The 57,671-nt window shown below is 62.1% G+C and carries 48 protein-coding genes, 1 tRNA gene and 1 pseudogene (1 of these 50 running past the window's edge); 30 read left to right on the top strand and 20 right to left on the bottom strand.

The window, feature by feature from the left end; genetic code table 11:
* The 3 genes in view from AC0L3I_RS26620 to AC0L3I_RS26610 are tightly spaced (at most 52 nt apart) and all read left to right on the top strand, a layout consistent with a single transcriptional unit that may run on beyond the window.
* A protein-coding gene (locus tag AC0L3I_RS26620) for a glycine C-acetyltransferase (RefSeq protein ID WP_473528845.1) crosses the window boundary here: on the top strand, positions 1-757 show its 3' portion. 431 nt of this gene lie to the left of the window's left edge; 757 of the gene's 1,188 nt are visible here — the last part of the coding sequence; the start codon falls outside the window, past its left edge; its stop codon occupies positions 755-757.
* Positions 758-809: 52 nt separating this feature from the next.
* Positions 810-1,844 carry an L-threonine 3-dehydrogenase gene (gene tdh / locus AC0L3I_RS26615; protein ID WP_473528808.1) on the top strand — a complete coding sequence of 345 codons (1,035 nt, stop codon included), beginning with the start codon at positions 810-812 and terminating at the stop codon, positions 1,842-1,844.
* A gap of 35 nt (positions 1,845-1,879) precedes the next feature.
* Positions 1,880-2,503, top strand: a complete 624-nt coding sequence (locus tag AC0L3I_RS26610; protein ID WP_473528807.1) for a DUF4304 domain-containing protein — start codon at positions 1,880-1,882, stop codon at positions 2,501-2,503.
* On the opposite strand, the gene AC0L3I_RS26605 is transcribed toward AC0L3I_RS26610, so the two are convergent.
* Positions 2,500-2,943, bottom strand: a complete 444-nt coding sequence (locus AC0L3I_RS26605; protein ID WP_473528806.1) for a MarR family winged helix-turn-helix transcriptional regulator — start codon at positions 2,941-2,943, stop codon at positions 2,500-2,502. The genes AC0L3I_RS26610 and AC0L3I_RS26605 overlap by 4 nt on opposite strands.
* Before the next feature lie 137 nt (positions 2,944-3,080).
* Here AC0L3I_RS26605 and hmgA point away from each other — a divergent pair, with 137 nt between their 5' ends.
* The 6 genes from hmgA (at position 3,081) to AC0L3I_RS26575 (ending at position 7,882) form a co-directional block, all read left to right on the top strand.
* Positions 3,081-4,394: a homogentisate 1,2-dioxygenase gene (gene hmgA / locus AC0L3I_RS26600; protein WP_473528805.1), complete on the top strand. Its 1,314-nt coding sequence runs from the start codon at positions 3,081-3,083 to the stop codon at positions 4,392-4,394.
* Complete coding sequence (locus AC0L3I_RS26595; protein ID WP_473528804.1) at positions 4,391-5,281, top strand: MBL fold metallo-hydrolase; 891 nt, start codon at positions 4,391-4,393, stop codon at positions 5,279-5,281. The genes hmgA and AC0L3I_RS26595 overlap by 4 nt, the downstream gene beginning before the upstream one ends.
* 87 nt (positions 5,282-5,368) lie before the next feature.
* Positions 5,369-6,382, top strand: a complete 1,014-nt coding sequence (locus tag AC0L3I_RS26590; RefSeq protein WP_473528803.1) for a fumarylacetoacetate hydrolase family protein — start codon at positions 5,369-5,371, stop codon at positions 6,380-6,382.
* Between the two features lie 344 nt (positions 6,383-6,726).
* Entirely contained in the window at positions 6,727-7,275 is a 549-nt protein-coding gene (locus AC0L3I_RS26585) for a DinB family protein (protein ID WP_473487779.1), read from the top strand.
* Positions 7,276-7,326: 51 nt separating this feature from the next.
* Complete coding sequence (locus tag AC0L3I_RS26580; RefSeq protein WP_473528802.1) at positions 7,327-7,620, top strand: BrnT family toxin; 294 nt, start codon at positions 7,327-7,329, stop codon at positions 7,618-7,620.
* A complete protein-coding gene (locus AC0L3I_RS26575; protein WP_473528801.1) occupies positions 7,571-7,882 on the top strand; it encodes a BrnA antitoxin family protein in 312 nt (103 codons plus the stop codon). The genes AC0L3I_RS26580 and AC0L3I_RS26575 overlap by 50 nt, the downstream gene beginning before the upstream one ends.
* 66 nt (positions 7,883-7,948) lie before the next feature.
* Here the strand turns inward: AC0L3I_RS26575 and AC0L3I_RS26570 are convergent, their stop codons facing one another.
* Together AC0L3I_RS26570 and hppD are read right to left on the bottom strand one after the other, a co-directional pair.
* A complete protein-coding gene (locus tag AC0L3I_RS26570; protein WP_473528800.1) occupies positions 7,949-8,098 on the bottom strand; it encodes a type II toxin-antitoxin system Phd/YefM family antitoxin in 150 nt (49 codons plus the stop codon).
* 126 nt (positions 8,099-8,224) lie between these two features.
* Positions 8,225-9,337: a 4-hydroxyphenylpyruvate dioxygenase gene (hppD, locus tag AC0L3I_RS26565; RefSeq protein ID WP_473528799.1), complete on the bottom strand. Its 1,113-nt coding sequence runs from the start codon at positions 9,335-9,337 to the stop codon at positions 8,225-8,227.
* Between the two features lie 141 nt (positions 9,338-9,478).
* Between hppD and AC0L3I_RS26560 the strand changes: the two genes are divergently transcribed.
* Complete coding sequence (locus AC0L3I_RS26560; protein WP_473528798.1) at positions 9,479-9,946, top strand: Lrp/AsnC family transcriptional regulator; 468 nt, start codon at positions 9,479-9,481, stop codon at positions 9,944-9,946.
* A gap of 1 nt (position 9,947) precedes the next feature.
* Here AC0L3I_RS26560 and AC0L3I_RS26555 read toward each other — a convergent pair whose 3' ends face one another.
* The 4 genes from AC0L3I_RS26555 to aztA form a co-directional block, all read right to left on the bottom strand.
* Complete coding sequence (locus tag AC0L3I_RS26555; RefSeq protein ID WP_473528797.1) at positions 9,948-10,286, bottom strand: protein tyrosine phosphatase family protein; 339 nt, start codon at positions 10,284-10,286, stop codon at positions 9,948-9,950.
* Positions 10,287-10,511: 225 nt separating this feature from the next.
* Positions 10,512-11,432, bottom strand: a complete 921-nt coding sequence (gene aztC / locus AC0L3I_RS26550; RefSeq protein ID WP_473528796.1) for a zinc ABC transporter substrate-binding protein AztC — start codon at positions 11,430-11,432, stop codon at positions 10,512-10,514.
* A gap of 22 nt (positions 11,433-11,454) precedes the next feature.
* Positions 11,455-12,330, bottom strand: a complete 876-nt coding sequence (aztB, locus tag AC0L3I_RS26545) for a zinc ABC transporter permease AztB (protein WP_473487790.1) — start codon at positions 12,328-12,330, stop codon at positions 11,455-11,457.
* The gene (gene aztA, locus AC0L3I_RS26540; protein WP_473487772.1) at positions 12,330-13,136 is read right to left on the bottom strand and encodes a zinc ABC transporter ATP-binding protein AztA; all 807 of its coding nucleotides are present in this window, start codon (positions 13,134-13,136) and stop codon (positions 12,330-12,332) included. Before aztA ends, aztB begins: the two co-directional genes overlap by 1 nt.
* A gap of 222 nt (positions 13,137-13,358) precedes the next feature.
* On the opposite strand from aztA, the gene AC0L3I_RS26535 reads away from it, so the two are divergent.
* Complete coding sequence (locus AC0L3I_RS26535; RefSeq protein WP_095496140.1) at positions 13,359-13,703, top strand: RidA family protein; 345 nt, start codon at positions 13,359-13,361, stop codon at positions 13,701-13,703.
* 180 nt (positions 13,704-13,883) lie between these two features.
* Here the strand turns inward: AC0L3I_RS26535 and hutC are convergent, their stop codons facing one another.
* Positions 13,884-14,630, bottom strand: a complete 747-nt coding sequence (gene hutC / locus AC0L3I_RS26530; protein ID WP_473528795.1) for a histidine utilization repressor — start codon at positions 14,628-14,630, stop codon at positions 13,884-13,886.
* Positions 14,627-15,979: a formimidoylglutamate deiminase gene (locus AC0L3I_RS26525; RefSeq protein ID WP_473487769.1), complete on the bottom strand. Its 1,353-nt coding sequence runs from the start codon at positions 15,977-15,979 to the stop codon at positions 14,627-14,629. Before AC0L3I_RS26525 ends, hutC begins: the two co-directional genes overlap by 4 nt.
* 100 nt (positions 15,980-16,079) lie before the next feature.
* On the opposite strand from AC0L3I_RS26525, the gene hutI reads away from it, so the two are divergent.
* The 8 genes from hutI to AC0L3I_RS26485 all read left to right on the top strand — a co-directional run bounded on the left by hutI (position 16,080) and on the right by AC0L3I_RS26485 (position 34,026).
* Positions 16,080-17,315: an imidazolonepropionase gene (hutI, locus tag AC0L3I_RS26520; protein WP_473487768.1), complete on the top strand. Its 1,236-nt coding sequence runs from the start codon at positions 16,080-16,082 to the stop codon at positions 17,313-17,315.
* Positions 17,312-18,847 (top strand): histidine ammonia-lyase, encoded by a 1,536-nt coding sequence (gene hutH / locus AC0L3I_RS26515; RefSeq protein WP_473528794.1) that lies wholly within the window; start codon positions 17,312-17,314, stop codon positions 18,845-18,847. Before hutI ends, hutH begins: the two co-directional genes overlap by 4 nt.
* A 64-nt stretch (positions 18,848-18,911) precedes the next feature.
* The gene (hutG, locus tag AC0L3I_RS26510) at positions 18,912-19,730 is read left to right on the top strand and encodes an N-formylglutamate deformylase (protein ID WP_473487766.1); all 819 of its coding nucleotides are present in this window, start codon (positions 18,912-18,914) and stop codon (positions 19,728-19,730) included.
* A 40-nt stretch (positions 19,731-19,770) separates the two neighbouring features.
* Positions 19,771-21,441 carry a urocanate hydratase gene (gene hutU / locus AC0L3I_RS26505; protein ID WP_473487765.1) on the top strand — a complete coding sequence of 557 codons (1,671 nt, stop codon included), beginning with the start codon at positions 19,771-19,773 and terminating at the stop codon, positions 21,439-21,441.
* A gap of 8 nt (positions 21,442-21,449) precedes the next feature.
* A complete protein-coding gene (locus AC0L3I_RS26500; protein ID WP_473528793.1) occupies positions 21,450-22,037 on the top strand; it encodes a HutD/Ves family protein in 588 nt (195 codons plus the stop codon).
* A gap of 246 nt (positions 22,038-22,283) precedes the next feature.
* Positions 22,284-30,845 carry a glycoside hydrolase family 94 protein gene (locus AC0L3I_RS26495; RefSeq protein ID WP_473528792.1) on the top strand — a complete coding sequence of 2,854 codons (8,562 nt, stop codon included), beginning with the start codon at positions 22,284-22,286 and terminating at the stop codon, positions 30,843-30,845.
* 360 nt (positions 30,846-31,205) lie between these two features.
* Complete coding sequence (locus tag AC0L3I_RS26490; protein WP_123147604.1) at positions 31,206-32,978, top strand: glucan ABC transporter ATP-binding protein/ permease; 1,773 nt, start codon at positions 31,206-31,208, stop codon at positions 32,976-32,978.
* A gap of 283 nt (positions 32,979-33,261) precedes the next feature.
* Positions 33,262-34,026, top strand: coding sequence for a heme ABC transporter permease (locus AC0L3I_RS26485; RefSeq protein WP_473528791.1), 765 nt, complete (start codon positions 33,262-33,264; stop codon positions 34,024-34,026).
* A 94-nt stretch (positions 34,027-34,120) separates the two neighbouring features.
* Here AC0L3I_RS26485 and AC0L3I_RS26480 read toward each other — a convergent pair whose 3' ends face one another.
* Positions 34,121-35,179 carry a D-TA family PLP-dependent enzyme gene (locus AC0L3I_RS26480; protein WP_473528790.1) on the bottom strand — a complete coding sequence of 353 codons (1,059 nt, stop codon included), beginning with the start codon at positions 35,177-35,179 and terminating at the stop codon, positions 34,121-34,123.
* Positions 35,180-35,329: 150 nt separating this feature from the next.
* On the opposite strand from AC0L3I_RS26480, the gene AC0L3I_RS26475 reads away from it, so the two are divergent.
* Positions 35,330-36,016: a D-lyxose/D-mannose family sugar isomerase gene (locus AC0L3I_RS26475; protein WP_473487761.1), complete on the top strand. Its 687-nt coding sequence runs from the start codon at positions 35,330-35,332 to the stop codon at positions 36,014-36,016.
* A gap of 291 nt (positions 36,017-36,307) precedes the next feature.
* Here the strand turns inward: AC0L3I_RS26475 and AC0L3I_RS26470 are convergent, their stop codons facing one another.
* From AC0L3I_RS26470 to AC0L3I_RS26445, 6 genes are read right to left on the bottom strand one after another with little or no spacing between them, the layout of a single operon-like run.
* On the bottom strand, positions 36,308-37,204 hold the full coding sequence (locus tag AC0L3I_RS26470) for an RDD family protein (RefSeq protein ID WP_473487760.1): 897 nt from the start codon (positions 37,202-37,204) through the stop codon (positions 36,308-36,310).
* The gene (locus tag AC0L3I_RS26465; RefSeq protein WP_473487759.1) at positions 37,191-38,222 is read right to left on the bottom strand and encodes a stage II sporulation protein M; all 1,032 of its coding nucleotides are present in this window, start codon (positions 38,220-38,222) and stop codon (positions 37,191-37,193) included. Before AC0L3I_RS26465 ends, AC0L3I_RS26470 begins: the two co-directional genes overlap by 14 nt.
* Positions 38,219-39,481: a DUF58 domain-containing protein gene (locus AC0L3I_RS26460; protein WP_473528789.1), complete on the bottom strand. Its 1,263-nt coding sequence runs from the start codon at positions 39,479-39,481 to the stop codon at positions 38,219-38,221. The genes AC0L3I_RS26465 and AC0L3I_RS26460 overlap by 4 nt, the downstream gene beginning before the upstream one ends.
* A gap of 44 nt (positions 39,482-39,525) precedes the next feature.
* Positions 39,526-40,482: an AAA family ATPase gene (locus tag AC0L3I_RS26455; protein ID WP_473528788.1), complete on the bottom strand. Its 957-nt coding sequence runs from the start codon at positions 40,480-40,482 to the stop codon at positions 39,526-39,528.
* Positions 40,469-41,761, bottom strand: coding sequence for a DUF4350 domain-containing protein (locus tag AC0L3I_RS26450; RefSeq protein WP_473487756.1), 1,293 nt, complete (start codon positions 41,759-41,761; stop codon positions 40,469-40,471). Before AC0L3I_RS26450 ends, AC0L3I_RS26455 begins: the two co-directional genes overlap by 14 nt.
* On the bottom strand, positions 41,758-42,384 hold the full coding sequence (locus tag AC0L3I_RS26445; RefSeq protein WP_473487755.1) for a DUF4129 domain-containing protein: 627 nt from the start codon (positions 42,382-42,384) through the stop codon (positions 41,758-41,760). Before AC0L3I_RS26445 ends, AC0L3I_RS26450 begins: the two co-directional genes overlap by 4 nt.
* 152 nt (positions 42,385-42,536) lie before the next feature.
* Here AC0L3I_RS26445 and AC0L3I_RS26440 point away from each other — a divergent pair, with 152 nt between their 5' ends.
* From AC0L3I_RS26440 to AC0L3I_RS26405, 8 genes and pseudogenes are all read left to right on the top strand, one after another.
* Entirely contained in the window at positions 42,537-43,424 is an 888-nt protein-coding gene (locus tag AC0L3I_RS26440; RefSeq protein ID WP_473528787.1) for a DUF7847 domain-containing protein, read from the top strand.
* Positions 43,425-43,481: 57 nt separating this feature from the next.
* A complete protein-coding gene (locus tag AC0L3I_RS26435; RefSeq protein ID WP_473487753.1) occupies positions 43,482-44,264 on the top strand; it encodes a hypothetical protein in 783 nt (260 codons plus the stop codon).
* A gap of 327 nt (positions 44,265-44,591) precedes the next feature.
* Positions 44,592-48,401, top strand: coding sequence for a methionine synthase (gene metH / locus AC0L3I_RS26430; RefSeq protein ID WP_473528786.1), 3,810 nt, complete (start codon positions 44,592-44,594; stop codon positions 48,399-48,401).
* A gap of 238 nt (positions 48,402-48,639) precedes the next feature.
* On the top strand, positions 48,640-49,506 hold the full coding sequence (locus AC0L3I_RS26425; protein ID WP_473487751.1) for a class I SAM-dependent methyltransferase: 867 nt from the start codon (positions 48,640-48,642) through the stop codon (positions 49,504-49,506).
* 322 nt (positions 49,507-49,828) lie between these two features.
* Positions 49,829-50,125, top strand: coding sequence for a hypothetical protein (locus AC0L3I_RS26420; RefSeq protein ID WP_473487750.1), 297 nt, complete (start codon positions 49,829-49,831; stop codon positions 50,123-50,125).
* 304 nt (positions 50,126-50,429) lie between these two features.
* Positions 50,430-53,042 carry a bifunctional diguanylate cyclase/phosphodiesterase gene (locus tag AC0L3I_RS26415; protein ID WP_473487789.1) on the top strand — a complete coding sequence of 871 codons (2,613 nt, stop codon included), beginning with the start codon at positions 50,430-50,432 and terminating at the stop codon, positions 53,040-53,042.
* Positions 53,043-53,114: 72 nt separating this feature from the next.
* A pseudogene (locus AC0L3I_RS26410) lies at positions 53,115-53,495 on the top strand (vitamin B12 dependent-methionine synthase activation domain-containing protein); the annotation flags it as partial.
* Between the two features lie 879 nt (positions 53,496-54,374).
* Complete coding sequence (locus AC0L3I_RS26405; RefSeq protein ID WP_473487749.1) at positions 54,375-54,659, top strand: hypothetical protein; 285 nt, start codon at positions 54,375-54,377, stop codon at positions 54,657-54,659.
* Positions 54,660-54,861: 202 nt separating this feature from the next.
* Here AC0L3I_RS26405 and AC0L3I_RS26400 read toward each other — a convergent pair whose 3' ends face one another.
* Positions 54,862-55,086, bottom strand: a complete 225-nt coding sequence (locus AC0L3I_RS26400; RefSeq protein ID WP_473487748.1) for a hypothetical protein — start codon at positions 55,084-55,086, stop codon at positions 54,862-54,864.
* A 206-nt stretch (positions 55,087-55,292) separates the two neighbouring features.
* Positions 55,293-55,577, bottom strand: a complete 285-nt coding sequence (locus AC0L3I_RS26395) for a hypothetical protein (RefSeq protein WP_473528785.1) — start codon at positions 55,575-55,577, stop codon at positions 55,293-55,295.
* A 42-nt stretch (positions 55,578-55,619) separates the two neighbouring features.
* Here AC0L3I_RS26395 and AC0L3I_RS26390 point away from each other — a divergent pair, with 42 nt between their 5' ends.
* Positions 55,620-55,904, top strand: a complete 285-nt coding sequence (locus AC0L3I_RS26390) for a DUF982 domain-containing protein (RefSeq protein ID WP_123147586.1) — start codon at positions 55,620-55,622, stop codon at positions 55,902-55,904.
* Between the two features lie 149 nt (positions 55,905-56,053).
* Here the strand turns inward: AC0L3I_RS26390 and AC0L3I_RS26385 are convergent.
* Both AC0L3I_RS26385 and AC0L3I_RS26380 read right to left on the bottom strand, forming a co-directional pair.
* Positions 56,054-56,127 (bottom strand) — tRNA-Gln (locus AC0L3I_RS26385).
* A gap of 341 nt (positions 56,128-56,468) precedes the next feature.
* A complete protein-coding gene (locus tag AC0L3I_RS26380) occupies positions 56,469-57,401 on the bottom strand; it encodes a lysylphosphatidylglycerol synthase domain-containing protein (protein ID WP_473528784.1) in 933 nt (310 codons plus the stop codon).
* Between the two features lie 73 nt (positions 57,402-57,474).
* Between AC0L3I_RS26380 and AC0L3I_RS26375 the strand changes: the two genes are divergently transcribed.
* On the top strand, positions 57,475-57,671 hold a 197-nt coding region (locus tag AC0L3I_RS26375; RefSeq protein WP_473528783.1), incomplete at its 3' end, for a hypothetical protein.

Here is a 57,671-nt window from a genome sequence, read left to right as displayed (position 1 = left end):
ATCGAAGGCGAAGCGCTTCCGCTATGCCAACAATGACATGGCCGATCTGGAAGCACGGCTGAAGGAGGCAATGAATTGCCGTTTTCGGCTAATCGCCACCGATGGTGTATTTTCCATGGACGGCATCATAGCCAATCTGAAGGGCGTCTGCGATCTCGCCGAGAAGTACGATGCAATGGTGATGGTGGATGACAGCCATGCAGTCGGCTTCGTTGGCAAGAACGGCCGCGGCTCGGCCGAGCATTGTGGCGTCGAGGGCAGGGTGGACATCATCACCGGCACGCTTGGCAAGGCATTGGGCGGCGCATCGGGCGGCTACACATCGGCCAAGAGCCAGGTGGTCGACTGGTTGCGCCAGCGCTCGCGTCCCTATCTGTTTTCCAACACGCTGATGCCGGCGATCGCCGGCGCCTCGATCCGGGTTTTCGAACTGATCGGCAATGGCGATGCGCTGCGTCAGCGTCTCTATGCCAATGCGGCGCGCTTCCGGTCTGAAATGGGTAAGCTCGGCTTTACGCTTGCCGGCGCCGATCATCCGATCATCCCGGTCATGCTGGGCGATGCGACACTGGCGCAGGAGATGGCGGCGCGCATGCTGAAGTGCGGCATCTATGTCATCGGCTTCTCGTTTCCGGTGGTGCCTAGGGGCCAGGCGCGCATCCGCACGCAAATGTCGGCCGCCCATTCCAGTGCCGACATCGACCGCGCAGTCGAGGCGTTCGGCGCGGTCGGGCGCGAACTCGGTGTGATTTCCTGAACGGCCGGAAGCCAAAAGCGGTTCCGGATCAAGAGATTCAAGGGACAAAAGAATGTCGAACATGATGAAGGCGCTGGTCAAGGCCAAGGCCGAGCCGGGCATCTGGATGGAAGAAGTGCCAGTGCCGGAAATCGGCCCCAACGACGTTCTGATCAAGATCAAGAAGACCGCGATCTGCGGTACCGACGTCCACATCTACAATTGGGATCAGTGGGCGCAGAAGACCGTGCCGGTGCCGATGGTGACCGGCCACGAATTCGTCGGCACTGTCGCCGATTTCGGTGCGGCGGTCACCGAATACAAGATCGGCCAGCGTGTGTCGGGCGAAGGCCACATCGTCTGCGGCCACTGCCGCAACTGCCGGGCGGGCAGGGGACATCTGTGCCGCAACACGCTCGGCGTCGGCGTCAACCGGCCGGGCGCCTTCGGCGAATATCTGGCGATCCCGCAGCACAATGTCGTGCCGATCCCCGACGATGTGCCCGACGAGATCGCCGCAATCTTCGATCCCCTCGGCAATGCGGTTCACACCGCGCTGTCCTTTGATCTGGTCGGCGAGGACGTGCTGGTCACCGGCGCCGGGCCGATCGGCATCATGGCTGCGCTCGTCGCCCAATGCGTCGGCGCGCGAAAAGTGGTCATCACCGACATCAACCCGGTGCGGCTGGCGCTGGCGAAAAAGCTCGGCGTCCAGCATGTGGTCGACGCGTCGAAGGAAAAACTGCGCGATATCATGCCGGCGCTCGGCATGACCGAAGGTTTTGACGTCGGCCTCGAAATGTCGGGTGCGGCACCCGCCTTCCGCGACATGATCGACGCCATGAACAATGGCGGCAAGATTGCCATTCTAGGCATCGCGCCGACCGGCTTCGAGATCGACTGGAACAAGGTCATCTTCAAGATGCTGCATCTCAAGGGCATCTATGGCCGCGAGATGTTCGAGACCTGGTACAAGATGATCGCGCTGGTGCAGGGCCCGCTCGATGTCAGCGGCCTGATCACCCACCGCATCGGCATTGACGACTATATTTCGGGCTTCGAAGCGATGAAGAGCGGCAATTCCGGCAAGGTGGTGATGGACTGGTAGCGCCAGCCCATTTGTCTTCACATTGGGGGGCCGAGATGGCGGAAAACGAGCACGGACGTATCATTGCTTCGCAGGCAAAGATCGCATTGCAACCCGCTGGATTTCGGCGGAAGGGTCAGTCGCGAACATGGATTGCCGATCGTGGCTTCTGGCTAAGTGTTGTCGAGTTCCAACCCAGCTCATGGTCAAAAGGCTCTTATCTGAACTTAGCGGTTCACTGGCTTTGGGGTTCACTACCGAGCACATTGACCTTCGATCGCGTTGAGCGCGTTGGCTCGTTTGCCAAGTTTGAAAGTCCTGAGCAGTTTCTCCCCTTGGCAAGTCAAATGGCCAGGACGGCAGCCGAAATTGACCAGATTTATCGATCGACGTTCCCTTCTGTAGCTGCAACTGCCACGGTCCTGGTGAACGAATTGAAATTGGGCGACCACGGCGTGTGGGCTCCTTTCCATGCCGGTGTTGCGGCGGCTTTGGCTGGGGATCAAGGCACGGCAAGACTGATGCTGGGGAGCGTACGGGAGCCCGCTGCTTCGCGAGCGCACTCGGTCTTGGCTCACGTCGACGACCCGGTTGCGTTTCGACGCCAAATAAGGCGCATGATTGAGACCGAACGCACTTACTTCGGGTTGGGCGCACTACCGACCACTATAGCTATTTAACCCTTGCCCAAGGCGAAGTTTATTTCGAGTGCATTCAGTCCGTTCGTGATTGCTGCGCGCTCGCTGGCATTCAGCTTTCCCAGCAAGTCCCGCTCGAAGGCTTTCGCCAGCGGCACCATTTCGCGATAGGCGGCAAGGCCAGCTCTGGTCAGCGCCAGATGTTCGAGGCGGCGGTCGTTTTCGTCGGGCGCTCTGGTCAGCCACCGCCGCCGTTCGAGCTCGGCGACGGCGCGCGAGACCTTGGTCTTGTGCATGGCGGATTGCTCGCCAAGTTCCGTCGCGGTCATCGTGCCGTTCTGGCCGAGCCCGGCCAGCGTGCGCCATTCCGGGCGCGTGAGGCCGTGACGGTCCTTGTAGACCCTCGAGAATTCGCGGCTGACGGCATCGGCGAGACGGTAGAGCCGGTAGGGCAGGAAGCTTTCCAGTTTCAGGATGTCCATGGCTTAGTATCCCGGCAGTTGCTGCCGTTGATAGTTACATTTTCGATGGTTACAAATGAAACCAATTACGTCAACGCCTGAGTGCCGCAGCCATTGGAGGCGAGAAGAGCACTCTGTCAGTATCCAGGGAGGAAACCATGGCCTTTTCCTACATGCCGGGGTTCGGCAACGACTTCGAAACTGAAACCTTGCCCGGTTCGCTGCCGCAAGGGCGGAACTCACCGCAGCGGCCAGCCTACGGTCTTTATGCCGAGCAGCTTTCGGGCTCGCCCTTCACCGCGCCGCGCGGCACCAACGAGCGTTCCTGGCTCTATCGCATCAGGCCGAGCGTCAGGCACACCGGCCGCTTCAAGGCGGCGAACTATCCGCTGTGGAAGAGCGCGCCGAATGTTAGCGATCACGAACTGGCCCTCGGCCAATATCGCTGGAATCCGGTGCCGATGCCGAAGGAGCCGACCGACTTCATTGCCGGCATGCGCTCGATCACCACCGCCGGCGACGTGCTTGGCCAGACCGGCATGGCGGCGCATGTCTATGTCGCCAACCGCTCGATGGTCGACGACCATTTCTTCAACGCCGACGGCGAGTTGCTGGTCGTGCCGCAGGTGGGGGCGCTGCGCTTCGTTACCGAAATGGGCGTCATCGAATTGCGACCCGGCGAGATCGCGGTGCTGCCGCGCGGCCTCGTGTTCAAGGTCGAACTGGTCGATGAGACAGTGCGCGGCTATGTCTGCGAGAATTACGGCGCCAAGCTGACGCTGCCGGATCGTGGCCCGATCGGCGCCAATTGCCTGGCCAATCCGCGCGATTTCAAGACGCCTTGCGCCTGGTTCGAGGACAAGGAGACGCCTTGCCGGCTGATCGTGAAATGGTGCGGCCAGTTTCATGTCGCCGAACTCGACCATTCGCCGCTGGACGTGGTGGCGTGGCACGGCAATTATTCGCCCTATAAATATGATCTTGCAACGTTTTCGCCGGTCGGGGCGATCCTGTTCGACCATCCCGATCCGTCGATCTTCACGGTGCTGACCGCGCCGAGCGGCGAGGAGGGCACCGCCAACATCGACTTCGTCATCTTCCCGCCGCGCTGGCTGGTGGCCGAAAACACGTTCCGTCCGCCCTGGTACCACCGCAACATCATGAGCGAGTTCATGGGCCTGATCCACGGCCAGTACGACGCCAAGGAGGAGGGCTTCGTTCCGGGCGGCATCAGCCTGCACAATCTGATGCTGGCCCACGGGCCTGACGCGTCTGGCTTCGAAAAGGCCTCGCGCGCCGAGCTGAAACCGGTCAAGCTCGACAACACCATGGCCTTCATGTTCGAGACGCGATTCCCGCAGATGCTGACCCGCTACGCCGCCGAAGTTGAAACCCGGCAGGAGAATTACATCGACTGCTGGGCCGATCTGAAGAAGCGCTTCAACGGCACGCCCGAGGGCGACTGGTCTTGAGCGCTGATCCTACGCGGGATCGGCTGGTGCTGCTGGGCTCGAAGGGCGGCCCGGCGCTCCGGCCGAGCGGGCCGTGGCCAAGTTCGTCGCTGCTGGAGATCGGCGGTCGCAACATCCTCGTCGATTGCGGGCTTGGCGTGACGCGCGGGCTGGCCGACGGCGGCATCAGCCTGAAGGCGCTCGATCTGGTCTTCATCACGCATCTGCATTCCGACCATGTGCTGGAACTCGGTCCGCTGATCCACACCGCATGGACGGCGGGTCTGGCGACACCGGTCGCTGTGTTCGGCCCGCCCGGCACTGGCCATTACTGGCAGCGCTTTTGCCAGGCGATGGAATTCGACATCGAGATACGCATCGCCGACGAGGGCCGGCCTGATATCGGAGATATGGTTTCGATCATCGAATTCGGCGAAGGCGGGGTGACGGATCAGCGCGGCCTGAAGGTTTCGGCGCTGCGCGTCGACCATCCGCCGGTGACCGACTGCTTTGCGCTGCGCTTCGAGCACGCCGGACAAAGCGTCGTATTCTCTGCCGATACGACGTTCTTTCCGCCATTGGCCGATTTTGCCAAAGGCGCCGACATCCTCGTCCATGAGGCCATGCTGGAGGAGGGTATCGAGCGGCTCGTTGCGAAGACCGGCAACGGCGCGCGGCTGAGGGAACATCTGCTCGCCAGCCACAGTCTTGCCGGGGAGGCGGGGCGCATCGCCACCGACGCTGGGGTCGGGCGACTGGTGCTCAACCACCTCATTCCGGCCGACGATCCCGAGATCGACGAGGCCGACTGGATCGCCGCCGTCAGGAAAACATGGGCCGGTGACTTGACGATCGCCCGCGACGGCCTTGTTGTGGGACTGGAGCATGATCCCGAACCGGACCGCTAGCGAAAGTGAGAACCGGTTTTCGGAAGAGATCAGGCGCAGAACAAAAATTCAAAGCGGCACCAAAGCCGCACCAGGAGAGGAAACCGCATGAAGCTTGCCACATTGAAGGACGGGTCGCGCGACGGAAAGTTGGTCGTCGTCTCGCGCGACCTGACGCGCTTTACCGATGCCTCGTTTCTGGTGCCGACGCTGCAAGCGGCACTCGACGACTGGAGCCGGATCGCGCCGCATCTCGCCGCCATGGCGGAATCGCTGGAGAACAATGCGGTGCCGTCAGCGCGCTTTCACGAGCATGACGCCCATTCGCCGTTGCCGCGCGCCTATCAATGGGCGGACGGCTCGGCCTATGTGAACCATGTCGAACTGGTCCGGAAGGCGCGCGGCGCCGAGATGCCGGCAAGCTTCTGGACCGATCCGCTGATTTATCAGGGTGGTTCGGACAGTTTCATCGCGCCACGTGATCCGATCCGGGCGGCCGACGAGGCTTTCGGCATAGACATGGAAGGGGAGGTCGCCGTCATTGTCGATGATGTCCCGATGGGAGCAAGCCTAGATGAGACGCGGGCCGCGATCCGGCTGGTCATGCTGGTCAATGACGTCACGCTGCGTTCCCTTACCGCGCCAGAGCTTGCCAAGGGTTTTGGCTTCTTCCAGTCGAAACCGTCCTCGGCCTTTTCGCCGGTCGCGGTAACGCCGGACGAACTCGGCGATGCCTGGGATGGCGGCAAGGTCAGCCTGCCGCTGCTGGTCGACCTCAACGGCAAGCCGTTCGGCCGGGCTAACGCCGGCGTGGACATGACTTTCGATTTTCCGGTGCTGATCGCGCATGCCGCAAAAACCCGGCCGCTGGCCGCCGGCGCCATCATCGGTTCGGGGACGGTCTCCAACAAGCTCGACGGCGGTCCGGGCAAGCCTGCCTCGGCGGGCGGCGCCGGCTATTCCTGCGTTGCCGAACTGCGCATGATCGAAACGATCGAGGCCGGCGAACCGACAACGCCGTTCCTGCGCTTTGGCGACACGGTACGCATCGAGATGAAGGACAGGACCGGACATTCGATTTTTGGTGCGATCGAGCAGAAGGTCGAGAAATACGCAATTTGAAGCAATTCTATATCTAGCGTCGTTCCGAAACGCTGGCAGGATCAGGATGCCGTACACTGCTACTTATCTCTGGTTTGTGGGAATTTGCGGCATCGCTACTGCCTGGCTTCTAATTTCGGCAATCCGACTTTGCCATCAGGTTGAGGACCGATCTGAAAGACTCCGCAACTTCAGCAGCGTTGCGCGTCGGGCGAAGCTTATTTACGTCGCTTTGAACCGGGACGTTGGAAGCGATGTTGAAACGCAAGCGCTGCGGCGTGGCATGATCGCTCATCTGCTAGCCATAGGTGCTATCGGTATTGCTGTGAATTTGATTGCCTGGGCTGGTTGGGCGAGTATGTGACGTGGACCTGCTGGACCATAATCGCCGCATGGCACGCAACAATCTCTGGTCGAACGACCGGCTCTACCGCGCCGTGCTACAGCTTGAGCCCGGTGAATTCGAAGCCGAGCGAACCAGCTTCTTTCCCTCGATCAAGGCCACGCTCAATCACATTCTGGCTGTCGATCATCTCTATCTCGATTTTCTCGAGCAGGGTGGCGTTGGCGCCGCGGCCCATGACGATTTCGTGCCGTTCGATGAACCACCAGCGCTGTTTGCCGCCCAGGTCGCGGCCGACCGGGGGCTGATCGCCTTCTGCGACGGTCTGTCGGCGGCCGATCTAGACCGCCGTGTCGTCACTGACCGGCGCGAGGACGGAAACATACCGGAGCGGATCGGCGACCTGCTCGCCCACCTCTTCATCCACGACATCCATCATCGCGGCCAAGTGCACGCCATGCTGTCCGGTACGTCGGTGAAACCGCCGCAACTCGACGAATTCTTCCTCGACTATGATCTGCAACTCAGGAAAGCCGAGGTCGAGAGGTTGGCAATTAATGGCGGCAATTAATTGTAGTTACGAAAATTCTTGACTTAATTATTGTAGGTACATAAATTTCGGATGAAGATCGTCTGGGACGAACCGAAACGGTTGGCCAACATCGAGAAACACGGGTTGGATTTTGCCGCGCTGGATGACGAGTTTTTTCTTGCCTCGACAATCCGGACGGCAAAAGCTGGTCGCCTCATCGCAATTGGCCGGATCGTCGATGGTGTCGTTGCCGTGGTGTTTGCCCGGCTCGGCTCCGAGGGCATCTCGATAATTTCGATGCGTCCGGCCAGCCCGGCTGAAAGAAGGTTGTTCGATGACAAAACGTATGTTGCAGACAAAGTTCGAACCGGGGCGCGGCTATAGCAAGGAAGATTGGGATGCCGTTTCGGACAATCCGGAATGGACAGAGGAGGATTTTCGAAACGCACGTCCCTTCGCTGAAGTTTTTCCGGACCTCGCCGAAAGCATTCGCCGTTCGCGCGGGCGGCCGGCGCTCGACAATCCGAAGAAGCAGGTGACGCTTCGGCTCGATAGTGACGTGGTTGCACGCTTTCGTGCCGGCGGACCCGGCTGGCAGAGCCGGATCAACGACATTCTTCGCAAAGCCGCCGGCCTCACCAAGTAAACTTCGGCGCTTGGAGCTTGCTCCTCCACTTACCGGTGCGACGTCACTGATTGGCGCACGTGTCCATCATTTGTCGTAGTCGCCCCATTCAGGGCTGAGTTCGTCAAAGTCGTCACCGATGCGGATCTTGCCTTTCAAGGCGCCAATGCGAGGCAGGAGGTCGGGCGATGCTGGCGGCACGAGGCGAGCCGTGACTTTGCCGCAGCGCGTGAGCACGATCTCCTAACCGGCTTCCGCACGCCTAACGAGTTCCGACAATTTGGCCTTGGCCTCGGCGACAGAAATATTCATGGCTAGAATCTGAGCAACAACTGATCCAACCGCAAGAGGTTAGGCCGCTGCCTATTCCGCCGCCTGCACCTTCAGCATGCCGCGCTTGATCTGGTCCTGCTCTATCGATTCGAACAGAGCGCGGAAATTGCCCTCGCCAAAACCTTCGTCGCCCTTCCTCTGGATGAATTCGAAGAAGATCGGGCCGATCACGGTTTTTGAAAAGATTTGCAGCAGGATCTTGGTCGTGCCGCCGTCAATCACGCCTTCGCCATCGATCAGGATGCCGTGCTTTTTCATGCGCTCGATCGGCTCGTCATGGCCGTGCACGCGGGCATGGGACATGTCATAATAGGTTTCCGGCGGGCCCGGCATGAACTTTAGCCCGTTGGCGGCCAGCCTGTCGGTAGCGCCGTAGATCTCGTCCGTACCGACGGCGATGTGCTGGATGCCTTCGCCATTATATTTCTTCAAATATTCGGCGATCTGGCTGGTCTCGTCCTTGGACTCGTTGAGCGGGATGCGGATCTTGCCGCAGGGCGAGGTAATGGCGCGGCTGACCAGGCCGGTGATCTTGCCGTCGATATCGAAGAAATGGATCTGCTTGAAGCCGAACAGGTCGCGATAGAAATCCCACCATTTGTCCATGTTGCCGCGGTAGACATTGTGGGTGAGGTGGTCGAGATAATAGAAGCCGACGCCTTCCGGCTTCGGGTCGCGCGCGCCCAGCCAGTCGAACTCGGCATCGTAGGCCGAGCCCTTTTCCCCATAAGTATCGATGAAATAGAGCAGTGAACCGCCGATGCCGACGATTGCCGGCACGTCGAGCGTTTTATCTTTGCCTTCATAGGGCGTCGCGCCCTTGGCGACGGCATGGTCGAACGCATGCTTGGCATCGACGACCCGCCAGGCCATGGAGGAAGCGCAGGGGCCGTGCTTGTCGACGAATTTCATCGCATGCGAGCCGGGTTCGGCATTGACGACATAGTTGATGTCGCCCTGCCGCCAGACGGTGATGTCCTTGGTGCGGTGCTTGGCTACCGGCACATAGCCCATGCGGGTAAAAAGCTCGGCGAGCTTTTCCGGTTCGGGATGCGCGAACTCGACGAATTCGAAGCCGTCGGTGCCGGCGGGATTGGCCTTGCTGATCTTTGCGGGCGGTGCGTCGTGTGGGAAGGGGCCCATGGTGTTGTCCTCCAAAAAGCGCTGTGGCCGGAAAGGGCCATTTCCGCATAATCATAGCGCGGAACGGGCGCATGGTGCTTGCATTCAAACGCTTTAAATGATCGAGTGATGCGCGAACTGTGCACGTATGGAGAAGATTCTATGGATGATGCGCGCATCGACCAGTTTGACCGCAAGATAATGGCTCTATTGCAGGGCGACGCACGGCTGACCAACAACGATTTGTCGGAACGGGTGAACCTGTCGGCGTCGCAATGTTCGCGCCGCCGCCAAAGGCTGGAGGAGGACGGCTACATCAGGGGTTATCGCGCGGTGCTCGACCGCGACAAGCTTGGCTTCTCGCTGGTCAACGTCATCTCGGTGACGCTGGCCACCCACAACCGCGACAATGCGCAGCGCTTCGGCGAACTGGTGGCGCGGCTGCCGGAAGTGCAGGAGGCGCACGCGCTAACCGGCGAGATGGACTATATAATGAAGGTGGTTACGCCGGACCTGAAGTCGCTGTCGGAATTCGTCAACGGCGTGCTTCTGCCGCACGAGTCCGTGCAGCATGTGAAGACGGCGATCGTACTCGAAACGCTGAAGGAAACCGGCGCGCTGCCGATCTAAATTAGCCCTTCGACTGCCGGATCAGCCCGTAAAGATTGGTGCAGCGTGCGCCGGAACGGCAATAGGCGAAGATCGGGCCTTCGAGCTCGTCGAGCGCCTCGGCCTGGTCCCCGACATTCTCGGCCGTGATCTGGCCGCTGATGACCGGGATGTAGCGGAAAGCGAGCCCGGCAGCTTCGACCGCTGCCTTGACACTGTCCGCTGATGGCTGGCCGGGCTGCTCGTCATCCGGCCTGTTGCAGATGACGCTCTTGAAGCCGGCGGCCTTGATGGCGGCGATCTCTTCGGGCTGAATCTGGCCCGAGACCGAATAGTCCTCGCTGATCTGACGATATTCCATGATGGCGTCCTCGCAATGTTCGATGCCTGCTGGCCAGGGGCGGAGTCTTGCCACTCCCAGGGCTGGACGGCAATCCGCCCAGAAAGAAATCCCGCTGCGCAGATAGACATTCTCATGCGGGAAATCCAGCCGGGCTACTACAGCACCGCGCGTCCTTGGATCCACAAAGGACGCTGTAGCAGTTTGTTGCCTACACGTGCGCAAGCCGACCAAGTGGTCGGCGTCTCACCCTCCGAGTATCGCGCCTTTGATCTGGGCGATGTTGTTGTGCATCAGGTCGATATAGGTCGAGGCCGGGCCGTCGGGCTGCGACAGCGCGTCTGAATAGAGCGTGCCGCCCACCTTGACCCCGGTCTCGCTGGCGATCTGCTCGATCAGCCGCGCGTTGGCGATGTTCTCGACGAAGACCGCCGCCGCCTTGTCCTGCTTAACTTGGCTGACCAGCTTTGCGACGTCCGCAGCGGACGGCTCCGACTCGGTCGACACCCCTTCGGGGGCCAGGAAGATGAGGCCATAGGCCTTCTCGAAATAGCCGAACGCGTCATGCGAGGTGATGACGACGCGTTTCTCTTGCGGGATCGACTGGATCGCCATCTGCACTTCACCCTCGAGCGCGTCGAGCTTCTCGGTGTATGCGGCGGCATTGGCCTTATAGGTGTCGCAACCCTCGGCGTCGGCGGTGCAGAAGGCGTCGGCGATGTTCTTCACGTAGATCCTGGCATTGGCGACCGATTGGAAGGCATGCGGATCGGTATCTTCGCCTTCAGCGGCGTCGGCATCGGCGAATTCGGGTTTGAAGTTGATCGGCGTGACGCCTTTGGTCAGAACGGCGATTGTCGCGTTGGTGGCGCTGGCGTCGACCAGGCGCTGCAGAAAGCCTTCGAAATGCAGGCCGTTGACCAGCACCACATCCGCACCCGCCATGGCCACCGCGTCGGCCGGACTCGGCTCGTAGACGTGGGCATCGCCGTCCGGCCCGACGATGGTGGTCAGATCGATCCGGTCGCCGCCGACATTTTTGGCAAAATCGGCAATGACCGTGAAGCTGGCGACCACTTTCAACGGCTCCGCGAGGGCCGATGATGCGCCAAAGGCGCTTAATGTTATAACGCTCATTGCCAAGGCGGTGCGGATCGATTTCAGCATGGAAAGGTCACCTCTGTTGGGATCAGGCGGTTCTGTGGCGGTGATGGATAATACGGGCGCGCAGGATGCCGCGCGTGCCGAACAGGATCGAGGCAAGATAGACGACGCCCGCAGACAGGATGATCGCCGGGCCGGATGGCAGCGACACGTGGTAGGACAACAGCAGCCCGGCGACGCAGGAGGCAAAGCCGATCAGCACCGCCAGCACGCACATCGGCTCGACGCGCATGGTCCAGAAGCGGGCGGCGGCCGCAGGCAGCATCATCAGCCCGACGGATAGCAGCGTGCCGAGCGCCTGGAAGCCGCCGACAAGGTTGAGCACGACGAGGCCGAGGAAGATGAAATGCACCGGGCTGCCCAGCCGGCTGACCGAACGCAGGAACAGCGGATCGAGACATTCGGCGACCAGCGCCCGCCAAAAAATGGCGAGGTTGACCAGCGTGACCAGCACGATGCCGCCGATCAGCGTCAGCGCTTCATTGTTGAGCGCCAGCACGGTGCCGAACAGCACATGCATGAGATCGACGCTGGAGCCGCGGATCGATACCATCAGCACACCGATGGCCAGCGAAATCAGGTAGAAGGCCGCCATCGAGGCGTCCTCGCGCTGGATGGTGAAACGCGAGACGGCGCCGGCGCCAAGCGCGACGATGATGCCGGCAATCAACCCGCCGATGGTCATCGGCAGGATCTCCAGCCCATAGAACAGGAAACCGGCGGCAGCACCCGGCAGGATGGCGTGGGCCATGGCGTCGCCGGAAAGGCTCATGCGCCGCAGCATCAGGAAGACGCCGACGGGGCAGGCGCCGAGCGACAGCATCAGCGACCCGGCAAGCGCCCGCTGCATGAAGGCGAAATCGGCGAACGGAGCGATGAGAAGACCGTAGAGCGTTTCCATCATGCTGCCCGCGGCCCGGAGCCGTGATGATGGTCGTGCCCATGGTCGTGAGCGTGACCACCATGCTTGTGGTCGTCGGGCTCGCACCAGGGCGCGTTCTCCTCCCAGGCTTCGTGGAAGCGGCGCGCGCGCAACAGGTTTTCCGGCCGCAGCGTTTCCTTTGTCTCGCCCCAGGCGATCGGCTGGCGCGCCAGCAGCAGCGTTTCGGGGAAATTCTGGCGCACCAGATCCAGATCGTGGACTACGACCATGATGGTGCGCTCCTCACCATGCCAGCGCTTGATCAGTGCGATCAGGTCGCCGACGGTCTTGGTGTCGACGGCGTTGAACGGCTCGTCGAGCAGGATGAGATCGGCATCCTGCAGCAGCACGCGGGCAAACAGCGTGCGCTGCAGCTGGCCGCCCGACAGCGTGTCGATCGGGCGCTTCTCGAAGCCGCCGAGGCCGACGGCCATCAGCGCCTGGCTGACCGACTCGCGATCTTCCCTGGTGTAGCGGCCGAGCAGCCCGCGGCGTGGCCACAGCCCGAGCGAAACCAGATCGACGACCCTGGCCGGAAAGGAGCGGTCGAGCTCCGACTGTTGCGGCAGATAGGCGGCGCGCACGCCGGGCGCCCGGACAACCGTTCCGGCCATCGGCTTCAACACGCCGACGATACCCTTCATCAGGGTCGACTTGCCCGAGCCGTTGGCGCCGACGACGGCGGTCAGCGATCCCCGGTGGATCGTGCCGTCGAGATGATGGATTGCCGGATGGCTGTTGTAGCCCAGCGTCAGGTCGCTGAAGGTCAGGCAGGTTTTGGTCATGTGACGATCCGGTGGCACGACTGGTACGGCGGCGGCGATTGGATATGTGATGTTATTACATTAGTCAACAAGTCAATCGGGCGGAATTGCGGCGACTAAACCATTTGCCGTGTCCTGTTTGGCCCCATGCCCTGCTGGCTCAAGAGGATTCACTCAGTCGACCTTGCCCCCGGCAGACGGCGACTCTAAAGAGGCGCAACCGACAATAGAAGGAAACATCCCATGAGCATTCGTCGCATCGATGTTGGCCCGCGCATGAGCCAGATCGTCATCCACGGCAATACCGTCTATCTGGCCGGTCAGGTCGGCGAGCCGGGCGGAAACGTCGGCGCCCAGACGAGGGACATTCTGGCGGCCATCGACGAATTGCTGGCCAAGGCCGGAACGGACAAGACCAAGATCCTGCAGGCGATCATCTGGCTGGCCGACATGAGCACCTTTGCAGAGATGAACGCGGAGTGGGACAAGTGGGTGCCGCAGGGCCATACCCCGGCCCGCGCCACCGGCGAGGCCAAGCTTGCCGGGCCGGAATATCTGGTCGAGATCATCGTTACCGCTGCCATCTGAGATGCGGCTCTTAACCCTCCCCCTTGAGGGGAGGGTCGCGGAGCAAATGCCGCAGGGCGGCATTTTGCGAAGCGGGGTGGGGTCCGTGCAACCTCGCCGACCCCACCCCGTCTCGCAGTCTCTGCTTCGCTCCGACTGCTCGCCGACCCTCCTCCCCTCGAGGGGCCTCGAGGGGGAGGTTTACCCCTGCGAGGGCGTGAACCGCGCGACCAGCGTGTGGTTCTCGGCCGCATAGGTGAAACGGACATGGGTGACGGGGTGCTCGGCGCTCCATGTCCGCCGCTCGACCACCAGGCACGGTGCGCCGGCCTCGATATCGAGTGCGGCGGCAATGTGTCCGTCGGCGGCAACAGCGCGGATGCGGTGCTCGGCGGCACTCCACGGCACCCGGGCGATCAGCCACGGGCCGGGCGCTATGGCATGAAACTCCTCGTTGGCGGCCTCGGCCACGGCGGCCAGGTTGATCAGCCGCTGTTCGTGGGCGAACGGCCGCTTGCCGGCGAAATGCCGGCATTCCAGCGCCAGCACCGGTCCGTTGGAGTCGAGTTCCAGCAAGGCGCGATCCTCGGCGTTGCTGCGCCTTTTGTGGCGCGCCACACGCTCGTAGCGATAGAGCAGACCGAGCGCCTCGACCTCGATCCTGATGTCGTGGATTTCCAGCACCGCGGCTTGCGACTGCGGCCGCCGGACAAAGCTGCCCGAGCGGCGGCGGCGCTCGATCAGCCCGGCTTTGGCAAGCTGCGACAGCGCCTTGTTCACCGTCATGCGCGAACATTTGTACTCGGCCGTCAGTTCGTGCTCGAACGGGATGCGGTGGCCAGGCGCCCAGGCGCCGGACAGGATCCGCTCGCTGATGTCGGACAGGATGCGCTGATGCAGCGAGAGAGATTCGCCGAGGTCCGCATCCAATGCCTCAGTCATGCTCATCCCGAAAGCGCCGTCATCACTTTGCGAAAACGCTCGGCAATGGCATCGCGCCTTGCATGCCTGCCGCCGCTGACCAGTTTCTTGCCATGCACCCAGACGCAATCGATATTGGCGCCGTTGGCGAAGATCCAGGCATCGAGCACCGCATCGCCCGTCTTGCTTGCCAGCGAGGGATGCTTGCCATCGAGCGACACGAAATCGGCTGAGGCACCAGCGGCGATCTGCGAGGGCCCGGCGCCAAGCGCCGCACTGCCGCCGTCGAGCGCTGCATCGAATAGCGCGCGGCCGGTCGAACTGCCCGCCACCGCCAGCACGTTGCGGGCGCGGTGGGCGAGGCGCTGCGAATATTCGAGCTGCCGCAATTCGTCCGGCAGGCCGATCAGCACGTTGGAATCGGAGCCGACGCCGAGGCGGCCGCCATGTTGCTTGAACAAAGGTGCGGCAAAGGTGCCGTCGCCGAGATTGGCCTCGGTGATCGGGCAGAGGCCGGCGACTGCTCCGCTTTTCGCCATGGCCGCCGTCTCGGTCTCGGTCATGTGGGTGGCGTGGATCAGGCACCAGCGGTCATCGACCTTGGCATTGGCGAGCAGCCATTCGACCGGCCGCACCCCGGACCAGGCAAGGCAGTCCTCGACCTCCTTCACTTGCTCGGCGATATGGATGTGGACCGGTCCGCCCGGTACCATTGTCGCGATGTTTTCCAACTCCTCCGGTGTCACCGCGCGCAGACTGTGTGGGGCGACGCCAACGACGCCTTGATTCAAGGTGCGAACGGATTCGCGGCATTCCTCAATAAGCCGCGAGAACCGATTCACATCGTTGATGAATCGCCGCTGGCCTTCGTTCGGCGCGGCGCCGCCGAAAGTGGAATGCGCATAGAAGACCGGCAGCAGCGTCAGCCCAATGCCGGTGTCGGCAGCTGCGGCAGTGATGCGTTCGGCCATTTCGGCGATGTTGGCGTAGGGCTGGCCGTCGCGGTCGTGATGCAGATAGTGAAACTCGCCGACGCGTGAGAATCCAGCCTCCAGCATCTCGACATAGAGCTGCGCGGCAACCGCCTCGACCTGGTCCGGCGTCATCGACAGCGCAAATCGGTACATCACCTCGCGCCAGCTCCAGAAACTGTCGGCGGAAGGGCCGCGCAGCTCGGCAAGGCCGGCCATGCCGCGCTGGAAGGCGTGGCTGTGCAGGTTCGGCATGCCTGGCAGGAGGATGGCATGGCGTTCGTCGCCGGGCTGGGATGCAGTGTTCGGCTCGACAGTAGCGATGCGGCCTTCACTGACGACGATCCGGGCATTGGAATGCCAGCCGTCGGGCAGAAGCGCCTGTTCCGCAAAGATCGCCGTCACGTTTTTCTCTCCTATTCCCTGTGTCCCGTGCAATGATATCACTTGCAGTGTGTTTCAATATGTATATACATAATCGCCGCCGATTGAAACGGAAAAGATAATGGCTGGAGAGAGCAAAAGCCGGGCAGGGGAGGTTCGCCTCTGGCGCAATGCGCGCCTGGCAACCATGGCTGAAAGCGTCGCCGGACTTGGCATCGTCGAACACGGTGCGATCGCCGCACGCGATGGCGTGATCGTCTATGCCGGCCCGGAAGCCGACATGGCGGCAGCACTTTTGCAAGACGCCGAGATTGTCGATTGCAAGGGCCGCTGGATCACGCCCGGCTTGATCGACTGCCACACCCATCTGGTCCATGCCGGCAACCGTGCCAACGAATTCGAGATGCGGCTGGCCGGCGCCACCTATGAAGAGGTCACCAAGGCCGGCGGCGGCATCGTCTCGTCGGTCAAGGCGCTGCGCGCTGCCAGCGAGCACGAACTGGTTACGCAGTCGCTGCCGCGCCTCGATGCGCTGATCGCCGAGGGTCTCACCACCATCGAGATCAAGTCGGGTTACGGGCTCGATCTCGAAAACGAGCAGAAATCGCTGCGTGCCGCGCGGCTCCTGGGCGAACATGGTCCAGTCACAGTAAGGACGAGCTTCCTCGGGGCTCACGCGCTGCCGCCCGAGGCGAAAGGCGACAAGGACGCTTTTATCGACCGGGTCGCAAAAGAGATTTTGCCGGCCGTCGCTGCCGAGGGCCTGGCCGATGCCGTCGACGGCTTTTGCGAAGGCATCGCCTTTTCGCCCGAGCAGATTTCTCGCCTGTTCGACGCGGCGAAAGCAGCAGGCCTGCCGGTCAAGCTCCATGCCGACCAGCTGTCCAATCTGCATGGCGCGGAACTCGCCGCACGATATGGCGCGCTATCGGCAGACCATCTCGAATACACTGACGAAGCGGGTGCGGCGGCGATGGCGAAGGCAGGAACCGTGGCGACGATCCTGCCCGGCGCCTATTATTTCATCCGCGAGACCAAGAAGCCGCCGATCGGCCTGTTTCGCCAGCACGGCGTCAGAATGGCGGTCGCCACCGACTGCAATCCCGGCACTTCGCCGCTGACCTCGCTACTGCTGACCATGAACATGGCGGCGACTCTGTTCGGTCTGACCGTCGACGAATGCCTTGCCGGTGTCACCCGCGAGGCCGCACGCGCGCTCGGACTGCTCGGAAAAACCGGCACGCTGGAGGCTGGAAAATCAGCCGACATGGCGATCTGGGACATCGAGCGCCCGGCCGAGCTCGTCTACCGCATGGGCTTTAACCCGCTGCATGCCCGCATCTGGAGAGGACGATGAGCGAACTCAAACTCAAGCCGGGCAACACAACGCTGGCCGACTGGCGCGAAATCTATCGTGGTGCCGCGCCGAAGCTGGACGCTGCCTGCCGGCCAAAAATCAAGGCCAGCGCCGAGGCGGTTGCGCGGATCGTCGACCGGGGTGAGCCGGTCTATGGCATCAACACCGGCTTTGGCAAATTGGCCAGCGTCCGCATCCCCGCCGCCGACCTCGAGACCCTTCAACGCAACATCGTGCTGTCGCATGCTGCCGGCGTCGGCGAGCCTATCCCGGTTGCGATCACCCGGCTGATGATGGCGCTGAAGCTGGCCAGCCTGGCGCAGGGCGCTTCCGGCGTGCGGCCGCAGACGATCGAATTGCTGGAAGCAATGCTGGCCAATGACGTCATTCCGGTGGTGCCGGCGCAAGGCTCGGTCGGCGCCTCCGGCGACCTTGCTCCGCTGTCGCATATGACCGCGGTAATGATCGGCGTCGGCGAATGTTTTACCCCGCATGGCCGGTTCCCGGCCAAGGTCGCCTTTGTCTCGCACGGGCTGGAGCCGGTCACGCTTGGCGCCAAGGAAGGGTTGGCGCTGCTCAACGGCACGCAATTCTCGACCGCCTACGCGTTGGCCGCCCTGTTCGACGCCGAAGTGCTCTACCAGTCGGCGCTCGTCGCCGGTGCGCTTTCGACCGATGCCGCCAAAGGCTCCGACGCCCCCTTCGATCCGCGCATCCATCTCCTCAGGAAGCATCCTGGCCAGATCGAGGCGGCCGAGGCGCTGCGCAACCTGATGGCCGGCAGCGCCATCCGTGAATCGCACCGGGTCGGCGACGAGCGCGTGCAGGATCCGTACTGCCTGCGCTGCCAGCCGCAGGTGATGGGCGCTGCGCTGAGCGTGCTGCGCCAGGCCGCCGACACGCTGGGCACCGAGGCCAACGGCGTCACCGACAATCCGCTGATCTTCGCCGAGGACGACACCGCGCTTTCCGGCGGCAATTTCCACGCCGAGCCGGTGGCCTTCGCCGCCGACATGATCGCACTCGCCGTCTGCGAGATCGGCTCGCTGTCGGAACGGCGCATCGCCATGCTGGTCGACCCGGCGTTGTCGGGCATGCCGGCCTTCCTGACGCCGAAGCCCGGGCTGAATTCCGGCTTCATGATCCCGCAAGTGACGGCAGCGGCACTCGTCTCGGAAAACAAGCAGAAGGCCTATCCGGCCAGCGTTGATTCGATCCCGACCTCGGCCAACCAGGAAGACCACGTCTCGATGGCAGCACATGGCGCGCGCCGGTTGATCGGCATGGTTGAGAATGCGACGGCGGTCGTCGGCATCGAATTGCTGGCCGCCGCGCAAGGCTGCGATTTTCATGCGCCGCTGGCGTCGAGTGCGCCGCTCGAAGCGGTGCGCAGGCTGGTCAGGGCCGAGGTGCCGCATCTCGACAATGACCGGCATTTCCACCCCGACATGGAAAAGGCCATCGCTATGGTGCGCAATGGCGCTGCGGTGAAGGCGGCGGGGGCGGTGGCGCTGCCGGGAATTGCGTCGTGAGAACGCACACGTCGATAGGTCGCGATCCTTCGCGCCGTAGAGCGCCAGCGCGGGGGGATTTCTCATGACTTTACCCTCCTGGCTCACCGTCACCCAAGGCACGGCACCCCTGCTGGTCTCGATCCCGCATACCGGCATCGATCTCGCCGGTCTTGAGGACCGGCTGGTGTCGCCCTGGCTCGGCCGCCGCGACGCCGACTGGTGGATCGACAAGCTCTATGACTTTGCCGAAGACCTCGGCGCGACGGTGGTGCATACGGCGATCTCGCGCACCGTCATCGACGTCAATCGTGACCCGTCCGGCGCCTCGCTCTATCCCGGCCAGGCGACGACCGGGCTCTGCCCGACCGAAACGTTCGATGGCGATCCGCTTTATCGCGCCGGAGAGGAGCCTGGACCGCCGGAGGTCGACGAGCGCCGCAAAAAATACTTTGTGCCTTACCATGCCGCCCTGCAGGCCGAGATCGACGGGCTACGCGCCCTGCATCAGAAGATCGTCGTCTATGACTGCCATTCGATCCGCTCGGTGCTGCCGCGGCTGTTCGAGGGCACGTTGCCGGTGTTCAATCTCGGCACCAATGACGGCAAGAGCGCCGATCCTGCCTTGCAGGCGATGGTCGACGAAATCCTCGCCGGAACCGGCGAGACATACGTGGTGAATGGCCGCTTCAAGGGCGGCTGGATTACGCGCAATTTCGGCCAGCCGCAAAACGGCGTCCATGCGCTGCAGATGGAACTCTCCAACCGCGGCTATATGCACGAGCCTGAGGGCAAAGGGACGCCCGACAATTGGCCGGTGCCTTACAACCCCGCATTCGCCGCGCCGATCCGCGCCACGCTGAAGCGGATCCTGGAAAGCGCGATTGCCTGGGCCGGGCGCTGACGCTCCGTCGCACAGCTCATTCGAAAGGGACAGTGACGCCATGACCGATCCTCGACATAACATCCGCGAAGTCCGCAGCCCGCGCGGCAGCGAGCTCAACGCCCGCACATGGCTGACGGAAGCGCCGTTGCGCATGCTGATGAACAATCTCGATCCCGACGTCGCCGAAAACCCCAACGAACTGGTTGTCTATGGCGGCATCGGCCGGGCGGCGCGCACCTGGAACGACTTTGATCGCATCGTCGCCTCTCTGAAGACGCTTAGAGATGACGAGACGCTTCTGGTGCAGTCCGGCAAGCCTGTCGGCGTGTTTCGGACTCACACCGATGCGCCGCGCGTGCTGATCGCCAATTCCAATCTCGTGCCGCACTGGGCGACATGGGAGAAGTTCAACGATCTCGATAAGAAGGGCCTGATGATGTACGGCCAGATGACGGCCGGCTCGTGGATATACATCGGCACGCAGGGCATCGTGCAGGGCACCTACGAGACCTTCGTCGAGGCCGGCCGCCAGCATTATGGCGGCAATCTCAGGGGCAAATGGATCCTGACCGGCGGCCTCGGCGGCATGGGCGGCGCACAGCCGCTGGCTGCGGTCATGGCCGGCGCCTGCTGCCTGGCAATCGAATGCGATCCCGACCGCATCGATTTCAGGCTGCGCACCCGATATGTCGACGAACGCGCCGACACGCTCGACGAGGCGCTGGAAAAGATCGAGCGCTGGACCAGGGCCGGCGAGGCGAAATCGGTCGGCCTGGTCGGCAACACCGCCGACATCGTGCCAGAACTGGTGCGGCGCGGCGTGCGCCCCGACTTGGTCACCGACCAGACGTCGGCGCATGATCCGCTCAACGGCTATCTGCCCAAGGGCTGGTCGCTCGCCGAGTGGCGCGAGAAGCGCACCAGCGACCCGAAGGCGGTCGAAAAGGCAGCGCGCGCGTCGATGCGCGAACATGTCGAGGCGATGGTGGCGTTCTGGAACGCCGGCGTGCCGACGCTCGACTACGGCAACAACATCCGTCAGGTGGCAAAGGAGGAAGGATTCGAGAACGCCTTTGCCTTCCCGGGTTTCGTGCCGGCCTACATCCGACCGCTGTTTTGCCGCGGCATCGGCCCGTTTCGCTGGGCAGCCCTCTCAGGCGATCCCGAGGACATCTACAAGACCGACGCCAAGGTCCGCGAATTGACGCCCGGCAACACCCACCTGCACAACTGGCTCGACATGGCGCGTGAGCGCATCGCGTTCCAGGGTCTGCCGGCGCGCATCTGCTGGGTCGGTCTCGGCGACCGCCACCGGCTCGGCCTCGCCTTCAACGAGATGGTGGCGAAGGGCGAGCTCAAGGCGCCGGTGGTCATCGGCCGCGATCATCTTGATTCCGGCTCGGTTGCCTCGCCGAACCGCGAGACCGAATCGATGAAGGACGGCTCCGACGCCGTGTCCGACTGGCCGTTGCTCAATGCGCTGCTCAACACCGCCTCCGGCGCAACCTGGGTATCGCTTCATCATGGCGGCGGCGTCGGCATGGGTTTTTCGCAGCATGCCGGCATGGTCATCGTCGCCGACGGCACACGCGAAGCGGCCAAACGCCTGGAGCGGGTGCTGTGGAACGACCCCGCAACCGGCGTCATGCGCCACGCCGATGCCGGCTATGACATCGCGATCGACTGCGCCAGGGAGCACCAACTCAACCTGCCCGGCATTCTCGGCTGAGCCGCGCCTTGCGCATTCTCCGGGCAGCCGAATACCGGTCTATGCCGTGGAAGAACGGCGGCGGGGTGACGACGGAAATCGCCGTCTCGCCCGCAGGTGCTGCGCTCGACGATTTCGACTGGCGCATCTCCATGGCTCGCGTTGAAAGCGGCGGGCCATTCTCCGGGTTTGCCGGAGTGGACCGAACCTTGGCCGTGCTGGAAGGCGAAGGGATCATCCTTGATATCGCCGGCCGCCCGGCGGCTACGGTGACCAAAGCTTCCGCCCCACTTTCCTTTCCGGCCGATGTGCCGACGCAAGCGGCGCTGATCGCCGGTCCGATCACCGATCTCAACGTCATGACGCGGCGCGGACGGATGACCCACGCAGTCGAGCGCGTGGTGATTTCGGCCCCGACAGATATCCAGTCGGTGGCCGACGCGACCCTCATCCTGTGTTTTGACGGCGAGATCACGGTGGCCGGCGCGACGCCTGTCCGCATCGGGCCGCGCGACACGCTGTTGCTCGGGCCGGACGCCCTAAAATGGCGCCTGGAGCCTGCCCGAACGGCGACGCTGTTCGTGATCAGGATCGAACGGGTTGCTGCAAACGATTAACGCCTGTTTCGAAACATGATCGCAACACCGGCGAAATATGCCGTAAGCTCAAGCCCACATCACGAAAAAGCCCGAATCCTTCCGTCGATCAAGTCCCGACGGCAGCGAGGGGATGATCGTCTGAAAGTTGTGGTGCGAAAACAAACTTTCGGCCCGTGTTTCGATGCAACCAATTGCATTTGAATCGGTTTTAGGGACATTGCCGTGGCGGTGACGCCGCTATGCGTCCCTCATACGGAATTTTCAATGAATATTCAGACGGCCCCCACCCAAATGGAAAAAACGAGCGCGGGCTTCCCGGCCATTACAGAAGAGCCGATACGCTCCAATTTCCTGCCGGAAGAGCGCCTGCGCACGTTGGGTGCAAGCCTCGCCAAGGGTGACGTCAAGGATCTGTTCGGCCTGGAGTCGTTCGATTTCCAGCCACGCGTCCGCGACAGCGCCAGCAAGATCCTCGAAGTCTATCGCTCGACCAATGCCGCGCAGGCGAGAGGCGAGACGATCACGCCGGCGGCGCAATGGCTGCTCGACAACAACTATCTGGTCGAAGAAACCATCTTCCAGGTCAAGCGCGACCTGCCGCGCCGTTTCTATCGGCAGTTACCGACCCTGAAACTGTCCGACGGCGCCAGCGTGCCGCGCGCGCTTGCGCTGGCCTGGACCTATGTCGCGCATTCGGACAGTTCCGTCTCAGCGACCATGTTCAAGGCGATCGTCGAAGGCTTTCAGTCCGTCGAGCCACTGAAGATCGGCGAACTCTGGGCGCTGCCATCGCTGCTGCGCTTCGTTCTGATCGAAAATCTTCGCCGGATCGCGGTCCGGGTCAGTCGTACCCGCCAGATGCGCCAGATTGCCAACGAGGTCGCCGACCGCGTGCTGGCGATCGACGACAGCGCCGACCGTCAGGCGATCCTGTCGAACTACGTCGCCCATGCACAGGACACCACCTTTGCCACCCAATTGCTCTACCGCCTGCGCGACGGGTCGCAAAATGCCGGCAGGGCGTTGGAATGGCTGGAGGGCGAGCTTGAAAAGTCCGGCTCCGATGCCGAGGAAATCATCATCAGCGAGCATCGCACGCTGTCCGGTGGCAATGTAACCACCGGTAACATCATCCGCGGCCTCAGGCTCATCAACGATATCGACTGGACGGTTTGGTTCGAAGGTGTCAGCCGCATCGACACCTTGCTGCGCGAGCGCACCGATTTCGCCGCGCTCGATTTCTTCTCGCGCGACCAGTACCGGACCGCGATCGAGGAAATGGCGCGCCGCTCCGATCGTTCCGAATTCCGCGTCGCTGAAAAGGCGATCGAACTCGCCGGCCATGCCGCTGTCGCCGATACCACCGGCACCGGTCCGACCGCTCACACCGACGTCGGGTTCTTTCTCGTCGGCCCGCGCCGCCTGGAACTGGAAAAAGCGATCGGCTATCGGCCGACCGTCAGCGTCACGATCAAACGGGCGTTCGGCAAGACCGGATGGCTGGGCATTGTCGTGCCGGTGTTCGCGCTGACGGTCCTGCTTCTGGTCCTCTCCGGCAACGCCCTTGCCAATCTCGGCCTGGCCATACCGTCGATCGTCTTGATGCTGGCGCTGTTTGCCGTGCCGGCCAGCGAAGGCGCGCTTGCCTTCTTCAACACCGTCGTATCGTTGTTCCTGAAGCCCACCCGCCTTGTCGGCTACGACTACAGACGCGGCATGCCGCCCGAGGCGCGCACGCTGGTGGTGGTGCCGTCGCTGATCGGCTCGCGCGACGACGTCGAGGAGAACATCCGCAACATCGAAGTGCATCACCTGGCCAACACCGCGGACGAAATCCATTTCGCTCTGCTTTCGGACTGGCCGGACAGCAAAACCGAAATCGATGCGGCGGATATTGAGATCCTCCAATATGCTCGCGACGAGATCGCACGGCTGAACGCCCGCTATCCCAGCGAAGGCGCGCCGCGTTTCTACGTCCTGCATCGCCGGCGGCTCTACAATGAATCCCAGGGCGCCTGGATGGGCTGGGAACGCAAGCGCGGCAAGTTGCACGAACTGAACCTTCTGCTGCGCGGTGACAGCGACACCACCTTCCTGCCGCTGGATGTGCCGCTGCCTGAAAACGTCATCCATGTGATGACGCTGGACGCCGACACGCGCACCACCCGCGATGCCGTCGCCAGTTTGGTTGGCAAGCTTTGCCATCCGCTCAACCGCCCGCATTACGATGCGGCAAAGCGCGTTGTCACCGCCGGCTACACCATCCTGCAGCCGCGCATCACCGCCTCGCTGACCAGCGGCGACGACGCATCCTTCTTCCAGCGGGTCTTTTCCGCCAATCGCGGCCTCGATCCCTACGTATTTGCCGTCTCGGATATCTACCAGGACGTCTTCGGCGACGGCTCCTTCACCGGCAAGGGCCTCTATCACGTCGACGCCTTCGAAGCGGCGCTGAAGGGCCGCATCGAAGAAAACACCATCCTCAGCCACGATCTGCTCGAAGGCGCCTTGGCACGCGCGGCGCTGGTCACGGACGTCGAACTGGTCGAGGACTATCCGACCCGCTATTCGGTCGACGCGTCGCGCCACCATCGCTGGGCACGCGGCGACTGGCAGCTTCTGGGCTTCATTCTCGATCCACGCTCCGGCGTGCCGGCGCTGTCGCGCTGGAAGATGGTCGACAATCTGCGGCGCTCGCTGACGCCGATCTTCTGGGTGATGGCGGCGATCGCCGGCTGGACATTGCTGCCTTTCACGCAGGCCGCGCAATGGCAAGCGCTGTTGATCCTCACACTGTTCATGGCGCCGACATTCGACATCGTCCACGCCATCCTGCCGAAAAGCGGCGACCAGACGCCGCGCGGCCATTTCTCGGCGCTGGCGCGCGACGTTGTCTTCGGCACCGCCCTGGTAGCGCTGAAGATCGTGCTGATGGCGCATCTGGCCTGGATGATGGGCGATGCCATCATTCGCACGCTCTACCGTTTGTTCGTCAGTCGCCAGAACCTGCTCGAGTGGCGCACTGCCTCGCAGGCGCAGAAGAACGGCGACAACGATCTCGGCTCCTATTACGGCATAATGTATGGCGCAGTGATTGTCGGCGTCGTCGGCCTTGCCATCCCTGTTCTGGCCGATTCCACCGGAGCTTTCGTTGCCTTCTTCTTCGCGCTGTTCTGGATCGGTTCGCCGGCCTTCGCCTTCTGGATCAGCCGCTCGGCCGAAACCGAGGACCGTTTGCGCATATCGGCGGCGGACATCCATGCGCTGCGCACGGTTGCGCGGCGCACATGGCATTATTTCGAGACCTTCGTGACGGCCGAGCATCACAATCTGCCGCCCGACAATTTCCAGGAAAGTCCGGCGCCTGTCGTGGCGCCCCGCACCTCGCCGACCAATATCGGCGTCTATCTCCTGTCGGTGATTTCGGCGCGCGACTTCGGCTGGATCAGCCTGTCCGACGCGACCACCCGCATCGACGCGACGATGTCGACTATCGAGAGCATGCCGCGTGAGCGCGGCCATCTCTTCAACTGGTATGACACGACGACGCTGAAACCGCTCTATCCGCTCTACATTTCCGCCGTCGATAGCGGCAATCTTGCCGGCCATCTGGTGGCGGTGGCGGCCGCCTGCGCCGAATGGGCGGAAGCGCCTGCGGTCCACCTTCAGGGCGACTTCGAGGGTATCCTCGATACGGTGACGATCCTCGACGAAAGCCTGGCGGAGTTGCCTGACGACCGTCGCCAGTTGCGGCCGTTGCGCCAGCGGCTCGCCGATCGCCTCGACGGCATGCGGCGGGCGGTCGAATCGATCAAGGCACAGCCCGAGATGGCATCGATCCGCACCATCAACCTGGCTGTTCTGGCCGGCGAGATTCGCAAGCTCGCCATCGCCATCCATACCGAGGCCGTATCGACACAGAGCGACACCATCGCCGACTGGGCGGCGAGACTGGAAGCCACCTGCGAAGCGCATGTCCATGACGCGCATAGCGACGACAATGCCGTCGAAGCCTTGCGGGCCAAGCTTCTTTCGTTGCGCGAGCGCACGCGTCGCTTCGCCTTCGAGATGGATTTCTCCTTCCTCATGCGGAAGGAACGCAAGCTTCTGTCGATCGGCTACCGGGTCGAGGAGCATCAGCTCGACGAAAGCTGCTACGACCTCCTGGCTTCCGAGGCGCGGCTGACCAGCCTGTTCGCCATCGCCAAGGGCGATCTGCCGACGGAGCACTGGTTCCACCTCGGCCGGCCGATCGTCGAGATCGGGTTCAAGGGCGCGCTGATGTCCTGGTCAGGCTCGATGTTCGAGTATCTGATGCCGCCGTTGGTGATGAAGGAGCCGCAAGGCAGCATCCTCAACCAGACCAGCAAGCTCATCATCAAACGTCAGATCCAGTACGGCCGCTCAAAGAACGTGCCCTGGGGGATTTCGGAAGCGGCCTACAATGCCCGCGACCGCGAACTGACCTACCAGTACACCAATTTCGGCGTGCCCGGGCTGGGCCTGAAGCGAGGTCTTGGCCAGAACACGGTGATTGCGCCTTATGCGACCGTGCTGGCGGCGCAGTTCACCCCGCGTGAATCGGTGCAGAACCTGGCCAGGCTGAGGCAGCTCGGCGCCCTTGGCCGGCACGGCTTCTACGATGCGGTCGATTTCACGCCGCAGCGCGTGCCGGAGGGCACCGACCATGTCGTTGTGCTGAACTACATGGCCCACCATTCCGGCATGTCGATCGCCGCCGTTGCCGACGCCATCTTCGAAGGACGCCTGCGCGACCGCTTCCACAGCGATCCGGTGATCGAGTCGGCCGAGTTGCTGCTGCAGGAAAGGGCGCCGCGCGACATCCCGACCGCCACCGTCAGGACCGAGGCCGACGAACGGTCGAAGGACGAAACGGAAGTCGAGAGCCCCGACACGCGCATCGTGCTCAATCCGCTCAAGGCGCTGCGTTCGACCAGCGTCATGTCCAACGGCCGCTACTCGGTCATGGTCACCGCGACCGGCTCCGGCTATAGCCGCTGGGGCGAGCTCGCCGTCACGCGCTGGCAGCCGGATCCAACCGAGGATCGGCTTGGCTCCTATATCTTCCTGCGCGACGCCGGCACCGGCGACTGGTGGTCGGCCACCGCCGAGCCAAAGCGTGCCACCGACGAAGAAGTGCAGACGCTGTTCTCCGACGACAAGGCGAGTTTCATCAAGTCGGTGGGATCACTGCGTTCGGAGGTCGAATGCATCGTCATCTCGGAAGGAAACGGCGAAGGCCGGCGGGTGACGCTCTACAATGACGGCCCCGTCGATCGGCATATCGAAGTGACCTCCTTTGCCGAACTGGTGCTGGGCTCCGACGCATCCGACAATGCGCATCCGGCCTTCTCGAAAATGTTCGTGGAAACCGAAATCGCTGCGAATAATGGGGCGATCTTCGCCACAAGACGCAAGCGGGAAACGGACGAGCCTGATGTCACCATGGTGCATTTCGTCACCGACCCGTCTGGGTCGACGCGCGACGCCGAAGCCGAGACCGACCGGCGCGCCTTCATCGGCCGCGGCCGCACCATTGTCGCGGCCGCCGCCTTCGATCCCGGCGCCAAGCTTGGCGGCCATTCCGGCTTCACGCTGGATCCGGTCGCAGCACTTCGCCGACAGGTGCGCGTGCCGGCCAACAAGAAGATATCGCTGACCTTCTGGACTGCCGTCGGCGCCGACCGTGCCGAACTCGAAGATGCCATTGCGCGGCTCGATCATCCGGAAGCCTTCGCCCGCCAGGCGATGCTCGCCTGGACCCGCTCACAGGTGCAGACCCGTCATCTCGGCCTCAGCCTTGCCGATGCCGCCAATGTGCAGAACCTGGCGCGCTATCTGATCTATCCTGATCCGTTCCTGCGCCTTCCGGCCGAATCGATCGCTTCCGGGCTCGGCAAGCAGTCGGGCCTGTGGCCGACCAGCATATCCGGCGACTTTCCGATTTTCTTGGTCAGGATCGGTGATGTCGCCGATCTCGAAATCGTTGCCCAGGCGCTCCGCTTCCAGGAATATATGCGCGCCCGCGGCATGATGATCGACTTTGTCGTCGTCAACGAGCAGGCTTCATCCTACGTGCAGGATCTGCAACGGGCAGTCGAGACGCTGTGCGAAAACAGCCGCCTGCGCGGCAAGGAACTCGGACCCCGCCAGCACATCTTCGCGGTGCGCCGCGATCTGATGGACGAGACGACCTACAAGACGCTGCTCGCCGTCGCCCGCGTCGCCCTGCACACGCGAAACGGCACCATCTTCGATCAGATCGAGCGCGCCGAGGCCGCTGCGCTGCAAGCGCGGGACGCTTTGCAGCCGGCAGGTGCAGCAGCGCTTCGTGAACCGTCTCCGCCGGCGCCACAGACATGGGCTGCCCAGGCCTCGGTCGAAGGCAGCGCCGACGGCAGCGGGCTCAACCAGTGGAACGGTTTTGGCGGCTTCGAGGGCGACGGACGCCACTATGTCGTGCGCCTTGCTGGCCGGCGCACGACGCCGCAGCCCTGGATCAACGTCGTCTCCAACGCCTCGTTCGGTTTCCATGTTTCGGCTGAAGGTGCTGCTTTCACCTGGAGCCGAAACAGCCGCGACTATCAACTGACGCCGTGGGCGAATGACCCGGTCACCAACCGGCCCGGCGAGGGCATCTATATCTACGATCATGCCAACGGCCGGGCGTTCGCGCCGCTGGCCGCAGTGGTGCGCGATCCCGCCATGACCTACGAAACATGGCACGGACAGGGTTTTTCGACCTTCCGTTCGAAGCGCGGACCGCTGTCGATGGACCTGACCCATGTGGTGGATCCTGTCGATCCGGTGAAAATCTCCCGATTGCGCATCCAGAATTCGGGTTCGGTGCCGGCGCGCCTGCGCGTTTATGCCTACGCGGAATGGGTTCTTGGCAGCCATCGTTCGCGCACGGCGGCGACCATCGTTCCATCCAGGGATGCTGCGACGGGCGCGTTGCTGGCGCAAAATCCCTACGGGCTCGACTTCAGCGAGCGGGTCGCCTTCCTGGCCGCCGACGGCGCGGCACACTCGGTGACGGCCGACCGCGGCGAGTTCATCGGTCGCCACGGCACCAGCGAACTTCCGCATGCCGTGCTCAGCGGCGCAAGCCTGTCGGGCCGCGTCGAGGCGGGCGACGATCCTTGTGCTGCAATTGCACGCGACGTCGACATCCCTGCCGGCGGCGACGTGACGCTGCTCTGGCTGCTCGGCGATGCAGCCTCTGCCGAGGAAGCCAGCGCGCTGGTACAGCATCATTGCAGCAAGGATTTCGATCAGCGGCTGGCTGACAATGAACGCACCTGGCGAGGGTTTCTCGGCACCATCCAGGTCGAGACGCCGGACAAAGCCCTCAACGCCATGGTCAACCACTGGCTGCCCTATCAGAGCCTTGCCTGCCGCATCCGCGCCCGCTCGGCGTTTTACCAGGCGAGCGGCGCCTTTGGCTTCCGCGATCAGTTGCAGGACACGCTGGCCCTGCTTGTCCATGATCCGAAACTGGCGCGCGACCAGATCCTCAACGCGGCGCGGCGGCAATTCCCCGAAGGCGACGTGCAGCATTGGTGGCTGCCGCGCACCGAGGCAGGCGTCCGCACCATGATTTCCGACGACGTGGTCTGGCTCGCCTATGCCACGGCACACTACTTGCAGGTGACCGGCGATACCCCGATCCTCAGGGAACAACTGCCCTTCATCGACGGGCCGCCTCTGGAAGAAGGCGAGCACGACGCCTTCTTCACCCCGGAGATATCGAAGAAGACCGCTTCACTCTATGATCATTGCGCACGTGCACTTGACCTTGCCATCAAGCGCAGCAGCTCCGCCGGACTGCCGCTGATCCTCGGTGGCGACTGGAACGACGGCATGAACCATGTCGGCGAGCACGGAAAGGGCGAGAGCGTCTGGCTGGGCTGGTTCCTGCTGAAGACGCTGGGAGACTTTGCACCTGTCGCCAAGGCGGAAGGCGATACCAAGCGTGCGCAAGCCTGGACAAAACACGCCGACGTGCTGAAGCGGGCGTTGGAAAGCACCGCCTGGGATGGTGAATGGTATCGTCGCGGCAGTTTCGACGACGGCACGCCGCTGGGGTCGCGCGGTTCGCAGGAGTGCAAGATCGACTCGATTGCCCAGTCGTGGAGCGTGCTGTCGGGAGAGGGCGATCCGGCGCGGTCGACGACGGCGATGCAGCAGGCATTGAAAATGCTCGTCGACGACGAGCTCAAGATCGTCAAGCTTTTCACCCCGCCCTTCTCCAGGACGGAACAGAACCCAGGCTACATCAAGAGCTACCCGCCGGGTGTCCGTGAAAACGGCGGCCAGTACACCCACGCGGCGACATGGTTCGTCATTGCGCTCGCCGAAATGGGGCGCACCGACGACGCCTACCGCTGTCTCTCGATGCTCAACCCGGTCAACCACGCGCTCGACGAAGCCGCTGCCGAGCACTACCGCGTCGAGCCTTATGTCGTCGCGGCCGACGTCTACGCCGGGCAAGGCAAGGGCGGCCGCGGCGGCTGGACCTGGTATACCGGCTCGGCCGGCTGGCTTTACCGCGCGGCGGTCGAGGGCATCCTCGGCATTGAGCGCAGGGGCGAGCGCATCCAGTTCAGGCCGAAACTCCCCAGCCATTGGGATGGTTATACAGCAACGCTCAAGGTGCTGGGGGCCGAACTCAGGGTTCGCGTTGTCCGCGACGCCAAGGTCAAAGCCATCTCGCTTGAGGTAGATGGTAAAAAGACGAAGGCTTCGTCTTTCGAACCGAAAGCCGGCGACAATGCTGAGGTGGTCGTCAGGATACCGGCGTAGTTTCAAGGATTTGGAGCGTCTTTGCACGTCTTGGGGGCGCGCGTTGTTTAAGCGTGCTCTAGAAATTCTATTGCGCATGAGCTCTCCAAAAAGCCGATGCAGGCTTTTGTGATCCGTACATAACCAGTTGCTGATTAAAATTGCGGCAGTGCTTGCAGCCTGCCACGATTCTGCCGCAAGGCTGACATTTTACCTTTTTTCTCAAACCGTTAGGTGATCACGACAGATTTCGCAGCGTCGCCATCTTTTGTTCGCGAATTGGGAACTGAAGGGGTACACGAGCATTGTTTCGCGACACGTCAACAGGTACGAGTCAGAAAATGATGCAGTGCACAATAACAATTTGCCGGAGTAGCTGAAGTGTCCCTTCTGCAGATCTACTGGAGAGCGCTTGGTTATCTCGCCGCCGACAGGAAACGCGTAGCGTTTATCTGCGGAGCGAATGTCGCGCTTGCCATTATCGCCATCCTTGAGCCGATCATGTTCGGACGGGTGATCGATGCTATTTCGGACGGCGGCTCGGTCTTTTCGACGCTCGCCGTATGGGCCGGTATCGGCGTCTTCAACGTCGTCGCCTTCGTTCTGGTGGCGCGCGGCGCTGACCGCTTTGCCCATGCACGGCGCAGCGAGGTTCTTTGCCAGTCATTCGAGCGCGTGATCACCATGCCGCTTGCTTGGCATCATCAGCGCGGCACCTCCAATTCCCTGCATACGCTTCTGCGCGCGGTCGAGACCTTGTTCAGTCTCTGGCTCGAGTTCATGAGGCAGCATTTGTCCACCGTTGTCGCACTGGTTCTGCTGGTGCCGACGGCGCTCAGCATGGATATTCGCATGTCGATGGTCCTGCTGGCGCTGGGCGCGCTGTACGTCGGGATCGGGCGGCTGGTGATGCGTCGTACCAGGGAAGGCCAGGCGTCCGTGGAACGGCACTTTCACCAAGTGTTCGCACATGTGAGCGACTCGGTCAGCAATGTCGCCGTGCTGCAGAGCTACAATCGCATCGGCCACGAGACCGACGCCTTGAAGCGTTATGTCAAGAATCTGCTTGATGCCCAGTATCCGGTGCTCGACTGGTGGGCACTGGCCAACGCTCTGCACCGCCTGTCGTCGACCATTTCGATGATGGTCGTGCTGTTGATCGGCTCCTATCTGGTCATGCATGGCCAATTGCGTATCGGTGACGTCATCGCCTTTACCGGCTTTGCCACGCTGCTGATTGCCCGGCTCGACCAGATGTCGGCCTTCGCCAACCAGATTTCGGAAGCCAGGGCCAAGCTCGAGGAATTTTACCGCCTTGAGGACTCCGCGGCCGACGCCGCCGAGCCGGACGGGTTGCGTGATCTGGTCAACGTCACTGGTCATGTGCGTTTTGAAAACGTCAACTTCGAATTCGCCAATTCGGGGCAGGGCGTGAACGACGTGTCATTCGAGGTCCATGCCGGCCAGACCGTGGCCATCGTCGGTCCGACGGGCGCAGGCAAGACCACGCTCATCAATCTTTTGCAGCGCGTCTTTGCGCCGTCGAGCGGCCGTATCCTGATCGATGGCATCGATACCCGCACGGTGACCCGCAAGTCGCTGCGCCACTCGATCGCCACCGTTTTCCAGGATGCGGGCCTTCTCAACCGCTCGATCGAGGACAATATCCGGGTCGGGCGCGCCGAGGCGACCTATGATGAGGTCCACGCCGCCGCCAACGCCGCTGCCGCGCAGGATTTCATCCTGTCGAAGAGCAACGGCTACGATACGGTCGTCGGCGAGCGCGGCGGACAGCTTTCGGGCGGCGAGCGCCAGCGTATCGCGATCGCGCGCGCCGTTCTGAAGGATTCGCCCATCCTGGTGCTCGATGAAGCGACCAGCGCGCTTGACGTCGAGACGGAAGACCGCGTCAAGGAAGCGATCGACGAATTGCGTCGCGGCCGCACCACCTTCATCATCGCCCACCGCCTGACCACCGTTCGCGATGCCGATCTGGTCGTGTTCATGGACAAGGGCAAGGTGGTCGAAATGGGTGGGTTCGCCGAATTGTCGATGCGCAATGGCCGCTTCGCCAGCCTGCTGCGCGCTGGCGGCCTGCTCAACGACGAGGAAGTCCGCCGCCTCAGCCGTACCATCACCGACGAGGCCGCCTGAGCGGCCAAGCTCGCCCTTCTCCCCTTGTGGGAGAAGGTGGCCGCGAAGCGGCCGGATGAGGGGTGCTCCAGCTTAGCGCAACCCTCCATCCAGAATCGAAATTCAGGCGCACGGCAGATAGGATCATTCGCGCCTCGATCCTTCCAGCACCCCTCATCCGGCTCGGCGCTAACGCGCCGATCTACCTTCTCCCACAGGGGGCCCACAGGGGGAGAAGGAAGGCCCCGCCTGCGACACGGCGCTGTAGTTGCCCCAAACCCATCGCCGGTTTATGTAAAGCCGCATGAGTGACCTGACTTCACGCCTCAGCGGCTGGATGGATTTCGCCAACCCGACGCGGTTTGTCGGTTTGGCCGACAAGGTGGTGCCGTGGCTTGCGACCATCGCCACACTCATCCTGGCCGCCGGGCTCTATATGAGCTTCACTGCGCCGGAGGATTTCCAGCAAGGCATCACCGTGCGCATCATGTATATCCATGTGCCCTTCGCCTGGCTGGCCATGATGTGTTTCACGCTGATGGCGGTTTTCGCGTTGGGCACGCTGGTATGGCGCCATCCGCTGGCCGACGTCGCGCTGAAATCGGCGGCACCCATCGGCGCCGTCTTTACAGCGCTCGCGCTGATCACCGGTTCGATGTGGGGCAAGCCGATGTGGGGCACCTGGTGGGTGTGGGACGCGCGGCTGACGTCGGTGTTCGTGCTGTTTCTGATGTATCTCGGCATCATCGCGCTGACGCGGGCACTCGATGACGCGGCGCGCGCCGCCTGGGCCGCCGCAATCATCACCCTGGTCGGCTTCATCAACATCCCGATCATCAAATTCTCGGTCGACTGGTGGAACACGCTGCATCAGCCGGCTTCGGTGCTCCGGCTCGGTGGGCCGACGATCGATCCCAGCCTGTTGCGGCCGTTGCTGGTGATGGCTCTGGGCTTTACCGTGCTGTTCTTCGCGCTGCACCTGATGGCGATGCGCACGGAAATCCGACGTCGCCGGGTCATTTCCATGCGCCGTGTCGCAGCGAGGCAGGCCGAACGGCAATCGGCCTGACCAATTCAGATTTGCCCGGCCCTTCGCAAGCTCAGGGCGTTCGAAGCTCGAAAAGCCAAGCAATTGGCTTTCCGTCCGCACCGCGCACCGATTCTCACCCCATGCGGCCGCGCGCCGCCACCGGCAGCGTCTCGAGCACCCGTTCTCCGGCGATCAGGTGGACCTCGTCGAACAGGTTGGTGACGACGCAGCAATGGTCAGGCACGACGCGCACGCGCTCACCGATACGTAGCCTGGCGTCGCCGGAAAGCGTGATGTTGCCGTGTTCCTCGCTGAGGCCGGTGACGGTGGCGCCCGGAACGCCCAGCAATTCGCCGAAATCGGGCAGCCCCAGCGTGTCGCTGGACAAGGCCTTGCTGCCGGCATCGAGGATGGCCCGTGTCGGCGTCGGATGGCTGACCACCGTCGACAGCACCGTCAGCGCGCAATCGTCGAGGCTTCCGACGCCCTTGGCGACCTGGTAGCGGTCGAGATAGATATAGGTGCCGGGGCGGTACTCGGTGATAACGGAAGCCTCGCTCGAGCGCCACATATCCGGCGTGCCGCCGCTGGAGATGCGTTGGCAGGCGAGGCCGGACGCGGCGAGCGCGTTGCGCGCATCGGCGAGCCACGCCTCGGCCTCGGCAGCGCGGCCTGCTGCCGGATAGGTCATCAGCCCGCCGAAGGCGAGTCCCTTGGCCTTGTCGATCTCTCTGGCCAATGCGACCGCCTCGCTGGCCGACTGGACGCCGCAGCGGCCCTTGCCGGTGTCGCATTCCACCAGTACATGTAGCGGCTGGCCTCGATCGGTGAAGGTGGCGTCGAGCCCGTTAAGCGTTTCCATGCTGTCTGATGTAACCGACAGCGTCACACGGCCGTGCAGCGCCTTGAGGCGCCCCAGCTTGGCCCTGCCCAGAATGTTGTAAGGCAGAAAAATGTCGGTGAGCCCGGCATCGGCCATCACCTCGGCTTCACCGATCTTCTGGCAGGTGATGCCGACCGCACCCGCGGCGATCTGCTTCTTTGCCCAGTAAGGCAGTTTATGGGTCTTGATGTGCGGCCTGAGCTTCAGCCCTTGGCGGTCGGCGTGGGCCTGCGCCCGCGCGATGTTGGCTTCGGCGCGGTCGACATCGATCAGGATCGCCGGCGTATCGAGATCGCCTATGCTCAGCATGGAATGCCACCATCAGGAAACTGGTTGCCGTTATGACCTTGATCGAACCGGATGTCATGAGGCCAGCTCATGCAGTTTACGTCGACACCGCACCGGCGTTCGGCTATTCGGTTTGGAGATCGCCTAGGCCGACTGGAAGGAACCACGACCATGAAACGCTCCGCAATCAACGACATCATCCGCGACGCCGATGCCTTCATCCGTTCGTTCGGCTACATCATGCCGCCCTTCGCCTATTGGACCCCGGAACAGATGAAGGCGCGTCGGCAGGATTCGTCGGCCATCTTCTCCTCCCGGCTCGGCTGGGACATCACCGACTATGGCCAGGGCAAGTTCAACGAGCTCGGCCTCTTCCTGTTCACCGTTCGCAACGGTCGCTTCGAGGACATGAAGAAGGGCATGGGCATGCTCTATGCCGAAAAGATCATGATCTCGCGCAAGGATCAGCTGTCGCCAATGCATCGCCACAACATCAAGGCCGAGGACATCATCAACCGTGGTGGCGGCAAGCTGGTGCTGGAACTGTTCATGCACGATCGCGATGGCGGCATCGATCCGAAGGCCGAGGTATCGGTGCCTGTCGACGGCACCATTCACAGGCTGCCGGCGGGCGGGCTGCTGAAGCTCGACCCAGGCGAGAGCGTCACATTGCTGCCGGGCGTCTGGCATGCTTTCTGGGCCGAAGGCAAAGATGTGCTGATCGGCGAGGTTTCGACGGTCAATGACGATCTCACCGACAATGTCTTCCGCGAGCCGATCGGCCGCTTCGCGGACATCGACGAGGACGTCGCGCCGCTGCACCTGCTCGTGTCGGACTACGAGAAGTGGGTGGGTTAGGAGGCAGCCTTGCTGCCTTCTAATTTGCTCGATTGAGGAGCGCGCGGAGTCTGCGCATTTCGGCGATCAGGCGAGGAACATCCTGACGCGCGGCGGCCATGAAATCCTGGTCCGCGAGCATCGCGCCGGTCATTTCGATGTCCTCGCCGCGGTCCGCCCCTTGGCCGGTCTGGATGAAACTTGAGCCGCCAAGAAAGTCCCGGCCCTCGACCCATGATTTCCACGGGCCAGGTTGGGCCGCGGCAGCTCGGGTTTCCATCTCTTGAAGTTCAAGCTCGGATAGAGATGTGTTCATGGCAGCCTCGTTGGTCCAGCGTTGCTACCGCGCGCGTGCTTGTCGGCCTTGCGGGTGCCGAGAAGAAGCTTGCGTTCGAGATGCGCCCTGAGATCCCCGTAATACGCCGTCAGGAACGGGCGGGCGTCATGCGCCTGCGGCGTTGAACCGATCTTGCGTCCGATCGTTTCAGCCACCGCCCGCAGCGCGAAGTAGTCGTCGCGGCGCAGCACTTCCTCCAGCTTGTGCAGTTCGGCGATGCCATAGGCATCGAGCTGCGCGTGGCTGAACTGAAAAGTCTTGGCGACCGGATCCTGCCTTGCCGACAGATCTTCCATCAGCGTGCGCTTCGGCGCCTCGACGACCCAGGTTCCCGCCAGGAGGTCGCCAATCCGCAACCGGTCGCCATTGAAAAGCGGGAACAAAGCGAACAGCAGCGTCCACACCAGTCCGAAGACCGTCGTCAGCGTATCGGCGATGCCCATCCCGCCCCGTCCGGCAATAATCGACAGCGGCAGAAAGACTTCAATCTCGCGCATCAGATTGCGGGCGATGACCTGATCGACCGATAGGCCGGCTCCGTTGCGTGACGCGACCCTGATGCCGACGATCCGCTTGCCGGGCGTCGACGCGCGCCGGCCCGCCTCGAAGGCGATGAAATAGACGTTGCGCAGAAAAAAGATCGCGATGATCCAGACGATGAAAAGCGGCTGCATTTCATCGGTGCCAAGGCCTCTCACCCCGAACAGCGCGCCAATCGTGACCGCGACTGCGGCCGTGGCGATAAACACGACATCGAGCAGGAAAGCGGCAGCCCGTGTGCCGGCATCGGCCAGCTTTACCTGGAGATCGACACCTTCAGGCGTGATCAGCGAGCGTATTGTCGCCAGCGCGGAGTGTCTAACGGTCGCCATTCCGCACCACCTGGAACAGGTAGAAATAGCCGATCCACAGTGCGAGCATGCCGCCGCCGATGGCATAGCGCGTGACATCGCTGGTGATCGTCTGCCTGCCGATGCCCTCGAGCAGTCCGGCAAACAGCAGCATGACCGAAACGCCGACCATCGCGGTCGCCGCGACGCGTCCGGCATGGGCGGCTGCCGTCATACGGGTCAATTCGCCGGGAAAGGCGATGCGCGTGCCGATACGCATGCCGGCAGCGCCGGCCAGCGCGATGGCGAACAATTCGGTGGTGCCGTGAATGGCCAGCCAGCCGCCAAGTTCCATGCCAAGCCCCTTTGCCCAATAGACTTGGAACAGCGCACCCAGCATGCAGCCGTTGAACAGCATCAGCAGCACCGTCGGCGCGGCGAAGGCAAATCCAAGGGCGAAGGCCAGGATTGCAACCTGGACGTTGTGGGTGAAAAGATAAGCGGCAAAGCCTGAGAGAAAGCCGTTGTCGCCATCATAAAGCATCCTGCGCAGCAGCTCGGCCGAAGCGTCGGGGCCACGGCCGGCCGCCAGGCCCGACGGGATGATCGCGTCGAACCAGCCTTTGTCGGACGCTACCAGCCAGGCGCCGACGCCGATGCCGACAAACATCAGCGCCACCGACACCAGCGTCTCGCGCCACAAGTCGCGGATGGCGCCGGGCCAGTCGCGCAGGAAGAAATCGCCAACACGCTGCCGTAGTCCGCGACGTGCCCCGTAGAGATAGAAGTAACCTCGCAACGACAGGGATTCGAGATAAGCGATCAGCGCGCTGTCGAGGGATGTCGCTCTCGCCACCGAAAGGGAAGACAATGCCGAACGGTAGAGCAGCGGCAGCGACAGCAGTTCTTCTTCCGACAGCGCCCGCGGCGCGCGTTTCTCGACGCGGGCGAGAAGCCCCTCGAACGCCTTCCAGTCGGCCTCGCGCTCCCGACGGAAGCTGGCCAGCGACTGGCGTACGGCATCGCCGCGTCCAGCATCGCCGGATACTAGCGCGCTCACAACAGATCCTCCCGCTTGAACTGCAGGTAGCGCTCGACCAACGCCGGCCCCAGCCTTTGATGATCGGCTTCGATCACATGCGCACCAAGCAGCCGCAACCTGCCGATAACGACCTGCCTTTCGCGCAAAAGCCCGCCGGCGACGACGGCGCGGGCCACATCCTCGCCGGACAAAGGCGGCATATCGGTCAAGCTCTCCAGCTCGACATCCCTCATCATCATGAACAGCACCAGATGCCGCTCGGTGAGCCGGCCGACGGTGCGCAGCATCAATTCCGCGCTGATCGGATCGACGAAGTCGGTGAAGACGATCACCAGTGAGCGCCGGTCGAGCCGCGCCGCAAGCGTGGTCAGCGCCAGGGTGAAATTGGTCTCCTCGTTGGAATAGTCGATCTCCGCAGCCCGCTTCTGGATCATCGCGAAGCTGGCCGAGCCGCGCACCGCGCCGCTCGTGACGCGCGGCCGCGCATCGAAGCCGAACAGGCTGACCATGTCGCCGCCCTTGAGCGCAACGAATGCCGACAGCAAGGCGGCCGCCACCGCCCGGTCCACCTTCGGCACACCGTCGACCGGCTCGCACATCAGGCGTCCGCTGTCGATCGCCAGCACGATATTGTTGTTCTCCTCGATTCGGAATTCGCGCGCCAGCAGCCTGCCGTGGCGGGCGCTGCGCTTCCAGTCGATCATCCGCCGGCCCATGCCGGGCTGATAATCCTTGAGCGCCTCGAACTCCCGGCCCTGGCCGGCCCGGCGCTGGGCGTGCCCGTCGGGCAGGGCGTCACGCTGCAGCAGCGTGATCGCCTGGTCGCGGGCGCTGCGGACGTCGGGCAACACTGCCACCTTGCTTTCCATCGGCAGGACGACTTGGTTCCAGACCAGTCCGAACGGCCCGCGCCAGCGCACCCACAGACGATCGAAGCTGGCGATGCCGCGCCGCAGCGCCTGGAACCGCAGGTCGAGCGATCCGCCGTCGCTGGTGGGGGCCAGGGCTCCGCCGGTTCCGCCCATCGGCGCCAGGCGGACATCATGGCCGACGCGCGCCTCCAGGCTCCGCGTCCGGCCTGAAAAACGGGCCGCGACGTGGACGGTGAACTGCCCGCCGACGCCGACCTGCGGCGGCGCGTGGACGCTGGCGGCCAGCGATGTCCGCCCGCGCCCCGCCGCGGCGTCTACCGCCAGGAAGGCGAGCAGCAGGCAGATCCACAGCAATCCGAGATACCAGAGCGACGGCAGCGCCAGCGCGACCAGGAACGCCGGCACCGCGCCGGCTGCAGCCGTCCAAACCGCTCGGCCGCTCGGATAGATCAACGCGGCGCTTCCGTCTCATCGACCAGGTCGGAGACGATCTGCTCGACCAGCCGACCATCGATCTGCGCGGCCGGGGACAGGATGACGCGATGGCGCAGCGCCGGCACCGCCAGCGCCTTGACGTCGTCGGGGATCACATAGGCGCGCCCGTCCAGCGCCGCCCGCGCCCGTGCCGCCCTGGCCAGCATGGCGCCCGCGCGTGGACTGGCACCGACCTCCAAATCGGCGGTGTCGCGTGTGGCGCGCACCAGCACCGCGATGTAGCCGACGACGTCGTCGACAAGGGTGACGGAGCCGACGGTTTCGAGCGCCTTCTCCAGTGTCTTGCGGTCCGCCTGGGCCTTGATGCCGTATTGCGCGATGTCGTGCGAGGCGGCGCCGCCGCCATGGTGGATGATGATGGCCCGTTCCTCCTCGGGGCCGGGATAGCTGACCCGGTGTTTGAACAGGAAGCGGTCGAGCTGTGCCTCGGGCAGGGGATAGACGCCCTGGTGCTCGATCGGGTTCTGGGTCGCGACCACCATGAAGTTGCGGCCCAGCGAATGCGTGGTGCCGTCGAAGGTGACCGCATGCTCCTGCATAGCCTCCAGGAGCGCTGCCTGCGTCTTGGGCGGCGTGCGGTTGATCTCGTCGGCAAGCAGAAGATCGCAGAAGATCGGACCGCGCGTCAGCGTGAACTGTCCGGTCTGGAAATTATAGATGTTCGATCCGACGATATCGCCAGGCATCAGGTCCGGCGTGAACTGGATGCGCCCGTAGGCGACACCCAGAGCCTGGGCGAAGCAGCGCGCGGTCATTGTCTTGGCCGTGCCCGGAGGGCCTTCCAGCAGGATATGCCCGCCGGCGAACAAGGCGATCAGCATCAGGTCGACAGTGTCGTGCTGCCCGGTGATCGCCTTGGCCACTTCTTCCCTGATCCGTGTCGCCAGGGCCTTCACGTCATCGACGTTCACCGAGCCTCCTTGCCGTCCAATCGTGCAGCTGTTCCGCTGCCTCGTGCATTTGCGTCAGATTTTTCGCCTCGCCGGCGGCTTGAGCACGCGCGGTGAATCCGTCGACCTCGTCCTTATCGCGAGAATCGAGCCAGTGGTCGAGCGCTTTGCCTTGCAGCCCCTGCGGCGCTCCCAGCAGTGCGCCGGCGCGCACCCGCATCAAGGCCGCATAGCGGCCTCCCAGTTCCTCGAGCCGCCCGGCGCGCCGCAGCAGCATCGCCGTCGTATCCACCAGCGCGCGCTTGCCAAAGGCAATGGCGCGCAATTCGGCGCGCGGTGGGCCGAAACGGCCGAGGCCGTGCAGGAAAGCCAGCGCCGCCGCAGCCAGGATCGTCAGTGTCAGCGCCAGAAACGGCGGTTCGACCAACAGCTTGGCAAGATCATATTTTCGCCCCGCGCCATGCAGCGTGAGATCGAACATGACCGGCTGTGCGCGGCCTCTCTTATCTGGATTTTCGGATGCGGCGTCGCCGAGTTGGTCAGGGTCGGGCAGTTTGAAATTGGACCGGGACGGACTGATTCCGGATTGAAGCCGGCTGATCAGAGCGAGCGCGGCTGCCGCTTTGTTGGAGTCCCCAAGCGCGGCGTTGTTGATCAGGTCGGGGTCGGTCAGGATGTAAAAAGGCTTGTCGTCCACTTCGGTGAGCACAGCCTTGTCGTTGCCGGCTGCTATGATTGGATGCTCGTCCGCCACCCACTGGAATTCATCGGGGGCGGCAACAAGCCGGCCCTCGATGTCGAGTTGCTGCACCGTACTTTGGCCGACGCCGATCTTTGCGTTGGCGATCCGGCCGAGCCATTGGTTCACCACCGCATCGGGCAATCGCCCGAATTTCATCTTCCATCCTTCGTGCTCCTCCAGCGGCAATGTCTGCCATTTGGGCAGCACGAAAAGGGTATCCAGGTCCTGCCGAAGTTCGAGGATGTGGTCGAGCGCCGCGGGATCGCTCTCGGGCGAAATGGTGACGATCAGCAACATGTCGGTGCCGAGATCATCCTCGGTCCGCGCCATGGAAGACGGGTTGCCGGTCAGCCGCATCCATTCCGCCAGGCCGGCATAGCCGACACCGCTTTTCGACAGCGGCGTGGCGCCGCCATTGCCGGGTTGCCGGAAGTCGGGAGCATAGGTGGACAGCAGCAAGAAGCCCGCTGCCGCAAGCAGGCTGGCGAAAATGCCCCAGAATAGCGTTCTTCGATTGAACGGTTCCTGTGCCGCTGGTTCGACCGTCGTCGCGCTCATGTCCAGGCATCCCGGAAGACGAAACGCTCATAGGCGCCGCGTGCTTGCCGCCAGCCTTCGGCGCCGACGGGCCGGCGTGCGAACAATGCGGCTTCGACGATGCGTGCGATCTCGGTAAACGCCGCGCGGGCCTTGGCGGGAACCGAAGCAGCAGCGGCGATGTCGCGCGCCGTGAGCGATGGGCGCAGGAAGTCCGGCAGCCGACCGGCAATATCGGCGACGCTGCGGCGAAGCAGGAGATGGACAGCTTCGTCGTAGTCGCCTCGCGCGGCAAGCGCGTCGGCTTCCGACAGCAGGATCTGCGCGGCGCCGGCGTCGGGACGCCATGCTTCCTCCGCCTCGGTTTCGCGCCGCGCGCGCTGCCACGGCAGGCGCCAGGCGATATCTTTCATCTCGAGAAAGACCAGGAGCAGGATGATCGCGGCACCTGATATCACCGCCCCCCAGAACAGATAGATCATGTAGGGGCCGAGCGACGACAACAGGTCCAGCAGCGGCTTCAGCCAGTCGGGTGGCTGCGGCGGCACATAAGCCGGCAGGTCGAACTGGATCGACTTATCCGAGATCAGCTGCTCATGCGCTTTTGCCAGCCATTCGGCTTCCGCTGTGCCTGGCTGTGCCACTGCCAACCGCTCCCCTGCAACCTGTGGTTCCCCAGCCGACACTGACAATGCACAACGGCAATTGCAAGTGGACTAGACGCCGACCTCCAATGTTGGCACATTTAATGCGGGGATCACCAGCCGATATGCGGTGATTAAGCGGGGGACGCATCATGGTTTCAACGACATTGGAACGGCCGGACAAGTTTCGCATCGGCAGGGTTTTCAACAATATTTTTGCGGTCATCGGCCGCAATCCGGGTCTGTTGGTCGGACTGGCGGCTCTTTTTTCCGCCCTTCCGGCACTGGTGCTTAACCTTTGGAATTACAGAAATTTTGCCAACCTCGATTTTGCCAATCCCGAAAGCATGGCGGTTACCGATCCCTCGGCGATTCTAGGCAACTCGTTAATATCGATGGCTTTTGGCTTGATATATTTTGTGCTGGCTTTGTTGTTTCAATCGTCACTGGTGAGGGCGACGATAGAAGACTTGAACGGCAAGCGCCCGGCAATCGGTGACTGCATCCAGATCGCTTTGCGTTGCATATTCCCGACGCTCGGCATTGGCCTGGTTGTCTTCCTCACCATGATCCTCGCGATGGTGGTGATGATGTTCGTGGCTGGTATGCTTATGCCCGTTTTTGGAGCCCTCATTGCGTTCATAGCGTTCATAGCGTTGCTGGTTCCAGGCATCAGGCTGCTCCTCGGTGTATCGGTTTCCGTGCCCGTGCTGATCCAGGAGCGCCTTGGCGTGTTTGGTTCGATGTCGCGTAGCCGTGCTTTGACGAAGGGTAGCCGCTGGTCACTATTCGGTCTTTTGCTGATTCTGTTCTTGGCGGCGATTGCCATCCAAATGGCATTCGCTTTGGTGTTTGGATTGGCTTTCGCCCTTACCGGCAGCCTCTCGACGGTTGGCCTGATTGTCGGCGCGATTGGAAGCGCCGTTGTGTCGACAGTGGTGTCTACATTGATATCGGTTGCCATCGCGGTCAGCTATGTCGAACTCCGGCAGGTCAAGGAAGGCACTGGCATCGACGAGCTGGCGGAGATTTTCTCATAGCGGGGAGGTCGCCGCCTTCGTCGCATCAGCAACGGCCTGAACTGGACAGGGTACCTCATGGTTTCAACGACACTGGAACGACCGGACAAGTTTCGCATCGGCAGGGTTTTCAACGACAGCTTTGCGGTCATCGGTCGTAACGCCGTGCTTTGCTTAGGACTTGCGGCATTGTTTTCGGGTTTGCCGACTCTTGTTTTTCAACTTTGGGCGTTGAGACAGGACCCGGCCGTCCCCTTCGACCCGAGCACTTTCGGCGAGCAGAACCTGGTATTCGGCTATACCGCCGTCACGATGGGTGCCGGCCTTGCTTCGTATATCCTGTCGCTGTTGCTTCAGGCGTCACTGGTGCGCGCAACCATCGAGGACCTGAACGGCAAGCAGCCTTCGTTCGGTGACTGCATCGCGAAAGCAGTCTCCTTCCTCCTGCCGACGTTCGCCATTGCCCTGTTGGTTGGTTTAGGCGTGGGCCTCGGTTTGATGCTGCTGATTGTGCCTGGCATCATGTTGGCGCTCCGTTGGTCGGTCGCGGTACCGGCACTGGTGCAAGAGCGGCTCGGCGTGTTCGGCTCGATGGCGCGCAGCCGCGATCTGACCAAGGGAAGCCGCTGGGCGCTGTTCGGCCTGTTCATTATCCTGATCATTATCGTGATCGCCATTGAGTTGGCGCTAGGCACTGCAACCGCGCTGTTTGGAGGGGGGATAGTGGGTGCGGTGGTGGACGCATTGGTGACGAGTGTAACGTCTATGGTGATGTCGATCGCCACCGCAGTCAGCTATGTCGAGTTGCGGCAGGTTAGGGAAGGCACCAGCGTCGACGAACTGGCGGAGATATTCTCCTGACGCGAGACATCATGAACGAAGCGACATCCGCGTCGGAGACCTTGCCCGCCGTCATGTCGGCGATCGCCTGATCGACGATGGCCGCGCCCTCTCTCGCCGATGTCCACAACGGTTACCGGTGCTGCTGTCGGAAATGACCCCGACGAGCCGCGCGACCTGTTCGGGATGCTGCTCAGGGCGGCATCGGCGAAGACTGCGCAGCCGGCGTTGTAGCGCCGGCGGGTAGCATTCCCGGCGGCAGGGGTGACAGCGGCAGACAAATCTCGTATAGTGACATAAAGATGTCTTTATGTCGCTTAAGCGCGACTGTCGCCTTGAGGATTGAAAGTGTCGCAAAACCCTTCACCGCTGGACGACCTGTTCGGTCCTGTCGCGGCAAAGCCCGACGGGTCGGAAGTCCTTGCGGCGCTGACGGCGGCGGCGCGCGAGCGCATCCTCATCCTCGACGGCGCCATGGGCACGCAGATCCAGGGCCTGGGCTTCGACGAGAACCACTTCCGTGGCGACAAATTCGCGGATTGCGCCTGCCACCAGCAAGGCAACAACGACCTGCTGATCCTGACGCAGCCCAAGGCGATCGAGGAGATTCATTATCAATACGCCATCGCCGGGGCGGATATCCTTGAAACCAATACGTTCTCCTCGACGTCCATCGCCCAGACGGACTACGGCATGGAGGATGCGGTCTACGCGCTGAACCGCGACGGTGCACGGCTGGTGCGCAGGGCAGCGGTGAGGGCTGAGCAGGAGGACGGCAAACGTCGCTTCGTCGCCGGTGCGCTGGGGCCGACCAACCGCACCGCCTCGATGTCGCCGGATGTCAACAATCCCGGCTACCGCGCCGTGACGTTCGACGAATTGCGCCTTGCCTATGGCGAGCAGCTGCGCGGTCTCATCGACGGCGGCGCCGACATCATCCTGATCGAGACCATTTTCGATACGCTGAATGCCAAGGCGGCGATCTTCGCTTGCAACGAGATCTTCATCGAGAAGGACGTGCATCTGCCGGTCATGATCTCCGGCACGATCACCGACCTGTCCGGCCGCACGCTGTCCGGCCAGACGCCGACGGCGTTCTGGCATTCGGTCCGTCACGCCAACCCGTTCACGATAGGCCTCAATTGCGCGCTTGGCGCCAAAGCCATGCGCGCCCATCTGGACGAAATATCAGGCGTCGCCGACACCTTTGTTTGCGCCTATCCGAATGCCGGCCTGCCCAATGAATTCGGCCGCTATGACGAGAGCCCGGAATTCATGGCCGCGCAGATCGAGGAGTTCGCGCGCGACGGATTGGTCAACATCGTCGGCGGCTGCTGCGGCTCGACGCCGGACCACATCCGCGCCATCGCACAGGCGGTGAAGACATATCCGCCGCGCGCTGTTCCCGACGTCGAACCGAAGATGCGCCTGTCGGGGCTCGAGCCGTTCACGCTGACCGACGAGATTCGGTTCGTGAATGTCGGCGAGCGGACCAATGTCACCGGCTCGGCGAAATTCAGGAAGCTGATCACGGCGGGCGACTATGCCTCCGCGCTCGACGTCGCACGCGACCAGGTCGCCAACGGCGCGCAGATCATCGACATCAACATGGACGAAGGCCTGATCGATTCGAAGAAGGCGATGGTCGAATATCTCAACCTGATCGCCGCCGAGCCGGATATCGCCCGCGTTCCCGTGATGATCGACAGCTCCAAATGGGAGATCATCGAAGCCGGCCTGAAATGCGTGCAGGGCAAGCCGCTGGTGAACTCCATTTCGATGAAGGAAGGCGAGGAAGCGTTCCTGCACCATGCGAAGCTCGTCCGCGCGTATGGCGCGGCGGTGGTCGTCATGGCCTTCGATGAGGACGGCCAGGCCGACACCCATGCGCGCAAGGTCGAAATCTGCACCCGCGCCTATAACCTGCTGACCGAGCAGGCCGGATTCCCGCCCGAGGACATCGTTTTCGATCCGAACATCTTTGCCATCGCCACCGGCATCGACGAGCATAACAATTACGGCGTCGACTTCATCGAAGCCGCCAGGCAGATCACCGCGACGCTTCCCCATGTCCACATATCGGGCGGCGTGTCGAACCTCTCCTTCTCGTTCCGCGGCAATGAGCCGGTGCGCGAGGCCATGCATGCCGTGTTCCTCTACCATGCCATCCAGGCGGGCATGGACATGGGCATCGTCAACGCCGGACAGCTAGCCGTCTACGACACCATCGATCCGGAATTGCGCGAAGCCTGCGAGGATGTCGTCAACAACCGTCAACCGAAGGGCGGCGGCACGGCGACCGAACGCATGCTGGAACTCGCCGAACGTTTCAAGGGCACGGCGGGCAAGGAGGCGCAGGAACGCGATCTCGCCTGGCGCGACTGGCCGGTCGAGCAGCGCATTTCGCACGCACTGGTCAACGGCATCACCGAATTCATCGACCAGGACACGGACGAAGCACGACGTGCCGCTGAGCGCCCGCTGCATGTCATCGAAGGTCCTTTGATGGCAGGAATGAATGTCGTCGGCGACCTGTTCGGCGCAGGAAAAATGTTCCTGCCGCAAGTGGTGAAATCGGCCCGCGTCATGAAGCAGGCCGTTGCCGGCCTGCTTCCGCACATGGAGGCGGAGAAGCTGGCGAACGCCGCCAATGGCGTCGACACCGGCGAGCGCCAGACCGCCGGAAAGATCCTGATGGCGACGGTGAAGGGCGATGTGCACGATATCGGCAAGAACATCGTCGGCGTGGTTCTCGCCTGCAACAATTACGAGATCATCGACCTCGGCGTCATGGTGCCGGCGGCGAAGATCCTGCAGACGGCGCGCGAGCTAAAGGTCGACATCATCGGCCTGTCCGGCCTGATCACGCCCTCGCTCGATGAGATGGTGCACATGGCCGCCGAGATGGAGCGCGAAGGTTTTGACATTCCGCTGTTGATCGGCGGCGCGACGACCAGCCGCGTGCACACGGCGGTAAAAATCCATCCGCGCTATGCCAGGGGCCAGACGGTCTACGTCACCGATGCCAGCCGCGCGGTCGGCGTGGTGTCGGCACTTTTGTCGAACGAGACCAGGGGCGGCTATGTCGACAATGTTCGTGCCGAGTACAAAAAGGTCGCCGATGCGCATGCGCGCAGCGAAGCCGACAAGCAGCGCTTGCCGCTCGCCAAGGCGCGTGCCAACGCCCACAGGATCGATTGGTCGGCCTACGCGCCGCCAAAGCCGTCCTTCCTCGGCTTGAAAACTTTCGCAGCCTGGGACCTGGCCGAGCTCGCGCGCTATATCGACTGGACGCCGTTCTTCCAGACCTGGGAGCTGAAGGGGCGCTACCCGAAAATCCTCGACGACGAGGCGCAAGGGCCGGCGGCACGCCAGCTCTTCGAGGACGCCCAAGCGATGCTGGCCAAGATCATCGCGGAAAAATGGTTCGCGCCGAAGGGGGTCATCGGCTTCTGGCCGGCGAATACCGTCGGCGACGACATCAGGCTTTTCACCGACGATAAGCGCTCGCAGGAGTTGGCGACCTTCTTCACGCTGCGCCAGCAGCTGACCAAGCGCGACGGCAAGGCGAATGTCGCCCTCTCGGATTTCGTCGCGCCTGCCGACAGCGGCAGGGCCGACTATCTCGGCGGCTTCATCGTTACCGCCGGCATCGAGGAAGCAGCGATCGCCGAGCGCTTCGAGCGGGCCAACGACGATTACTCGTCGATCATGGTCAAGGCGCTGGCCGACCGTTTCGCCGAGGCCTTCGCCGAGCGTCTGCACGAACGCGTGCGCAAGGAGTTCTGGGCCTATGCGCCGGACGAGGCTCTGGCGCCGGACGAGCTGATCGGCGAACCCTATCGCGGTATCCGCCCGGCGCCCGGCTATCCGGCGCAGCCCGACCACACCGAGAAAGCGACGCTTTTCCGCCTGCTCGAGGGCGAGCGCAATGCCGGCGTCAGCCTGACCGAAAGTTTTGCGATGTGGCCGGGCTCCTCCGTGTCCGGCATCTATCTGTCGCATCCCGAAAGCTATTATTTCGGCGTCGCCAAGGTCGAACGCGACCAGGTCGAGGACTACGCGCGCCGCAAGGCCATGCCGCTAGCCGAGGTCGAGCGCTGGCTGGGGCCGATACTCAACTATGTGCCGGCGCAGGGACTTGACGCAGCCGCGTGAAATCGCGTCGCGAGGCTGACAGGGCGAGGAGCCGGCACCTCCATGACAGCAGCCTTGTCCTGATTGCGCGCTCGTCCTGCACAGAGACGTGATTGGCACGTCCGCCTTGGCCAGGGCGGTGGTGAGACTGGCCTGCAGCGGTGGTGCACCGACCCGCCTCGGATTGACGCGCGCCACATTAGCTGCAAAGTATATTAACGTTCTGTTTACCAAATATTAGTCTCGGCAGGGGGGCAATTTGGAACTGTTTCTGGGTGCGAACCGCCTTAATTGGGATGATCGGGCCGAACTGCATTCGACCGACACGACGGGCAGCTACCACATAGAAAATGTACTGGCTGGCGGATCCAATCTCTATGAGCTGGAAACGCGCGAGGTCGGTGACATTGTCGGCAAGGATATCGTCCATTTGCAATGCCACATCGGGCTCGACACAATCAGCTTGAAGAATTTGGGCGCGGGCAGCGTGACCGGCCTCGACTTTTCACCGACGGCGATCGCAGCGGCGCGGGATTTCGCTGCAAAGGCAGGCACTGATGTGCGCTTCGTGGAGGCGCCACTGTTCGAGGCAGTCGAAGCGCTTGGCCGGACCTTTGACATCGCTTACGTTACCTGGGGTTCGGTAAACTGGCTGGACGACGTGTTCCGCTGGGCGCGGGTGGTTGCAGATCTCCTGCGGCCCGGCGGCCGGCTCTATCTGGCCGAGGGCCATCCATTGATGTTCCAGTGTGACCGCAAGGCTGCGGCGCTGGAGTTCAAGCATGACTGGCGAACGCCAATAGCTCGACCACTCGCATGGAACGAGGAACTCACCTATACCGGTGATGACCGCATCTTGAAACATCCTCGCTACTATGAGTGGATTCATCCGGTCAGTGACGTGGTGAACGCGCTGATTTCAGCTGGGCTGACGCTTGATTTTCTCAATGAGCATGACACGGTTTCGTGGCAGCACTTTTCCTTTGCCGTGAGGGCCGGCAAGGATATGTACGGCTTGCCAGAGAACTCTCCCAAGATCCCAATGGCCTATTCCATTGGTGCGACGAAGCGTAGCGTCGGCAAGATACCATACCTGGTTACCCCCAAGTCGATTGAGGGCCACTAGTCCTACTATTGATCCCGTTTTGCATTGTCGTCTCGTCGATCTGATGCCGGAAAGGTGAGCACGGTTATCCCTCGACGGTGGGGATCGCCGAGCTTTTCCTGCTCGCAGCGGCGGTCGAGTCGATCGCCCGAGGGCAACCCATGCACCTTCAGCGACTGCAAGCAGTTCTAGGACGTAGATATTGGCTCATGCTGAGCCTGAATCAGAATCCGCAGCGATATAAAAGTCTCAGTCGGAAAACGACCCATTGCGGACCTACGCCTAGTAAGGATATGTTGGCGAAGCGCGCGTAGGCATCCCGCTTCATCATCGCGCATGTTCCATGAAAGCAAAGAATAGATTCGACTCGCTCATGCACGCGGTCTGTGCTGGTCATGGCTATTGTGGAGGAATGCACGGCGACAAGTTCATGCATGTCACCGATTTCATTCCTCAATCAGGTGATGTTACAGCGGATCAATTCGTGGAATGGGTTTTTCTAGCTGAATATGAGAACGAGAGTGAGCGAATGTCTCCCAGATGGGATCGGCATCGCCAGAGGATACGAGGCTTTTTTATTGAGCATATGGGATCTGATGTTGTCGATGCCAGCCAACTAAAATGGGGCGTGAAGGGCTAAGCCAATCCCTTTATTCTGCTTCCCATCGATCTCGGTCATGCCGCATTTTATGAGTTCACGGCCTAAGGTGTCAGCCGGAGCCGCAGGTCCGTGTCATCCACTCCGGCGACCTCAGGCGGCTGGAAAGTGCAAAGATTTTAGGACTCGTGAAGGTCAAAATTAAATATTGATAGCTAATATTCCTTGGTCGGGGTTGGCCCGAGAACCTGAATAGCAGCTGAGGAATCGGCTATTGGCTCTTTTCCGCGCTAGGTTCGGCGGTATTAAGAAGGCTGTTTTCTCGTCGGCAAATATCCCGGCGGCAATGGCGGTGATAGTTATTGCCGTTGGCGCAGCGTTCGCGGACCACCAGAACAAAGTCGTCTCGGATCAAGCCGCCCGTGCGGATGTCCTGGCCAAGGTCAATCTTATCCGCGCCAAGCTTGAAGGTAACATCAACGGAAACCTTCAACTGGTGCAGGGTCTGGTCGCGACGGTCGTGACTGAGCCCTATATGGGACAGCAACGCTTCGCCTCGCTCGCGAGCAACCTGTTTGGCAGGGGCTCGCAATTGAAGAATATTGCCGGCGCGCCCGATCTGGTCATTTCCCTGATGTACCCGATGGAGGGCAACGAGAAGGCGATAGGCCTCGATTACCGCAAGGACGAGCGGCAGCGTGTGGCCGCGCTAAGGGCGCGAGACGAGCGCGAGCTAATTCTTGCCGGTCCCGTCGACTTGAGGCAGGGAGGGCAAGGCTTCGTCGGTCGTATCCCGGTTTTTGTACGAAGTGCGGGCAACACCGAAAGGTTCTGGGGCATCATTTCGGCCGTTGTCGACGTTCAGCGCCTTTATAAGGCGAGCGGCCTGCTTGACGATGATCTCGGGATTGACATAGCGCTGATCGGTAAGGACGCTCTCGGTCCAAGTGGAGATCAATTCTTCGGCAATGAGCGCGTCGGCAAAAGCAATCCGGTGACAGCCGACGTTCTGCTCCCGTCCGGTTCGTGGCGGATCGCAGCCATTCCTAAAAACGGCTGGCCTTCGACGCCCGACAACGCGTGGTTCTTGCGCGCAATCATGGCGGTGGCCGGGGCGTTGGTTGTGATCCCATTCCTGGTTACGGGTCGCCTGATTGGCGAGAGACAGCGCAACTATGCGGAACTGAGTCGATTGTCGAGACGCCTGGAACTCGCTCTGGAAGCGTCGGCTATTGGCGTTTGGGAACACGATCTCGCGACCAACGAACTTACGTGGGACGACCGCGTCAATGAAATATACGGCAAACCAACTGGGGAGGGCCGCGGTTACCTGGACTGGGCAGGAGCAATCCACCCGGATGATCTGGCTGGCGCCCACGCCGATTTCGACAGCGCGATGGCCGGCGGCGGGCCATATTTGTCGGAGTACCGGATTATTCGGCCGGATGGCGAGATTCGCCATGTCCGATCCAAGGCGATAATTTACCGGGTCGCAAACGACACCCCAAAAATGATTGGCGCCGAATGGGATGTGACAGCCGATGTCCTGCTGAACAAGGACCTGGTTCGCGCAAAACAGCTCTCCGAGTCGAAAAATGCAGAACTCGAGTCGGCCAAGGCGCGCATAGAGCACATTGCGCTCCACGATTCGCTGACCGGTTTGCCCAACCGGCGTTACCTCGACCAAGTGCTGGAAGATTACGCTGCAAACGCCAGGCGCACCGGCGGGTATGCGGCACTGCTTCACATAGATCTGGATCGGTTCAAGCACATCAACGATACGCTTGGCCACGCCGCAGGCGACGCAATGCTTGTTCACGCGTCAACGGTCCTCCGATCCAAAGTCGATGGTGAGGGATTCGTCGCTCGGATCGGAGGAGACGAATTCATCGTCCTGTGCGTGGTGCATGACGATATCAAGCAACTGGCGCTGCTCGCTGACCGCGTTATCAGCCAGATGCGAGAACCGGTCTACTATCAGGGCCATCGATGCCGTTTTGGCGTGAGCGTGGGAATTGCAGTCGATAACGGAAAAGATGTCGAAGCCAAACACCTGCTGGTTAACGCTGACATCGCGCTCTACCGAGCAAAGAGGCGTGGGCGCAATCGATACGAATTCTTCACCGAGCCGATGCAAAGCGAAATCGTCGACACAAAACGGATTGCCGACGAAATTCTCGGCGGCCTTGAGCGCAACGAGTTCATTCCCTTCTACCAGCCGCAATTTGACGCAAAAACGCTTGAAATTGTTGGGGTTGAGGCGTTGGCGCGATGGAGACATCCGGAGAAGGGGATTTTGGCGCCCGACGTCTTCCTAAGGATTGCGGAAGAATTGAATGTCGTCTCGATCATCGATCGAAACATATTAGAGCAATCGCTTTTGGATCTCGATGGGTGGTCTGCTGCGAATCTTCACATCCCGCGGGTGTCAGTCAACGTTTCGGCACGCCGCCTTCAGGATGAGGAACTCATAAAGAGTCTTAGGAAACTAAATATCAAGAAGGGAGCAGTTGCATTCGAGCTCGTTGAATCAATTTTCCTTGACGAAAATGATGATTTTGTTACCTGGAACCTTGAGCAGATAAAAGAGCTCGGTATTGACGTAGAAATAGACGATTTTGGTACGGGCTACGCCTCTATAGTCAGCTTGCTCAAGCTGCAGCCTCGCCGGCTGAAGATAGATCGCCAACTGGTCATCCCAATTGTCAAATCGCCGCAACGAAGGCAGGTCGTCTCGTCGATCATTGAAATCGGCAAGTCCCTGGGTATCGAGGTCGTAGCGGAAGGTGTCGAGACGATGGAGCACGCACGGATACTCAAGAGCTTGGGCTGCGACATACTGCAGGGCCATGCCTTCGGGCATGCGCTGGATTCCGACGGACTAAAGGCCTTTGTTCGATCTCGGCGTTTGCGCACGGAACGGATTTTGGATGAACCGCTCCGGTTGGGTAGAGTATAAGCGCATACGCCTCACGTCACAGTGTAGCGCTTCGCTTGAGTCTTAGGATTTGGAGATTGGCCGATCACGGCAGAGGAGTTCTGGGGGCCCATGCACCCGATGAGACCCGGCCCCGGACGAGCTGATCGGCGAACCCTATCGCGGCATCCGTCCGGGGCCGGCCTATCGACGCAGCCCGATCACACCGAGAAGGCGGCGCTGATCCGCCTGCTCGACGGCGAGCGCAATGCCGGCGTCAGCCTGACCGAAAGCTTTGCCATGTGGCCGGGCTCCTCCGTGTCCGGCATCTAACTGTCGCATCCCGAAAGCTATTATTTCGGCGTCGCCAAGGTCGAACGCGACCAGGTCGAGGACTATGCGCGGCGCAAGCGCATGCCGCTCGCCGAGGTCGAGCGCTGGCTCGGCCCGATACTCAACTATGTGCCGGCGCAAGGGCTTGACGCACCCGCGTGAGGCGGGAAATTACGGTGCCTAACTGATTGGGCGAGGAGCCCCATGAATCATCAAGGGGCGTCGGAGGATCGTCGGTCGACCCGTTCCGAATTGGTCAGGGCTTCGCCAAGACGGCCTACGGCTTGTTTCAGTGCCTTTTCCGCGGAATCCGTCAGCGATTTGGCGCCTCCCTCACAAACGGCGCCAGCATCGCCTTGCGCGTTGCCTCTAGCGGAGACGGCCCAGCGGCTTGGTTGCGAGGGGGACTGGCAGCTTGAGGCCGCTGGGCCTTGACCACCAGCGAGCGTAACAGGAGGCGCTGTGGTGGCCTGACCAAAAACTTGCGCTCAAGGCAACGGAATAGCATCATTCGAACGAACACTGTGAGGGAACCTATTGTTCTGTCGGCAGCGGCTCTCATGGTCAGAATCTGCATGGTGGAGCACCTGGCCGAGGTCACGCATGTCGAATGTCTGGCCACAGACGGGGCAGAACTGGAAATGCCCTGCTTCGTCGTTGGCCGGCGGCCCGTGGCGCCTGCCCTTGATGCCGGTTGCCGGGGTTGTTGGTTCGATCTCGTCTCACGTTGGTCAACACCGCGCTTTTGATAGGACGGCCCGACAGCTTATCGGGGGTGACCAGCGGGCCGCCGGGCCTAACCGGCGTGAGGGGATTGAGAGCGGCGCCGGCTGGGGTGGCATTCTAATCCCCTTAATGCGCTACTGCTAATATAGTAAGGCGGATGCGGCATGCGAGATCCTTCTCCCATTGCAGGTGCCGGCTACCCCCAATCTCCAAGTTGATCAAACGACAGTTGCTCCCTTAGCCTGCAAAAATTGCAGGTGTCAGCAACGCCGGGTGTTGGAACCCGGCAATTGGGGGCAATTGGGGAGACGCATCATGACCGATCCCATCATGGACTTAGTCGAAACGGCCATCATCCCCGATGTCTTCATTTCAGGGATGGCCGACATGGAAAATTTGGGAGACGGGAATTTCAGGTGCATATTTTACAGCCGGCAGCGAGCGATCTACGAGCGTGGAAAGTTCGAACACGTGATTGTGTGCCGCCTCGTCATGTCGGCTGGCGCGGCTCATGCGATGCTGAAACAAATCGCACATGCCGTTGAACGAGGATCGGATAACACAGATTCCATCGGCGTTCCTGGTGGGGCACTTCAATGACAATCCTTCGTCTGCACCCCGCCATCGCCTAAAGGAATTAACGAGCCCCTGCTTGAAGTGCACACCGAGCACTTGCCGAAGCGCCTGATAACCCATAAGCCGATGAAGGTGGTGGGTGGCAAAAAGCGTGGTTCACCGAACGATTTCGGGGATGATTTTGTGAGCGACTGTCAGTCGCTCGCGGGGGGGGCCGGCGCCACGCTCAGTCCTTTGCATCGTCACCGTCTTGCACAGAGCCATCGTTTTCATCTGCCGGGCTTTCTAACCCGGCTAGTTGCCGGTCGGCTATTTCTTTAGCGAGGCCCACCAGAGCATCGACCTCTTGCATCTGGTCCACGTGACCGCCATTGGCGACGCGTTTCCGGATCCTCTTCAGTTGGTCAGAGGTAAGTCGCAATATTCCGGCGATGGACAGCTTCTTGGCCACGCCTGCATCTCCTGCATCTCAACCCACGAGACAAGCAAGCGTTCCGGCTCGGCGGTAATTCCGCTGTGTAGAAGCCATAAGGTGCCTCGCAATGGGTCAATACGTCTGGCACCGCAATTGCATGGTCAAGTATGGGGGAATGGGGTGGAGGCCCGTCGCTTCGCAAATGTAGCGGCGGGTCTTCTACATAAAGGTCGCGCCCCAGCCTACGCGTTGCCGTCCGTCTCGCTTTCCTCGTCTATCGTGCGCACAGGCAGATAGGCGTTGGTTTCCAGCCATTCGCGCAGCACGATCTGAATGAGGTCGGACCGACCAATTTTCATTTCAGCCGCGATGGAATTGAGCGCGTCCTCCGTTGCGGGCTCAAGCGGCACGCCTAAGACGTTCCTGAGCATCAATACGGCACGACGCAGGATGATCTGTAGATCCGCGCGCGACATGTCCGCGATGCGATCGGCAGCGTTAGTCCGCGATGATGCAACCACCGCCATGGCCTTCGCGTTTAACCGCCTTAATCCTGGCGAGCGATAAAAATGGCGGCGTTTATTCCGATTACAGTCTACCTGAATCACAAGCCGATGGTGGTCGCTTCGATAGCCGACGCCGAGATGGCGCTTCAGCAACCATGGCCACTCGTGGAAAAGCCGTCCCGGCTTGAAGCAATCCGAATGATCGAGGAATGCCTGGCCGGACATTGCAGTCACCAAGCTGCGTTCGCTGCTTTCAAGGCGGCCGCATCTGAACAGGGACTTCTTAAGCGAAAGCGTCCAAGCGCAGGCCTTAAGAAGTTTGACGGGGTTGCTGAAGACCTGATGTAATGAGGTGGAACGGCCCGCTCCATGCTGCTATCGCGATTTCCCGCAACCCTTACAAATCGTTACAAATCAATGACTTATGTTGCTGTTCGTTACACGCCTTTAGCAACATGGTTTTTAGCCGTTTTGGTAGCTAAGTGCTTGAAATTACTTGGCTGGGGAACCTGGATTCGAACCAGGACTAACGGAGTCAGAGTCCGTGGGTCTACCGTTAACCTATTCCCCAGCAGGCGCGGTTGAAGAAAACCGCGCGGGCAGGGCGGCGATGGCGCCGCGCGTGCCTTGTAGCCGCCGCCGGAAAATAGTCAAGCCTGCCCGCCCTTCAATCAGCGCAATTGCTTCAGGTTTTGACTTGCCCTCACTCTTGCCCATTCCGGGGCGAGCCGCTTGTCTCGTGGGCTCTCCCTTCTCCCCTTGTGGGAGAAGGTGGCCGAGCTCCGCTCGGTCGGATGAGGGGTGTTCCAGCTTGGCATCGCCGCGTTCCGTCCAACACCCCTCATCCGGCTCTGCGCTGCGCGTCGATCCACCTTCTCCCACAAAGGGAGAAGGAAGAAGGGGCGGTGCCCCTCAATTCTCACTCCGCCCGAGCTGTGAGTGCTCGAAATACAGCACGACGCCGAGCGCTATCAGCAGTGGGATGATCAGGTAGAACAGCCGGAACACCAGCAGTGCTGCCAGCACGCCGACCGGGTCCATATGCGACAGGCCGGCGAGAAAGACGACCTCGAACACGCCGAGCCCGCCCGGTGCGTGCGAGATCTGGGCGATCGAGAACGACACCAGGAAAATGCCGAGCACGACGAAATAGCCGGGGTTGCCTGAAACGGGCAGGGCGAAGAAGATGATCGCCGCTGCTGCCAAAAGCTCGATCGGGCCGATCAGCAATTGCCGCGCGACGATCGGCAGCGCCGGATAATGGACCTGAAAACTGCCGATCTTCAGCGGCCGGAGATGCAGCCAACTGCCGAAGACATAGGCCGCCACCAGCAGCAGCATGGCTAGGCCCGCGGCTATGGTCAGGCCATGGTGCGGTACGCCGGAGAACCGGTCGATGATTTCAGGCTCGAAGACCAGCACGAGGCCGGAGACGAGGATTGTCGACAGCACGAAGGTGATCCAGCAGATCGCCACCAGCACGCCGACATCCTTTCCGCTCAGGCCCCTGGTTCCGTAGGCGCGGTAGCGGATCACCGCGCCTGAAAATACCGAGCCGCCGATATTGTGCGACAGCGCATAGGTGGTGAATGAGCAGAAGGTGACGAACAGCCAAGAGACCTTCTTGCCGATATGCAGGAGCGCGATGTGGTCGTAGCCGGCCAGCGATGCATAGGCGATGACCGAGCTCAGCGCGGCGAACACCCAGCCGCGGGAAGGGATGGCGACGATGCCGTCCCAGACATCGTCGAGCGAGATGCCGCGCAGCTCATGCAGCAGCAGCCACAACGAGAAGACGACCGCCGCAACGCCGACGACCGGCCAGAAATAGCGCCTCCAATTCATGGCGTGACGATCATGCGTTGCAGCCCCGTTGCCCTTTTCCGGTTCGCGTCAGGAAAACTGGCCGCGATTCCGAATGTTCCATTCCCGCCATTTCAGAAATGCCTTATCGAAGCCGGCTATTCAACCGGCAAGGCGTGCTGCGTGTTTGGACTGGGGACATCGCGAACAGGTGTGCGAGGACATCGCGAACAGTTTTGCCATCCTATCGAGCCAGGGCATTGAGGTCGATGGTTTCTATTTTCTGGTGTCTGAACCAGGCGTCGAAGACGC

This window comes from Mesorhizobium sp. WSM4840, from assembly GCF_055811755.1.
Note: the sequence above shows the minus strand (reverse complement) of the source record. Positions and strands in the feature narration are given on the sequence as shown.

Coding starts and splice junctions, on each gene's coding strand:
- tdh (WP_473528808.1), top strand. CDS start 810: ATGTCGAACATGATGAAGGCGCTGGTCAAGGCCAAGGCCGAGCCGGGC.
- AC0L3I_RS26405 (WP_473487749.1), top strand. CDS start 54,375: ATGACCGATCCCATCATGGACTTAGTCGAAACGGCCATCATCCCCGAT.
- hmgA (WP_473528805.1), top strand. CDS start 3,081: ATGGCCTTTTCCTACATGCCGGGGTTCGGCAACGACTTCGAAACTGAA.
- AC0L3I_RS26395 (WP_473528785.1), bottom strand. CDS start 55,577: ATGGCGGTGGTTGCATCATCGCGGACTAACGCTGCCGATCGCATCGCG.
- AC0L3I_RS26415 (WP_473487789.1), top strand. CDS start 50,430: ATGGCGGTGATAGTTATTGCCGTTGGCGCAGCGTTCGCGGACCACCAG.
- AC0L3I_RS26605 (WP_473528806.1), bottom strand. CDS start 2,943: ATGGACATCCTGAAACTGGAAAGCTTCCTGCCCTACCGGCTCTACCGT.
- AC0L3I_RS26590 (WP_473528803.1), top strand. CDS start 5,369: ATGAAGCTTGCCACATTGAAGGACGGGTCGCGCGACGGAAAGTTGGTC.
- AC0L3I_RS26475 (WP_473487761.1), top strand. CDS start 35,330: ATGAAACGCTCCGCAATCAACGACATCATCCGCGACGCCGATGCCTTC.
- AC0L3I_RS26480 (WP_473528790.1), bottom strand. CDS start 35,179: ATGCTGAGCATAGGCGATCTCGATACGCCGGCGATCCTGATCGATGTC.
- hppD (WP_473528799.1), bottom strand. CDS start 9,337: ATGGGCCCCTTCCCACACGACGCACCGCCCGCAAAGATCAGCAAGGCC.
- aztA (WP_473487772.1), bottom strand. CDS start 13,136: ATGACCAAAACCTGCCTGACCTTCAGCGACCTGACGCTGGGCTACAAC.
- AC0L3I_RS26435 (WP_473487753.1), top strand. CDS start 43,482: ATGGTTTCAACGACACTGGAACGACCGGACAAGTTTCGCATCGGCAGG.
- AC0L3I_RS26535 (WP_095496140.1), top strand. CDS start 13,359: ATGAGCATTCGTCGCATCGATGTTGGCCCGCGCATGAGCCAGATCGTC.
- AC0L3I_RS26380 (WP_473528784.1), bottom strand. CDS start 57,401: ATGAATTGGAGGCGCTATTTCTGGCCGGTCGTCGGCGTTGCGGCGGTC.
- hutU (WP_473487765.1), top strand. CDS start 19,771: ATGACCGATCCTCGACATAACATCCGCGAAGTCCGCAGCCCGCGCGGC.
- AC0L3I_RS26560 (WP_473528798.1), top strand. CDS start 9,479: ATGGATGATGCGCGCATCGACCAGTTTGACCGCAAGATAATGGCTCTA.
- AC0L3I_RS26450 (WP_473487756.1), bottom strand. CDS start 41,761: ATGAGCGCGACGACGGTCGAACCAGCGGCACAGGAACCGTTCAATCGA.
- aztB (WP_473487790.1), bottom strand. CDS start 12,330: ATGGAAACGCTCTACGGTCTTCTCATCGCTCCGTTCGCCGATTTCGCC.
- hutI (WP_473487768.1), top strand. CDS start 16,080: ATGGCTGGAGAGAGCAAAAGCCGGGCAGGGGAGGTTCGCCTCTGGCGC.
- AC0L3I_RS26555 (WP_473528797.1), bottom strand. CDS start 10,286: ATGGAATATCGTCAGATCAGCGAGGACTATTCGGTCTCGGGCCAGATT.
- AC0L3I_RS26470 (WP_473487760.1), bottom strand. CDS start 37,204: ATGGCGACCGTTAGACACTCCGCGCTGGCGACAATACGCTCGCTGATC.
- hutG (WP_473487766.1), top strand. CDS start 18,912: ATGACTTTACCCTCCTGGCTCACCGTCACCCAAGGCACGGCACCCCTG.
- AC0L3I_RS26420 (WP_473487750.1), top strand. CDS start 49,829: ATGAAAGCAAAGAATAGATTCGACTCGCTCATGCACGCGGTCTGTGCT.
- AC0L3I_RS26390 (WP_123147586.1), top strand. CDS start 55,620: ATGGCGGCGTTTATTCCGATTACAGTCTACCTGAATCACAAGCCGATG.
- AC0L3I_RS26610 (WP_473528807.1), top strand. CDS start 1,880: ATGGCGGAAAACGAGCACGGACGTATCATTGCTTCGCAGGCAAAGATC.
- aztC (WP_473528796.1), bottom strand. CDS start 11,432: ATGCTGAAATCGATCCGCACCGCCTTGGCAATGAGCGTTATAACATTA.
- AC0L3I_RS26495 (WP_473528792.1), top strand. CDS start 22,284: ATGAATATTCAGACGGCCCCCACCCAAATGGAAAAAACGAGCGCGGGC.
- AC0L3I_RS26440 (WP_473528787.1), top strand. CDS start 42,537: ATGGTTTCAACGACATTGGAACGGCCGGACAAGTTTCGCATCGGCAGG.
- hutC (WP_473528795.1), bottom strand. CDS start 14,630: ATGAGCATGACTGAGGCATTGGATGCGGACCTCGGCGAATCTCTCTCG.
- AC0L3I_RS26485 (WP_473528791.1), top strand. CDS start 33,262: ATGAGTGACCTGACTTCACGCCTCAGCGGCTGGATGGATTTCGCCAAC.
- AC0L3I_RS26575 (WP_473528801.1), top strand. CDS start 7,571: ATGACAAAACGTATGTTGCAGACAAAGTTCGAACCGGGGCGCGGCTAT.
- hutH (WP_473528794.1), top strand. CDS start 17,312: ATGAGCGAACTCAAACTCAAGCCGGGCAACACAACGCTGGCCGACTGG.
- AC0L3I_RS26580 (WP_473528802.1), top strand. CDS start 7,327: ATGAAGATCGTCTGGGACGAACCGAAACGGTTGGCCAACATCGAGAAA.